Here is a 57,671-nt window from a genome sequence, read left to right on the forward strand (position 1 = left end):
GCGCCGGCGAGATAATCGGGGCGTGCGGATCGTCGCCTGAGTTACTTGAAGCGCCACAGGCCGCTGACCCGTTCGCACGCAAAGCCGGCCCCGACGCAACCGTTAGCTCCGCCGGCCGCATCCGGGCTGGCGGTCGGAGGCTTCGCACTGGGCGTGGCCCACGCCGCCGCCATGGCCGCTTCGCTGAGACGCCACGGCCGCGCAGCGAGCGGGCCTTCAACTCCGCCGGAAAAAGCTATCGAACCGCCCTGCGGCCAGGGCGTCGGGGGTGCCGACCGCCTCGGCCAGCGGTTCTTGAGAGCGCCGCGCTTGTCCACGACGTCGCGCCGTTTTGGCGCGACCTTTTGTCATGGCACTTTCCGGTTGGGACGAAGGCCATCGGGGCGCAGCGGAAGGAGCTGGAGGGTTTTCCGTGCCGAGGGCTGCCACAACGTCAAGTTGCCCAAATGCCTCGCCAATCGCGTAGCGCGTGCGACCGGTGGGTAGAACCAGCAGCCACGACGAACACCGCCACCGCCCGAAATGCCTTAGGCCGCGAACCGCAACCAGTCGCCGCCCTGCTACTCCCCAGCGTCGGTCTGCATCCGGATGCACACCATGACGACTACGCGGCGATCGCTGCCTGCCCCAGCAACGCGAAGACGCACAGGATGCCGGCGGCCCAGCTCAGGCTGCGTGCCCGTGGCAGCCCGGCGATGTAGAACGCGCCGTGCAGTACGCGGGCGACGATGAAGATGATCGCGAGCAGGGACACGCGGTCGTCCGCGACGCCGGCAAGGTGCGCGAGGATCACGCCCGCCGCGAACGCCGGGAACGCCTCGAACGCATTCATCTGTGCGCCGTTCGCGCGTTGGACGCGCGGGTCGGTCTGGCGGGCCAGCCAGACGCGCGGTTCGCGGTTGTCGTAACGCTCCCCGCGGGACTTGGCGATCACGGTCCACAGGTACGGCAGTGCGGCGGCGATCAGCACGCACCAGTAAGCGATCGAGATCGGCATGACGGTCCCCAAGGAGTGGTCGCGCGAGCCTACCCGAGCATGCCGCACGGCCGCCATGACTTCCGGCGGCCGGAATCACCCGAATTTCCCGTTACCCTGCCCGCTTCCAACCGGAAGGGGAATTCCGATGCGACGTCGTCTACTGCCCGCGCTCCTCGGCGGGCTGCTCATCACCGCGTCCGCGCACGCCGCGACGCCCGATCGCTGGCAGGTGCCGGTGGCCGTCAAGAAACTCGACAACGGCCTGACCGTCGTCGTCTCCGAGGACCACAGCTCGCCGACGGTGGGCGTGTCGATGGTCTACCACGTCGGCATGCGCCTGGAGCCGAAGAACCGCACGGGCTTCGCGCACCTGTTCGAGCACCTGATGTTCGAAGGCACGCCGAATGCGAAGGAAGGCGTGTTCGACAAGGTGATCACCGGTGGCGGCGGTCGCAACAACGGTTCGACGCGTCCGGATTTCACCAACTACATCGAGATGGCGCCCGTGTCCGCGCTCGAGCCGATCATGTGGCTCGAAGCCGATCGCATGAAGACGCTCGACTTCAATCCGGTCACGCTGAAGAACCAGCAGGACGTGGTGAAGGAAGAGATCCGCGTCAACGTGAAGAACCAGCCGTATGGCGGCTTCATGTGGATCGACATCGGGCAGCAGGCCTTCAACAAGTGGGAAAACAACCACGACGGCTACGGCAGCTTCAAGGATCTTGAGGGCGCGAGCCTCGATGACGTGTCGAGCTTCCATCGCGACTTCTACGGCCCGAACAACGCGGTGCTTGGCATTTCGGGCGACGTGACGCCGGATCAGGCATTCGCGCTCGCACAGAAATACTTTGGCGGCATTCCCGCGCGAACGACGCCGAAGCGTCCCGACGTCAAGGAAGGCCTGAATACCGCGGAAAAGCGCATCCAGCAGACCGACGCGCTTGCGCAGGTTCCGGCCGTGGCAGCGGCGTGGAAGATGCCGGAGCGTGGCAGCAAGGATCAGGCGGCGATGGCGGTGCTCGGCGACGTGCTCGCCGGCGGCGATGCGTCGCGCTTCTACCAGGGCCTGGTGAAAGGCCGGCAGCTCGCGATCAACGTCGACTCGCTGTACGGCCTGACCAGCCCGTGGGAATACGACGGCCCGACGCTGTTCACCGCGTTCGCGCTGTACAAGCCGACCACGTCCGCCGATGCGGTGCTGGCGGCGATGGACGAAGAGATCGCGAAGGTCGCGAAGGACGGCGTGAGCGACGCCGAACTCAAGCGCGTCAAGACCAAGATGCTGGCTGACTGGTACAACGGCCTCGAGTCGTTCATCAACCGCGCCGACACCGTCGCCAAGCTGCAGACGCTGTGGGGCGACGCGAACGTGGTCAACAAGATCCCGGCGTGGATCGAGGGCGTGACCAGCGCCGACCTGCAGCGCGTGGCGAAGACGTATCTCGCGCGCACCAACCGCACCGTCATCGACCGCGTTCCGACCGCGATGGCGAAGGCCGCGCCGGCCGCACCGGCCGCCGGCAAGTAAGGAGACGACGATGAAGACGATTTCCCTGCTCGCCGCTGCCGTGTCGCTGGCGATCGCGGGTGCCGCGGTTGCGGGACCCAAGGCCGTGCTGCCGACCGACCTGCCGCCGTACGCGCCGGACCGCCCGCTGCCCGTCCCGGCCATCCAGAAGACCACGCTGTCGAATGGACTCGAGGTGTGGATCGTTCCGCGCTCGGGCCTGCCGCGCGTCGATGCGGTGCTCGCGGTGCGCGGCGCCGGCCTCGCTGCTGACGACGCACAACATCCCGGCTTCGCCACCACGCTGGCCGGCCTGCTCAACGAAGGCACGGCGAAGCACGATTCGAAGTCGATCGCCGAACTCGCGCAGGGCCTTGGCGGCGGTGTCGGCGCCGGCGCGACCAACGACGGCGTGATGGTGTCGGCGAATGCGCTGGCGTCGCATACCGGCGAAATGCTCGCGCTGCTAGGCGAAGTCGCGCGCACGCCGACGTTCCCCGACAACGAAGTGAAGCTCGCGCAGGCGAATGCACTGCAGAGCCTGAAGGCATCCGAAGCGCAGCCCGGCTTCAAGGCCGAGCGCGCGCTCGCGGAAGCCGTGTATGGCGACCACCCGTATGCGCATACGCAGCCGACCGAAGCGTCGATCATGTCGGTGACGCCGCAACTGCTGCGCGATGCGTACGCGCAGCGCTTTCGTCCGGATCGCGCCCTGCTCGTCGTCACCGGCCCGGTCAATCGCGACGACGTCATGCGCGCGGTCAATGCGGCGTTCGGCGACTGGAAGTCGACCGGTAACGCGCTCGCCGACACGCCGCCCGCGCCACGCACGACCGCACCGAAGTACGTACTCGTACAGCGCGACGGCAGCGTGCAGTCGGCCATCCGCCTCGGCCGCCCGGGCATCGCCGCGACCGACGCGGACTATGTCCCGCTGCAGCTCGCGGGCACCGTTCTGGGTGGCGGCTTCAGCTCGCGCCTCATGCAGAACCTGCGCGAGGACAAGGGCTACACCTACGGCGCGCGTGGCGGTTCCAGCGCGCTCCGCGAAGGCGGCCGCATCAGCGCATCGGCCGACGTACGCAACGAGGTGACCGGTGCATCGCTCAAGGAGTTCATGGCCGAGTTCAAGCGCATGGGCGACGAACCCGTTCCCGCGCAGGAACTCGAGGACACCAAGCGCTACGTCGCCGGCGGCTACCTGCTGAGCAACCAGATGCAGGCCGCCGTCGCCGGCACGCTGGCCAGCAACTGGCTGGTCGGCCTGCCTGCGGAATTCCTGGGCGAATACGTGCCGAAGATCCGCGCCGTCGACGCCGCCCAGGTGCAGGCAATGAGCCGCAAATACTTCGACCCGAAGGACCAGTCGATCGTGGTGGTCGGCGATCCCAAGGCCGTCGCGGAGCAGCTCAAGCCGTACGGCAACTTCGAAGTCCGCGCCAAGTAAGCGACATCGCAATCGAGAAAAAGCCGCCGAAAGGCGGCTTTTTCTTTGCGCGCGGGAACAGCACACCGGCACGCACTTCAACGTTCGCTGGAGAAGTGAATCGACCGATCTGTTTCGGCAGCAACCGACGTGCGATGGCCGCTACGTTTGAGCCGCCAGCACGCGAACAACCCGCACGCCCTCGGCGATCACACCAGCTGAGAACCACGTCAGTCGCGCACACGCGCGTCAGTCCGCGAACGAAAGCGCGCGTGAACGTCCGCAAAGGGCGATTCAACAAAAGCCGCAATCGGCAGCGGCAGTCGTCAGACCCGAAGGGCGGCGGCCATGGATGGCCGCCGTCCGCACCCGAGCCAGGATGGCGAGTGTGCGGATCGCGGCGCGCTCACACGACCGCGCGCTGTAGATCTGATCGGGGAAGGTGCTTTCTTTTGGTTATCTTTTCTTTGCACCAGCAAAGAAAAGTAACTCGGGCGCGTTAGCGCACGAAACGCCTTTGCTTCCCGCAACTCGCAGCGACGCCCAACGCCCAACGAGCAACGAGCAATAACGCCCGATCCGAAGCGTAAGAAACCCCACGCGCGCAGTCAGCGCCCGTCACCGCAGCACCCTAAAAAACGAAGCCGCCCAGAGGCGGCCCCGTCACGACGAGAACAACGTGAAGCTTACGGCGCAGCCGGCGGCGTCGCCCCACTGAAGCGGATCGCCGTGGCTCCCGTCACCGGCCCGATCTTCGCGCTGTCGTGCACATACAGCGTGACCGGACGCTCGAACACCAGCGCGCCGTCCACCTGCGCATTCGGCCCGATGACGATGCGCGGATCGCGCTTGTGGAAGCTGATCATCTGCATGTGCGGCTTCTCGACGGTGATGCCGCCGTGCACGTGGCTGCCGACGCCGACCGTGACGTCGCCGTTCACCGTGCGGATGCCGCGCGACAGGTCCGTGCCCACCAGCCCGATCGCACCATTCACCGTTTCGATGCCACCGGAAATGGTGCTGCCCGTATCGACGAAGATGCCGCCATTGACCGTGGTGACGTCGCCAGCGATGCGCAGGCGCGAACCGACGTGGATGCCGCCGTTGACGGTGGTGAGCTCGCCCACCTGCGCGCCGTCGCCGACGCGGATGCCGCCATTCACGGTCTCGGCGGAGCCGGTCTGCACGTTGGCGTCGATCTCGATGCCACCGTTGACGGTCTCGAGGCTGCCATAGGCGCGGCCGGCTTCGGCGTGGATGCTGCCGTTCACCTTGTCGATGCTGGTGCGGTCTTCGGCGGCGGCGTTGGCCGCCAGCGCGAGGCCGAGGGCGAGCGGCAGGATCATCAAGCGGGTACGCATGGCGTTTCCTCGTGGTCTGTACGGCATTCGATGCGGCAGGCGGCGCGAAGGTTTAAGCGCCGTGCGGCGGGGCGTTGATCATGCGCCGCTACAATCGCGCTTCCGCACCCGCCGGGCACCTGCCCGAAGTCACAGGTCCCCGCCGTGTCGAACGCTCCCGCCGTGAAGCCCGTTGTCCTCCTCATCCTCGACGGCTGGGGCCACCGCGACGATCCCACCGACAACGCGCTGGCGCAGGCGTCGCTGCCGAACTGGGACGCGCTGGTGCGCGACTGCCCCAACACGCTGATCCATACCGAAGGCCGCCATGTCGGCCTGCCGGACGGGCAGATGGGCAATTCCGAGGTCGGCCACATGAACCTCGGCGCCGGCCGCATCGTCTACCAGGACCTGACGCGCGTTGACGCGGCGATCGAGGACGGCACGTTCTTTGACAACGCCGAACTGCGCGCGGCCTGCGAAAGTGCGAAGGCCGCGAACGCGACCCTGCACGTGATGGGCCTGCTCTCGCCCGGCGGCGTGCACAGCCACGAGCGGCACATCGTCGCGATGCTGGAGATGGCGCATCGCCTCGGCGTCGCGAAGGTTGCCGTGCATGCGTTCCTCGACGGTCGCGACACGCCGCCGCAGTCGGCGGAACCGAGCCTACGTGCGTTGCAGGAGGTCTGCGACAAGCTCGGCAATGCGCGCATCGCGACCGTTGGCGGCCGCTATTTCGCGATGGACCGCGACAAGCGCTGGGATCGCGTGCAGCGCGCCTGGGACGCGATGGTCGACGCACGCGCGGCGCACGGCGCGACCGATGCGCAGGCCGCGCTCGAGGCCGCGTACGCGCGCGGCGAGAACGACGAGTTCGTCGCGCCGACCGTGCTCGACGGTTACACGGGCATGCACGACGGCGACGCCATCGTCTTCATGAACTTCCGCGCCGATCGCGCGCGCCAGCTCACCGCCGCGTTCGTGCTGCCCACGTTCGATGGCTTCGATGCGCGCCGTCCGCGGCTGTCGCGTTTCGTCTGCCTCACCGAATACGACGCGAAGCTTCCGGCGCCGGTCGCGTTCGGCCCGGATGATCTTCGCAACACGTTGGGCGAAGTCCTCGCCGACCACGGGCTCAAGCAACTGCGCATCGCCGAGACCGAGAAGTACGCGCACGTCACCTTCTTCTTCAGCGGCGGCCGCGAGGACGAATACGCCGGTGAAACGCGCATCCTCGTGCCCAGCCCGAAGGTGGCGACGTACGACCTGCAGCCGGAAATGAGCTGCCCCGAAGTCACCGACAGGCTCTGCGCGGCGATCCGTTCGGGCGCCATCGACGTCGCCATCTGCAACATCGCCAATCCCGACATGGTCGGCCACACCGGCATCATCAGCGCGGCGATCAAGGCGGCCGAAGCGGTCGACGTCGCGATCGGCGCGATCCGCGCGGCGGTCGCCGACATGCACGGCGCGCTGCTGGTCACCGCAGACCACGGCAACCTGGAAATGATGCGCGACGCGTCGACGGGCCAGCCGCATACCGCACATACGGTCGGGCCGGTGCCGTTCGTGTACTGCGGGCCGCGCGCAGCCGCGTTGCGGTCCGGCGGTGCATTGCGCGACGTCGCGCCGACCATTCTCGATCTGCTGGGCGTCGACGTGCCGGTCGAAATGACCGGCACGAGCCTGCTGAAGGGCTGACGCATGCGCCTGCGCGCCGCGTTGTTCGCAGTGATGCTGCTGCTGCCGCCGACGATGGCTGGCGCGGCGCAGGACACGCGCGGCACGGAGAAGAAACTGCAGGCGATCAAGCGCGAATTGCAGGGCGTCGCGCAGGAGCGTCGGCAGATCGAGACGCAGCGCGGCAGTGCGAGCCAGCAGTTGCGACAGGCCGACGAACAGGTCGGGCGCAGCGGCGTGCAGCTGCAGACCACGCAGTCGCGCATCGAAGACGAGAAGGCGCGGCTCGCGCAGCTGCGCACGCAGCAGGCGCAACTGCGCACCACGCTGGGCGGCGCGCGCGAGGAACTGGCGACGCTGCTGCGTGCGGCGGATCGACAGGGACCTGCGGGCCCGCTGAAGTCATTGCTCGCGCGCGATCGCGTCGAGGATGCGCAGCGCCTGCTCACCTATCACGCGTATCTGGAGAAGGCGCGCGCGCAGCGCATCCGTGAGCTCACCGCGCAGCTCGCCGAGCTCGATCGCGTCGAAGCCGAGATCGCGCAGCGCACGGGCGAGCTCACCGCGGCGCAGCAGGCGCAGGCCGATCAGCTGAAGAAGCTGGAACACGATCGCGCAGAGCGTGCGGCGCTCGTTGCGCAGCTCGACGCCAAGTACAAGGACCGCGCGGCGCGGGAGCAGGCGCTGGGTCGCGACGCGAAGGCGCTGGAATCACTGCTCGAAAAACTGCGCATCGCCGCGGCGAAAGCGCGTGCCGAACAGAAGCGTCTCGCCGAACAGCGTGCGCGCGAAGCCGCGGCCGCCGATGCCGCGGCCGCGAAAGCCGCGCAGGCGAAGGGTTTGCCGCCGCCGCCCAAACGCGTCGTGCGCCCGCCGGTGCAGGTCGCCAGCGCGCCGTCGCCGCAGGTGGGTGGCCTCGGTTGGCCGCTGTCGGGCGCGTTGCTCGCGGGTTACGGCGGCACGATGCCGGACGGCCGACGCAGCGACGGCCTGCTGATCGCGGCCAACGCGGGCGCGCCGGTGCGCGCGGTCGCCGACGGCACCGTCGTCTATTCCGAATGGATGACCGGCTACGGCCAGTTGCTGATCATCGACCACGGCAACGGCTACATGAGCCTGTATGCGCACAACGACGCGCTGCTCAAGCAGACCGGCGCCAGCGTGCATCGCGGCGACAGCGTGGCCACCGTCGGTACGTCGGGCGGGCAGGGCCGGCCGTCGCTGTATTTCGAGCTGCGCCGCAACGGCCAGCCCGTCGACCCCGGCACGTGGCTGCGTCGTCGTTGATCGCGGCGCGAAGCTCGTCTCGACGCCGCTTTCCGAGCGGCCGGTTAACGTGCTGAACTCGATGCTTCTTCGACGGTCCCACCGTCGCCCCCGTTCCGGAGCCGCCATGCGCCGCCTGCTCGCCCTCGCTCTTCTCGCCGCGCTGCCCGTGGCCGCGCAACAGGCGCCCGCGCCCGCCGCCCCGCCGAAGGAAACGCCGGCCACGCCTGCGCCCGCAGCGGACCCCAAGGCACCGGCCAGCACGCCGGCCGCGCCCGCTGCGAAGGCTGCGGCCGCGGCAAAGGTCGACGAAGACGCGAACAAGGTGCCGCTCGACGAGATCCGCCGCTTCGTCACCGTCTACAACGCGGTGAAGCAGGCCTACGTCGAGCCGGTCACCGACGACAAGCTGATGAAGGCCGCGATCCACGGCCTGCTGCTCGACCTCGATCCGCACAGCACGTATTTCGACAAGACCGACGCCGAGGATTTCGACGAGAACGCGCGCGGCGCCTACGAAGGCATCGGCGTCGAACTGCAGCGCCAGAAGGACGGCACGCTGAAAGTCGTTTCGGCGATCGACGACACGCCCGCGGCGAAAGCCGGACTGAAGTCGGGCGACATCATCGTTGCGATGGACGGCAAGCCGTTCGGCCCCGACCAGGGCGATACCTCCGCGCCGTTGCGCGGCGCCGCGGGCAGCAAGGTGGTGCTCACCGTGGTGCGCAAGGGCGCGAAGAAGCCGCTGCAGCTCACCGTGGTGCGCGACACCATCCACATCACCTCGGTGCGCAGCCGCCTGCTCGAGCCGGGGTTCGGCTACGTGCGCGTCGCCGCGTTCCAGACCGAGACCGCCGCCGACTTCGAGAAGGCGCTCGACAAGCTCAAGGCGAACGGCAAGTTGCGCGGCCTGGTCATGGACCTGCGCAGCAATCCCGGCGGCCTGTTGACCAGCGCGGTGCAGATCGCCGACGACCTGCTCGACAAGGGCGGCATCGTCAGCACGCGCGGTCGCATCTCGATCAGCGACGCGCAGTTCTCGGCGACGCCGGGCGATCGCCTCGACGGCGCGCCGCTGGTGGTGCTGGTCGACGGCGGCTCGGCGAGCGCGTCGGAAGTGCTCGCCGGCGCATTGAAGGACAACGGCCGCGCCCGCATCGTCGGCAGCCGCACCTTCGGCAAGGGCTCGGTGCAGACGGTGCTTCCGCTGGACAACGGCGATTCGGTGAAGCTCACCACCGCGCGTTACTTCACGCCGAGCGGCAAGTCGATCCAGGCGCTGGGCATCGTGCCGGACGTGCCGTACACCTCGCCGCGCGCACCCGATGACACCCGTCTGCTCCTGTCGGAAGCGAGCCTGCCCGGCCATCTGGCCGGCGATGCCGACGACAACGAAGACGCGGGCGACGTGCTCGACGGCGACGGCTACGTGCAGCAGGCGCTGGTCGAACTCAAGCGCATGGCGGGCGTTGCGGTCGCGCCTGCAGCCAGCAAGCCGGCCACGCCCGCGCCGAAAAAGAAGTAAGCGTCAGCGCGGCTTGCCCGGCATCGGAAACGGCGTCACCACCCGCTCGCCGGTGGTGGCGTCGCGGATCGCCGACTGCGCCTTGCGCTCGACTTCCTCGATGCGCACGATCGAATGCATCGGCAGGTGCAGCACGCGCGTGTTGCCGAACTCGTCGCGCAGGCGTTCCTCGGTGGGATCGACGACCACGCCTTCGTTGACGTCGAACACCAGCTCGCCGACTTCCGTGAAGCCCCAGATCGCACCGCTGGCGACGTGGCGGGCGTACAGCTCGTACACCTTGCCGGCGTTGAGGAAGGTCACCTTGTAGAGCGGCTTGGACATGTCGGCGTCGTTCGGCGGAGTCGCATCGAAGTGGGGCGTGGGCCGCCGTGATTCAACAGGATGCGCCGCATCGGGTCGGCATCGTCAGAACCGCGGTTCGCGCTTCATCCGCCGTTTGATCGCCTTGCGCGAGATCACCGCGAACGCGCCGCCGAAAGCGAAGCCCGCCAGGTGCGCCGACCACGCCACCGCGCCGAACGCCGGCCCGACGAAGGTGTACACCAGCTGCAGGCCCGCCCACAGGCCGATCAGCACTGCCGCCGGCATCCGCACGAACTGCAGGAACAGGCCCAGCGGCACGACCAGGCCGAGGCGCGCGGTCGGGAACAGCGCCAGATAGGCACCGATCAGCGCCGATACCGCGCCGCTGGCGCCGATGATCAGGCGGTCGGGCGTGCCGATCGCGAGCACGGCGGCGAGGTTGGCCACCGCGCCGCCGGCGAGGAACAGCGTCAGGAACCGCCACGGCCCCATCGCGCGCTCGGCGGCGACGCCGAAGATCAGCAGGAACAGCAGGTTGCCGACGACGTGCGCCCAGTCCGCATGCAGGAACAGCGCGGTCACGAGGCGGGCGAGGTGGCCGTCGGCGACCGACGCCTTCAGCTCCGGCCACGAGCGCAGGTCGCCCGACAACGCACCCCACTGCATCACCAGCTGCTGGCGTTCGGCCTCGGGCAGCAGCGTGGTGGCGACGAAGCATCCCCACAGCGCCACGAACAGCGTGGGCATGGCCCACGGCAGCGGCGGTTTCTCACGGGGAGGAATGGCGACGAACACGGGTCGGGGGAGGCTCCGGTCGGGCCCGCGCATCATGCGGCACGGCCGCCCTCCGCGCCCAGACGCCGCCGGACGGCCTATTGTTATGCGAGGGTTAAAGGCTATATTCGGCCCCGCATGGTCGCCGTGAGCCGGCCAGCCAGAAGCCGGCCCGACCGGCAGCAGAACATTTCCTTCGGAGAGAGACATGCAGAACGGCTTCATGCGCTTCACGGCGCTCGCGCTCGGCGTTGCCGGCGCGCTGGCAGTGGGCAACGCCCACGCCTCCGGCTTCCAGATCCGCGAGAACAGCGTCAAGAACCTCGGCCGCGCCAACTCGGGCACGACGGTTGCCAAGGACGACGCGTCCGTGGTCTCCAACAACCCGGCCGCGATGGTCAACTTCAGCCAGGCCGCCGTCCGCGTCGACCTGACCGACATCGACCTCGATGCCGAATTCACCGGCGGCGGCAAGACCGCACTGCCGACCCCGCCGGCCGCTCCGCTCAGCGGTGGCAACGGCGGCGACCCGGGTGACCCGACCATCGTTCCGGCCCTCGCCGCGGTGTTCCCGCTGTCGGGCGCGCTGGACAAGGTCGTCGTTGGCGTCAGCGTCGACGCGCCGTTCGGCCTCAAGACCGAATATGACCCGAACTGGGTGGGCCGCTACAACGCCATCAAGTCCGACGTGAAGACGGTCGACCTCAACCTCTCGGCCGCCGTGGCGATCACCGACCGTTTCTCGATCGGCTTCGGCGCGATCGTGCAGCGCGCGGACGTGACCCTGTCGAACGCGATCGACGCCGGTACGGCGATCTGCTCGCAGTCGGTGCCGGGCAATGCCGCGGCCAGCGTCGCCAACTGCCTCAACCCGGCCTATCCGTTCCGCCCGCAGGCGAACGACGGCACGGTCGAGGTCACGGGTGACGACACCGGCTTCGGCTGGCGCGTGGGCCTGCAGTGGCGCCCGACCGATGCGCTGAGCATCGGCGTCGCCCACCGTTCCGAAATCGACCACGACCTGCAGGGCAAGGCCGACTTCACCATGCCGGCCGCCGTTGCGGCGTCCCCGGCCGGCCCGCTGTTCCGCGACGGCGACATCAGCGCCCCGCTGACCACGCCCAGCACGACGACCGTGTCGGTCGAGTACGACTTCAACGACGACTTCCGCATGATGGCCGACTACCAGGCCACCGACTGGCATTCGCTCAAGTCCGTGCAGATCTTCCGCTCCGGTGGCGGCGTGCTCGGCAACGAGCCGTTCCAGTGGAAGGACACGAACTTCTACTCGCTCGGCGGCGAGTGGGACATGAGCCCGTCGTGGACGTTCCGCGCCGGTATCGCGCTGGACGAGTCGCCGACCAACGACACCTACCGCACCCCGCGCCTGCCGGATGCGGACCGCAAGATCTTCACCCTCGGCGCGACGTGGAACGTCAACGAGTCCCTCAGCGTCGATGCGGCGTACATGCGCATCAACGTCGACGACCCGACCATCAACGGCGCGACCTCGTCCAGCGGCTCGAAGCTGACCGGTGTCTTCAACGCGCATGCCGACCTGTTCGGCGTGGCGGCTCAGTACAAGTTCTAATTCGCTGCACGTGCGTTGCAAGAAAGCCCCGCTTCGGCGGGGCTTTTTCTTTGGCTCGACGAGGTTGGGGCGAGGGCGTTTCGTACGCTGACGCGCAGGGTTATCTGTCCTTCTTGGTGCAAAGAAAAGATAACGAAACGAAAGTGCCTTCACCGATCGGATCTACAGCCGGCGACGTGATCGTTTGTCGCGATCCGCACACTCGCGTTCCTGACTCGGATGCGGACGGCGACATCCCTGTGCGCCGCTCTTCGGTTTCCGCGATTCACAGGACTGTCGGGCCGTTCGATCTGCCTGCGTCACCATCGCGTGCATTTCGCGGCGACGCGACCAACGGCCGAGGGGTCGGCCTGTTCGACAACCAGTGCCGACGCAAGTCGCGTGACTCCCCCTGTCAGTGGCGCAATCGCTCTACGTCGGCAGCCACCGCCAAAAAAAAGCCCCGCGTTCGCGGGGCTTTTTTCGTCGCGTTGCGTGCGATCAGTCGCCCAGCGTCAGCAGCGATGCGTTGCCGCCCGCAGCCGTCGTGTTGACGGTGATGGTCTTCTCGGTCGTGAAACGCGGCAGGTAGTGCGGGCCGCCGGCCTTCGGGCCGGTGCCCGACAGGTTCTGGCCACCGAACGGCTGCACGCCGACCACCGCGCCGATCTGGTTGCGGTTGACGTAGCAGTTGCCGACCTTGATGCGCGACGAAATCTTCTCGATCGTCGCATCGATGCGCGAATGCACGCCGAGCGTCAGGCCATAACCCGTCGCGTTGATCGCATCGATCACCGCGTCGAGCTGGTCGGCCTTCCAGCGGATCACGTGCAGCACCGGGCCGAACACTTCGCGATGCAGCTGGTCGAGTGCGCGCAACTCGTAGGCGCGCGGCGCGAAGAAGCTGCCGTGCACGGTGGCATCCCCCATCGAGACTTCCGCGATCTTCGTCGCTTCGCGATCCATGCGTGCGGCGTGATCCGCGAGCAGCTTCAATGCGTCGTCATCGATCACCGGGCCGACGTCGGTCGACAGCAGCCCCGGGTCACCGACGACGAGCTCGGCCATCGCGCCGGCGAGCATCTTCGTCACCTTGTCGGCGATGTCGTCCTGCACGAACAGGACGCGCGCGGCGGAGCAGCGCTGGCCGGCGGAAGTGAACGCGGAACCGATCGCATCCTTCACCACCTGTTCGGGCAGCGACGACGAATCGGCGATCAGTGCGTTCTGGCCGCCGGTCTCGGCGATGAGGATGCCGATGGACGAGTTCTCGCGTGCGGCGAGCGCGCGGTTGATCGCGCGCGCAGTGTCCGTGGAGCCGGTGAACGCGACGCCGGCGATGCGGTCGTCACGCGTGAGTGCGGCGCCGACGGTCGCGCCGTCGCCCGGCAGGAACTGCAGCACGGCTTCCGGCACGCCGGCTTCGTGCAGCAGCTTCACCGCGGCGTAGCCGATCAGGTTGGTCTGCTCGGCGGGCTTGGCGATCACGCAGTTGCCCGCGGCGAGTGCGGCGCACACCTGGCCCATGAAGATCGCGAGCGGGAAATTCCACGGCGAGATGCACACGAACGTGCCGCGGCCGGACAGCTGCAGCGTGTTCGATTCGCCCGTCGGCCCCGGTAGCGCTTCCGGCTTGAACATCGTGCGCGCCTGTTCGGCGTAGTAGCGCAGGAAGTCGACCGCCTCGCGCACTTCAGCGATGCCGTCCGGAATCGTCTTGCCCGCTTCCTTCGTGCACATCGCGATGTAGGCGGGCATGCGCGCTTCCAGCAGGTTGGCGGCGTGCTCGAGGATCGCGGCGCGGCTTGCGGCCGGCGTGGTGTTCCATGCATCGTGCGCAGCGGCCGCGTTGGCGAGTGCGCGCTCGACCAGCGCGGCATCGGCGGCGATCCAGTGGCCGACGACGTCGCGACGATCCGACGGATTCGTCACCGCGATGCGTTCGCCCGACGCCTTCGCACCCGCCACGAGCGGCTCCGCGAACCACGGCTGCGCGGCCGCGGCATTGACCTGGTCGGCGAGCGCGCGCAGCGCGTCGTCGTTGGCGAGATTCACGCCCATCGAATTGCTCCTGGAAATGCCGAAGCTGCGGTACAGATCGACCGGCAGCGGAATGCGGGGATGCGGGATCGATTCGAACTGCGACACGATCTCGATCGGATCGCGGATCAGTTCATCGACCGGCACCGACTCATCGGTGATGCGATTGACGAAGCTCGAGTTCGCGCCGTTCTCGAGCAGGCGACGCACGAGGTACGGCAGCAGATCCTCGTGCGAGCCGACCGGTGCGTAGACGCGGCACGGCACGTTGAGGCGGTCCGCCGGAATCACTTCGGCGTAGAGGTCGTCGCCCATGCCGTGCAGCTTCTGGAACTCGAACGCGCGCCCGGCCGCCATGCGATGCACGTGCGCGATGGTCTGCGCGTTGTGCGTCGCGAACATCGGATAGATCGCGTCCGACGAATCCAGCATCTTTCGCGCGTTGGCGAGATAGCTGATATCGGTATTCGGCTTGCGCGTGAACACCGGGTAGCCCGGCATGCCGTCGACCTGCGCGCGCTTGACCTCGGCGTCCCAGTACGCGCCCTTGACCAGGCGCACCGGGATACGACGGCCGGTGCGCCGCGCGAGGTCGGCGATGAAGTCGATGACTTCCGGGCAGCGCTCGGAATACGCCTGGATCGCGAGTCCGAAGCCTTCCCAGTTCGCGAGCGACGCGTCCGCATACGCACCGGCGATGACGTCGAGTGACAGTTCGAGGCGGTCGGCTTCCTCCGCGTCGACGGTGAAGCCGATCGCGTACGACTTCGCGAGTTGCGCGAGTTCGAGCACACGCGGCGTCAGTTCGGCATGCACACGCGCACGCTTGGCCTGCTCGTAACGCGGATGCAGCGCCGACAGCTTCACCGAGATCGACGGCGCGCCGAATACCGCGGTGGCGTTGGACGGATCGACAGTGCCTTCGCCCGCCGAATGCTTGCCGATGGCATGGATCGCCATGCGGTAGGCGTCGAGGTAACGATCGGCGTCGGCCTGCGTAAGCGCGGCTTCGCCGAGCATGTCGAACGAATAGCGGTAGGCCGCGTTGTCGCCCTTGCGCGAACGCGCGAGTGCTTCGTCGATGGTCCGGCCCATCACGAACTGGTGGCCCATGATGCGCATCGCCTGGCGCACTGCGAGGCGGATCACCGGTTCGCCGACGCGGCCGACCAGGCGCTTGAAGGCGCCGTGCACGTCGCGCTTGGTCTCGTCGGCGAGGTCGACGAGGTGGCCGGTCAGCATCAGGCCCCAAGTCGATGCGTTGACCAGCACCGACGGCGACTGGCCCATGTGGCGCTTCCAGTCGGCGTCGCCGAGCTTGTCGCGGATCAGCTTGTCGGCGGTCTCAGCGTCCGGGATGCGCAGCAGCGCCTCGGCCACGCACATCAGCAGCACGCCTTCCTCGCTGCCGAGGTCGTACTGGCGCATGAAGGCTTCGATCGCGCCCTGGTCGTGGGCGCGGCGCCGGACCCGGGTGACCAGGTCGGCGGCGGTGGCCTTCACGGCGGCGCGGTCGGCCTCGGGCAGGCGCGCCTGCTCGAGCAGGCGGCGCACGTGGGCGGCCTCGTCGCGCACCCAGCCGGCGGTGATGGCGGCGCGCGGGCCGGGCGGCGGGACGGGCAGCTCCGGCGCGATCAGGACGTGCACCGGTGGGGTGCCGGGCGCGGCGGGGGAAGGAGTCGACATCGGGTCCCAACAACTGCGACGGAAGCCGCGTAGTCTAGCGATCACGCCCGCGGCGGTCGCGCTGAACGCCCCGCGGATGCGGCTTTCGCGACCGTTTTTGCTTGCCGGGCCCCCCGTGCGGGGCTAACATTTCGCGGTTTCCGTAACCCTCTGGCTCCGGCCAGTCGGCGGCCCTCCCGGTCCGTCAGCGGCTTCCCCTTCCTTCCGTCGATCGCGCGGCGCGCGACGCAGGACGGCAGCCGGCGGAAAAATCCGAATTCACGCCAATTTGCTGATCTGGGGCTCGATCTGATGAAAGCCGGTCGTATCAAGCAGGGGGCTGCGGGCCTGATCGCCCTCGCCCTGCCGGTCCTCGCCTTTGCGCAGGAGGCCCAGCCGGACCCGTCCGGACCCCACCCGTGGCAGCTGAACATGCGCTACGGCGTCACCCAGATCTCGCGCAACGCGTACGACGCGCACATGCTCGCGCTGTGGATCTGCGTGGCGATCGGCATCCTCGTGTTCGGCGCGATGGCCGTGGCGATGTTCCGTTTCCGCAAGTCCAAGGGTGCGGTGGCGGACGTCGACTTCACCCACAGCACCAAGCTCGAGATCCTCTGGACGGTCATCCCGATCGTGATCCTCGTGGCGATGGCGTTCCCGGCCACGCACAAGCTGATCAACATGTACGACGTCCGCCAGTCCGAGATGACCATCAAGGTCACCGGCTACCAGTGGATGTGGAAGTACGACTACCTCGGCCAGGGCGTGTCGATGACCAGCCGCCTCAAGCGCGAGAGCGACGCACTGCGCCAGAGCGGCAAGGTGCCGACGCTTGCGAGCAACCCGAACTACCTGCTCGAGGTCGACAACGAACTGGTCGTGCCGGTCGGCACCAAGATCCGCTTCGTGGTGACCGCCGATGACGTGATCCACGCGTGGTGGGTGCCGTCGCTGGGCTGGAAGCAGGACGCCATCCCGGGCGAGATCAACGAAGCCTGGGCGAAGGTCGACCAGCCGGGCGTCTACCGCGGCCAGTGCGCCGAGCTCTGCGGCAAGGACCACGGCTTCATGCCGATCGTCGTGCGCGCCGTGCCCAAGGCCGAGTTCCAGCAGTGGGTCGCGGCGCACCAGCCGCAGCCGGCCGCCGCGCCTGCTGCTCCGGCGCCCGCGGCGCCGGCCGAGGCGCAGCCCGCCGCCGACTCGCAGCCGGCCACCGCCGCCGCCCCGAACACCGACGCCACGACCGCCCCGGTCGCCGGCTGATCGCACCGATTCCGCAGAGGTAGTCCCATGGCTGTCACGCATCCCGCCGCCGACCATCACACCGACGAGCACGGCCACCAGCAGGGCTTCATCGAGCGCTGGTTCTTCTCGACGAACCACAAGGACATCGGCACGCTCTACCTGGTGTTCTCGTTCCTGATGTTCATCGTCGGCGCGGGCCTGTCGGTGCTGATCCGCGCCGAGCTGATGAAGCCGGGCCTGCAGTACTTCGATCCCATGCTGTTCAACTCGTTCACCACCATGCACGCGCTGGTGATGATCTTCGGCGGGGTGATGCCGGCCTTCGTCGGCCTCGGCAACTGGATGATCCCGCTGCAGGTCGGCGCGCCGGACATGGCGCTGCCGCGCATGAACAACTGGTCCTTCTGGATCCTGCCGTTCGCGTTCTCGCTGCTGCTGATGACGTTCTTCCTGCCCGGCGGCGCGCCCGCCGGCGGCTGGACGCTGTATCCGCCGCTGTCGCTGCAGGGCGGCTACAACGTGGCGTTCGCGATCTTCGCGATCCACCTGATGGGCATCAGCTCGATCATGGGCGCGATCAACATCATCGCGACCATCCTCAACATGCGCGCGCCGGGCATCGACCTGCTGAAGATGCCGATCTTCTGCTGGACGTGGCTGATCACCGCATTCCTGCTGATCGCCGTGATGCCGGTGCTCGCCGGCGCGGTGACGATGCTGCTCACCGACAAGTACTTCCACACCAGCTTCTTCAACGTGGCCGGTGGCGGTGACCCGGTGATGTTCCAGCACATCTTCTGGTTCTTCGGTCACCCCGAGGTCTACATCATGATCCTGCCGGCGTTCGGCGTCGTGTCGGAGATCATCCCGACCTTCAGCCGCAAGCCGCTGTTCGGCTACCAGGCCATGGTGTACGCGACCGCGTCGATCGCGTTCCTCTCGTTCATCGTGTGGGCGCACCACATGTTCACCGTCGGCATGCCGCTCGGTGGCGAGATCTACTTCATGTTCGCGACGATGCTCATCGCGATCCCGACCGGCGTGAAGGTGTTCAACTGGGTCACCACGATGTGGCGCGGCTCGCTGAGCTTCGAAGCGCCGATGAAGTGGGCGCTCGCGTTCGTCATCCTGTTCACCATCGGCGGCTTCTCGGGGCTGATGCTCGCGATCGTGCCGGCGGACTTCCAGTACCACGACACCTACTTCGTGGTCGCGCACTTCCACTACGTGCTGGTGACCGGCGCGCTGTTCTCGATCATCGCGGCGACCTACTACTGGTGGCCGAAGTGGACCGGCAAGATGTACAGCCAGGCGCTCGCGGGCTTCCACTTCTGGTGGTCGATCGTGTTCGTGAACCTGCTGTTCTTCCCGCAGCACTTCCTGGGCCTCGCCGGCATGCCGCGCCGCATCCCCGACTACAACGTCGTGTTCGCCGACTGGAACATGGTCAGCTCGATCGGCGCGTTCGGCATGTTCCTCACGCCGTTCATCATGCTGTTCGTGCTGTGGCATTCGAAGAAGTACGGCGAGCCGGCGACGGCGCGCGTGTGGGAAGGCGCGAAGGGCCTGGAGTGGACCGTGCCGAGCCCGGCGCCGCACCACACCTTCACCGTGCCGCCGGTGATCCGCGACGGCGACCTCGCCCACGGCGACATCACGCACTGATCCCGTCGACCGCATGACCGTCCCGAACGCTCCGCGTACACCCGACGACGTCCGCACCCAGCGGGCGCGTCGTACGGCGCTGTGGTTCGGGCTGTTCGCGGTCGCGGTGTTCATCGGCTTCATCGCATTCACCGCATTGACCCGATGAGCACCGACGCGCGCAACGCGGGCTGGGGCAAGCTGGTGGCGGTGTCGCTGCTGGCCTTCGGCTTCACCTTCAGCCTGGTGCCGCTCTATCGCATCGCCTGCGAGAAGGTGTTCGGCATCAAGCTTGCGCAGGGGCCGCAGCGCGAAGGCGGCGCGGGCGCGGTGGGTTCGCGTTGGGTGACGGTCGAGTTCGACGGCAACGTCAACTCCAAGCTCGACTGGCAGTTCCATCCCGATCGCATGTCGATGCGCGTGCAGGTCGGCAAGCCGTACGAAACCACCTACTTCGCCAGGAACGATGCGCGTCGCGCGATCGTCGGCAGCGCCGCGCCGTCGGTGGCGCCGTCGCGTGCGTCGAAGTATTTCGTCAAGACCGAATGCTTCTGCTTCACCGCGCAGACGCTCGCCGCCGGCGAGTCGCGCGAGATGCCGGTGCGCTTCATCGTCGATCCGGCATTGCCGCCGGATATCTCGACGCTCACGTTGTCCTATACCTTCTTCCGCAACGATACGCTGACCGCACGCCTCGGGCCGACGCCCGCCGGTGTCGGTGCGGCACCGTGACGGCGGAACCTTGAATCACGACCTACGGAACGCCGACATGGCCCACGCCCATCCCACCGATCGCAACGTGTATTTCGTGCCGCACAGCAGCCGCTGGCCGTTCCTCGGCTCGATCGCGCTGTTCGTCACGATGATCGGCTTCGCCAGCTGGCTCAACGAAGTCTCCTGGGGGCGCCCGGTGTTCTTCGTCGGCGTGTTGATGGTGCTGGCCGTGCTCTTCATGTGGTTCGGCGACGTCATCCGTGAATCGATCGCCGGCAGCTACAACCGCCAGGTGGACGTGTCGTTCCGCATGGGCATGGTGTGGTTCATTTTCTCGGAAGTGATGTTCTTCGCCGCGTTCTTCGGCGCGCTGTTCTACACCCGACAGTATTCGGTGCCGTGGTGGGGCGGCGAAGGCGACGGCGCGGCAACGCATGCGCTGCTGTGGCAGAACTTCAGCGCCGGCTGGCCGAACAACGGCCCGGGCGCGATCGGTGGCGAGTTCCGCACGATCCCGGCGTGGGGCCTGCCGCTGGTGAACACGCTGATCCTGCTGACGTCGGGCAGCACCGTGACCGCCGCGCACCACGCCCTCAAGGCCGGCCATCGCAAGGGCCTGCTGGTGTGGCTCGGACTGACCGTGCTGCTGGGCTGCACGTTCCTCTACTTCCAGGCCACCGAGTACGCCGAGGCCTACAAGGAACTGAACCTGACGCTGGGTTCGGGCATCTACGGCTCGACGTTCTTCATGCTGACCGGTTTCCACGGCCTGCACGTGACGCTCGGCACGATCATGCTGGCGATCATCTGGCTGCGCTGCGCCAAGGGCCACTTCGATCGCGACAACCACTTCGCGTTCGAAGCGGTGGCCTGGTACTGGCACTTCGTCGACGTGGTGTGGCTGGGCCTGTTCCTGTTCGTCTACGTGCTCTAAGCACCGCGACGCAGGAAGCGACGACGGGCCGGCACTCGCCGGCCCGTTGCGTCTGGGCCGTGTGTTGCGCGGTCAGCGGGGCGGGTTAGAGCCGACGCCGTGGAGGTCGATCCAGCCCATCCACGCGGCGAACGCGACGCCGAGGAACAGCACCACCGACAGCACGATGCGACGGGTCAGCGCATTGACCGTGCGCTTGCTGCCGCCCTTGTCGACCAGCATGTAGTACAGGCCCGCGCCGAGGTTCCAGATGATCGCGATCAGGAACGCAATGACGATCAGCGTTTTCAGCGAATGGCTCACGCGCGACTCCTGCGGGGTTGGGGCGACGATGCGTCGCCGCGCATTATCGCGCCCGGGCATCGGACTGTCGTGAGCCGGCGCGGAACGCTGCTGCTCGGCTGGACGCTCGCGCTGCTCACCGCGGCCGGGTTCGCGCGGCTGGGCATCTGGCAGGGCCAGCGTGCGGTCGAGAAGGAACGGCTGCTCGCCGACGTGTCGCGCGTGCTCGCCGATCGCCGCGCGCAACCGTTGTCGGCCGCGAGCGACGCCGCGCGCGCCACCTCATACGCATGGGCCGAAGGCACCGGGCGCTTCCTCGACATCGCGCCGTTGATGCTCGACAACCAGCAGCGCGACGGCCGCGTCGGTGTGCACGCCTATGCCGCGTTCCAGCCCGACGCCGGCACGCCGCTGCTCGTCGACCTCGGCTGGCTTGCGCTTGGCGGCGATCGCGCGCTGCCGAAGGTCGCGCTGCCACCCGGCACGCAGACGGTCCGTGGCCTGCTCGTACCGCCGCCATCCGCCGGCCTGCGCATCGGGGCCCCGATGGCGAAGCAGGGCGATGCCTGGCTGGTGCTGCGCCTTGAACCCGCGGTCGTCGCCAAAGAACTGCGCCTCCCCGCGCTCGCGCCGCGCGTGTTGCGTCTCGACCCCGCGCTGCCGATCGGCTATCCGCGCGACCTCGAGCTGCTCGTCAACACCCTTCCGCCCGAACGCCATCGCGGCTATGCCGTGCAGTGGTTCGGGCTTGCGATCGCCGTGCTGGCGACCGCGCTCATCCTCACGTTCCGCCGGAGTCGCCGATGACCGCCGATGCACCCTCCGAGGCGCAACGCCGCCGCAATCGCCTCACGCTGCTGGTGATCCTCGTGCTGTTCTTCGGCTCGATGGCGATCGCCGGCCTGCTGCGCTTCGCCGACATCCATCCGGCGGCGACCAAGCAGAAGGGCGAGTTGCTCGATCCCTACACCGACCTGCGCGATGCACGCCTGCACGATGTCGACGGCCGCGCCTACGCGTGGACGCCGATCAACCGCACGTGGCGCATCGTCGTGCCCGCGCCGGCCGAATGCGGTGACGCCTGCCGTCGACGCGCGCACGATGTCGGGATCGTCTGGGAAGTGCTGAACAAGGATGCGTCGCGCGTCGACATCCTGTGGTGGTGCGCGGATGCACGCTGTGCGTGGCCGCAGGGCCTGCCGGCGCCGAGCACGCTCCATGTGCTCGCCGGCGACCCCGCGCGTGCGAAGCTGCCGCGGGTGGACGCCACCGGCGGCCTGCCGGTATACGTCGTCGATCCGAACGGCTTCGTCGTGCTGCGCTACGCGCCCGATGCCGACCTCGCGGGACTGCGCGAGGACCTCAACCGCCTGCTGAAGCTGCAATGACATCCATGGGCTCGATCCCGCGATCCGATTCGGTTCGTCCGACGTACCGCCACTTCCATCGCATCGCGTGGCTGGCGACGACGCTCGCGTTGTGCGTCATCGTGTTCGGCGCGTTTGTGCGGCTGTCGAACGCCGGCCTGAGTTGCCCCGACTGGCCGACGTGTTATGGCCGCGCTTCGTGGCCAACGCAGGCGAGCGACGTCGCGCAGCACGCGGCCAACGCGATCCGCGTGGCCGACCCGACCAAGGCCTGGCGCGAACAGCTGCATCGGCACCTTGCCGCAACGCTGGGCGGGCTGGTGTTTGTACTCGCGCTGCTGGCGGCGCGCCGTCGTCGACACGGCATCGCGCAGGTGCTCGCCGCGGGCGTGCTGGTCGGCATCTCGATCCCGCTGTACATGCACGCGCAGTACGGCGTGGCGGCGACGCTGGCGATCGCCGGTGAACTCATCCTTCTCGCCGCGGCGATCCGCTGGGACAACAGCGACCTGTCGCGCGTCGCGGCGCTGGCGCTGATGACGATCGTGTTCCAGGCCTTGCTCGGGATGTGGACGGTCACCTGGCTGCTGAAACCGCTCGTGGTGATGGGGCATCTGCTCGGCGGCCTGACCACGTTCGCGTTATTGCTGTGGATGGCGTGGCGCGCGACCGATCTTCCGATCCGGCTCGCCGAGGCGCGCGTGCTGTGCCGTCTGGTCGCGATCGGCCTCGTGCTGCTCGGCGTCCAGATCGCGCTGGGCGGCTGGGTGAGTTCGAACTACGCGGCGCTTGCATGCGGCAACGATTTCCCGAAGTGCGTGGGCCAGTGGCTGCCGCCCGCGGACTTCCACCAGGGGTTCGTGCTGTGGCGCGGCGTCGGCGTCGACTACGAAGGTGGCGTGCTCGACGGCGCGTCGCGCATCGCGATCCAGCTCGCGCACCGGATCATGGCGGGTGTGGTGTTCGTCTACCTGCTCGGCCTCGCGCTGCGCCTGCTGCGCACGCCGGGCATGCGCGGCTGGGGGGCGCTGCTGGCCTTGCTCACGCTCGCGCAGGTCGCGCTTGGCATCGCCAACGTCAAGTTCGGCTTGCCGTTGCATGTCGCGGTGTCGCACAACGCCGGCGCGGTGCTGTTGCTGGCGACGCTGGTGACGTTGTTCGCGCGTGTTCGCGCGCCGAGGGTGTGAGCCGGATGCACGCGAGAAGCCGCCGATGACCGCGACGCTGCGCCAGTACTGGACGCTCACCAAGCCGCGCGTGGTGGCGCTGATCGTGTTCACCGCGCTGGTGGGCATGTTCCTCGCCGTTCCCGGCCTGCCGCCGTTGCGCGAGTCGGTGCTCGGCTTCCTCGGCATCTGGCTTGCCGCGTCGTCCGCCGCGGCGATCAACCAGCTGCTCGACTCGCGCATCGACGCCAAGATGGCGCGCACGTCGTGGCGCCCCATCGTCGTCGGCCAGATCACCCATGCGCGCGCGCTGATGTTCGCGCTTGCACTGGCCGCGTTGTCGATGGTGTTGCTCGTCGTGTTCGTCAACACGGTGACGGCGCTGCTGACATTCGCGTCGCTGATCGGTTACGCGGTGATCTATACCGTGTTCCTCAAGCGCGCCACGCCGCAGAACATCGTGATCGGCGGCATCGCGGGCGCGGCGCCACCGCTGCTCGGCTGGGCTGCGGTGACGGGCATGCGCGGCGAATGGGACTGGGCGCACGCGCTGCTGCTCGTGCTGATCATCTTCGTATGGACGCCGCCACACTTCTGGGCGCTCGCGATCTTCCGCCGCGACGACTATGCGCGCGCGCTGGTGCCGATGTTGCCGGTCACGCACGGCGTCGAATACACGCGTTGGCAGATCCTCATCTACACGGTGCTGCTGGTCGCGGTAACGGTGCTGCCGTGGGCCGCAGGCATGAGCGGGCTGTTCTACCTCGGCGGCGCGCTGGTGCTCGGCGTCGTGTTCCTGATGCACGCCTGGCGCCTGCTCGACCCGCCGGACGAGCTGTACGCGATGAAGGTCTTCAACTACTCCATCGTCTACCTGATGGCGCTGTTCGCGTTCCTGCTGGTCGACCACTGGCTGTTGCCGTGGCTGGAACCGGTGTCGCCAGTGGTGTTCCGGCAGGTCAGCTGATCGGCTCATCGCGTCCGTGCCCGACGGCACGGTGACGCCGCGCGATCCGCTGCGATACTCGGCGCTCCGTTTCGACACGAGTCCTCCCGTGCGCCATCGCCTGATCGCCGTCGCAATCGCTACGCTTCTCCCGCTCGTCGCGCAGGCGCAGCAGGCCACCGTCGTCACCGCCGAGCGCCTGCTCGACGTGCGCACCGGGCGTTACATCGAGCATCCGCAGGTGGTGGTACAGGGCGAACGCATCGTGTCGGTCGGCCGTGCCGGGGACGCGGCACCCGCTGATGCCAAACATGTCGACCTCCCGGGGATGACGCTGCTGCCCGGCCTGATCGACATGCATGTGCATCTCGACAACGACCCGACCTACGGCGGCTACACCGGCCTGCAGTTCGGCGATCGCTTCTGGTCGGTGCTGCAGGTGCCGAACGCGCAGAAGACGTTGATGGCCGGCTTCACCACCGTGCGCAACGTCGGCAGCGATGCCTGGGACGACGTCGGCCTTCGCCAGGCGATCGAGCAGCACAAGCTCGTCGGCCCGCGCGTGGTCACCGCCACGTATGCGGTCGGCGCGACCGGCGGGCACTGCGACTCCACGTTCTTTCCGCCGTCGATGGACCAGAAGGGTCCGTTCAACGTCGACAGCCCGGAAGAAGGCCGCAAGGTGGTGCGCACGTTGAAGAAGTACGGCGCGCAGGTGATCAAGATCTGCGCAACCGGCGGCGTGTTCTCGCACGGCGACGAACCCGGCGCGCAACAGCTCACGCTCGACGAGATGAAGGCGATCGTCGACGAGGCGCACATGGCGTCGCTGAAGGTGGCCGCGCACGCGCATGGCGCGGGGGGCATCAAGGACGCGATCCGCGCCGGCGTCGACACCATCGAGCACGCGTCGCTGATCGACGACGAAGGCATCAAGCTCGCGAAGCAGCACGGCTCGTGGCTGTCGATGGACATCTACAACACCGACTACACGCAGTCCGAAGGCAAGAAGAACGGCGTGCTCGAGGACAACCTGCGCAAGGACCGCGAGATCGGCGACATCCAGCGCGAGAACTTCCGCAAGGCGTTCAACGCCGGCGTGCACATGATCTTCGGCACCGACGCCGGTGTGTATCCGCATGGCGACAACGCCAAGCAGTTCGCGGTGATGGTGCGCTACGGCATGACGCCGGTGCAGGCGATCCAGGCGGCGACGTTGAATGCGTCCGAAGCGCTGGCCAGCAAGGACGTCGGCGTCGTCGAAGCGGGCCGCTTCGCCGATCTCATCGCCGTGCCGGGGGATCCGACGCAGGACGTCACCGTGCTGCAGAACGTGCCCTTCGTGATGAAGGGCGGCGACGTGGTCAAGAACACGCACTGATTTTCCCGCGCAAGGACTGCATGTGAACGAACGGATTCGGGGACTCGATGGCCTGCGCGCGCTGGCCATCGTCTGGGTGATGCTGTTCCACTCGTGGGTGGTCGGCGGACTGGGGCGCTGGGACTGGCTGGCGACGCCGGGGTGGATGGGTGTCGACCTGTTCTTCGTGCTCAGCGGCTATCTGATCGCGTCGCAGGTGTTCGCGGGCATCGCGCGTGGCGAGCGGTTTTCGTACGTCGATTTCTATACGCGACGCGCGTTCCGCATCCTGCCGGCATTCCTCGTGGTGCTCGGCGTGTACGTCGCGGCGCCTGCGATCCGCGAGGCCAAGAGCCTTCCGCCGGTGTGGATGTTCCTGACCTTCACGCAGAACCTGCTCGTCGACTATGCGCACGACCGCGCGTTCTCGCATGCGTGGTCGCTGTGCGTCGAGGAACACTTCTATCTGCTGTTCCCTGCGCTCGCGCTGCTGCTGGCGCGGCGTGCACGCACGCGCGGCGTGGCTGCGATCGCGCTCGCGCTGGTGATCGGCGGTATCGCCTGGCGGGCGTTGGTGTGGACGCACGGCCTCGCGCCGCTGGGTGATGCGTCGGGCGATCCGTCCGCGTTCGGCGCACGCTGGGTGGAGTGGATCTACTACCCGACCTGGTGTCGCCTCGACGGCCTGCTCTTCGGCGTGCTGCTCGCCGCGGTGCGCACGTGGCGCCCGTCGTGGTGGACGGCGATCGAGGCCCGCAATGGCGCGATCGCATCGACCGGCTTCGCCTGCCTGGTACTCGCGGTCCTCATCACGCATGAGCGCGATGGCCTGCTGGCGAGCGTCGCCGGTTTCCCGCTGGTGTCGTTCGCGATGGCGCTACTCGTCGCGGCCGGCGCGTCGTCGCGCAGCTGGATCTCGCGACTGACGCCGCCGGGTGCCGGATGGATCGCCGCGGCCTCGTACAGCCTGTACCTCACGCACAAGGCGGTGTTCGCGGTGGTCGACGACGCGCTGCCGGAGGACGTCCACGGCCTCGCGCGATTCGCCGTGATCGGTGCAGGCGCGGTGGCAGTCGGCGCGCTGCTTCACTACGTCGTCGAGCGGCCCGGGCTGCGCATGCGGCGCCGCTTGCTGCGTCGGCGCGCGGCGACCGCGATGGCCCTGCCGGAAGCAGTGTGACGTTGCGCACACTTGGCTCGCGCTGATCTAACCGCGCGCCCACCGGGCGCCGGATAACGTGGCGGCATGATCCTGCCCGGCCTGCTATCGCGCGATCCCAAGACCCGCGTTCGCCTGAAGCGGCAGCTGATGGGCCTCGCGAGCTACCTGATGTTCATGCTGCCGGGCTCGCTCGCCGTGCGCTGGGGCTGGATGCAATACGGCTATCCCGCGCTATTCACGCTGCTGGCGATCGCCATCGCGTTCAACGTGGCGTTCTTTGCACTGATTCGCAGCGGCTACAGCCGCAGGTTCCGCGATCCGACGCTGCTGGTGTCGCAGATCCTGGTCGCGCTCGTGCTTGCGCTGGTCATCATCCACCTCATGCGCGCCGACGCACGCAGCCTGATGCTCATGCTGTTCGTCGCGATGTTCTTCTTCGGCATGTTCGGGCTCGATACGCGCCAGTTCCTGCGCCTGTCCGCGGTCGCAGTCGGTGGGTACGCGGGCCTGATGGTGGTCGAGTACCACGACCGTCCGCTCGACACGCCCGCGTTTCGTATGGAGGTGCTGCGGCTTGTCGTGCTCGCCATGATCACGCTGTGGATCTCGTTCATCGGCGGCCATTTCGGGCACCTGCGCAGCAAGCTGGCCGACCGCAAGAACGCGCTGGAAGACGCGTTGACCCGGGTGAAGGATCTTTCCGAACGAGACGAACTGACCGGGGCGCGCAACCGCCGTTACCTGATGCAGGCGCTGGAAAAGGAACGCGCGCGCGCCGAGCGTTTCCATTTCCCGTTCTGCGTCGCGATCATCGACCTCGATCATTTCAAGCGCATCAACGATCACCACGGCCACGCGGTCGGCGACGAGATCCTGCGCGGCTTCTGCGACCTCGTGCGTCGCCAGGCGCGCGAGCTCGACCTGATCGCGCGGCAGGACGTCGACGATGCCTTCGGGCGCTACGGCGGTGAGGAATTCCTGCTGGTGCTGCCGCACACCACGCTCGAGGGCGCGGTGCAGTGCCTCGACCGGATGCGCGCGGCGACGGTGGCGCATGCGTTCGAAACGCAGGGGGGCATGCTCGACATCACGTTCTCCGCCGGCGTCGCGCAGTACGTCGAAGGCTCGTCGGTGTCGACGTTGCTGGGGGACGCGGATGGCGCGCTGTATCGCGCGAAGAGCGAGGGTCGCGACCGCGTTGCCGCGGCGGCTTGAGCGTCAGGCCGACGTCGCGCCCGGGCGTTGCGTCAGCAGTTCGCGCAGCTCGACCTTCTCGGCGTCGCTCATCCCACTCGAGCCGACCTCGGTCATCCGCGCCTGCAGGTCGGCGCGTCGCTGGTCCAGCGCGTCGCGCGTGAGGTTGCGCACGTTGTCGAGAAACTCGTCGCGCCAGGTCGTGTCGATGCCGGGCAGTGTCTGCACCATGAGCTTCTGCAGCGGCTCGTGTTCCTCGCGCTCGGCGAAATGCTCGATCAATGCCGCGGCGCCGATGTCGGGCCGTGCATGCACCAGCTGCACCAGTTCGACCAGCAGCGGCACGCCGGGCTGGCGCAATGCCGCGAACGGCGGGTCGGCAGGAATCTCCAGCGCCAGCGACGGCTTGTGCAGCAGGTACAGGATCGCGCTGCGCACCAGGCTGCGCTTCGGCGGCGGCGCGTTGCGCGACGGCGTTGCATGCGCGCGTTGCGTCGGCACGTGGGTTTCGGGGCCGGCGCTGCGTGCGCCGACGCCGGTGATCTCCGTCAGACGCTGGCGCATCAGGTCGGCGAACGCGCCATCGGGAATCTGCGCGAGCAACGGTTTCGCACGTTCCGCGAGTCGACCCTTGCCTTCCAGCGTCGAGAGGTTCACGTCGACCGACAGCGTGTCGAACAGGAACTGCGACAGCGGCGTCGCATCGACGAGGCGTGCTTCGAAACCCTCGCGGCCTTCGTTGCGCACGATCGAATCCGGGTCTTCGCCTTCGGGCAGGAACAGGAAGAACGCCTGCCGGCCATCCTTCATGCGCGGCAGCACCGATTCCACCGCACGCCACGCGGCGCTGCGTCCGGCGCGATCGCCGTCGAAACAGAAGTAGACGTCCGGTGCGTTGCGGAACAGCAGCTCGGCGTGATCCGGCGTGGTCGCGGTGCCGAGCGTCGCGACGGCCTGCGTCACGCCGTGCTGGAACAGCGCGACGACGTCCATGTAGCCCTCGACGACGATCAGGCGTTCGATCTTCGAGTTCGCGCCGCGCACCTGCCACAGGCCGTACAGCTCGCGGCCCTTGTGGAACAGCCGCGTCTCCGGCGAATTGAGGTATTTCGGGCTCGCATCCTTTTCGATGACGCGGCCACCGAAGGCGATCGGCCGCCCGCGGCGATCGTGGATGGGAAACATCACGCGGTCGCGGAACTTGTCGTACACGCGGCCGGAATCGTTCTTGGAAAACATGCCCGCGCGTTCGAGCAGACCGAGTCGATTGGGATCGGTGCCGAGCGCGTTCTTCAGCGCTTCGAAACCATCGGGTGCGTAACCGAGCTGGAACTTCTCGCGGATCTCGTCGGACACGCCGCGCGCATCGAAGTAGGCGCGCGCTTTCGAATTCGATTTCAGTTGCTGGCGATAGAAGGTTGTCGCCGATTCGAGCACGGCGTAGAGATCCAGCAGTTGCGGATCGGCCGCGCGCTGTTGCGTGTCCTTCGGCACGTCCATGCCGACGCGCTTGGCGAGTTCCTCGATCGCGTCGAGGAATTCCAGCCGGTCGTACTGCATGACGAAGCTGATCGCGGTGCCGTGCGCGCCGCAGCCGAAGCAGTGATAGAACTGCTTGACCGGCGAGACGGTGAAGCTCGGCGAGCGCTCGTCGTGGAACGGACACCGCGCCGAGAACTCCTTGCCCTGGCGCTTCAGCGGCACGCGGCTGCCCACCACCTCGACGATGTCGGTGCGGGCGAGGAGGTCGTCGATGAAGGCGTCGGGGATGCGGGCCATCGGATGGCTCAAAAGCTCGTCAGCGAGTATCGCAGCGCGCGGCGGCGCGTTCGACATGCCTGCGCGTGAGGTGGATCACGGCGCGCTCGTCGACGAAGGCGTCGGGAATGCGGGCCATGCGGTTCGATGTCGGTCCCGGCGCGGAAAAATGGCGGCGGAACGCCTGCGGGGAGTGTAGTCGACGCGCGCACCCCACCGGCCGTCGCGGGCGGATACGGACCGTGCGTTTCAGGCCTTGGCGGGCGGTGGTCCGAGGCGTTCGTCGATGGTGGCGGTCACCACCGCGCCGGCGAACAGGATCATCGCGGCGTAGTAGACCCACAGCATGGTCAGCACCAGCGCGCCCATCGCGCCGTAGGCCGACACCGTGCTCTGGTGCGCGAGGTACCAGGCGATGCCGGCACGGCCGGCGAGGAACAGCACGGAGGTGAACGAGCCGCCGGCCAGCGCGAGCCGCCAGCGGACGCGGCGGTCGGGCAGGAAGTGGTACATCAGCGCGAAGGTGAAAGCGTAGATGAGCAGCGCGGCCAGCGTCGCCGCGACCGTTTCGCCCTGCGCATAGCGGCCGATGGTGACGTCGAGCAGGGTGGTGACCGTCATCGAGATCACCAGCAGGAACACCACGGCGAGCACCAGCCCGAACGACAGCAGGCGCTTCTTCAGCCAGTTCCACAGGCCGGGCAGGGCGGTGGCGTCGGTGCGGAAGATGCGGTTGAGCGCGTCCTGCAGCTGGGCGAACACCGCGCTGGCGCCGACGAACAGCAGCGCGATGCTCCACCAGCCCGCGATCGAGCCGGTGTCGGGCGTCGACGCCGCCTGCGCGAGCACGGTGCGCGCCACGTCCTGCGCCTGCGGTCCGACCAGCATGCCGACCTGCGTGATCACGGCCTGCTGCGCGGTCTGGCTCGAGGCGGTGAGCCACAGCAGCAGGAGCATCAGCGGCGCCATCGCGAGCGCGGCGTAGAACGCCAGCGCCGCGGCCTGGGTGATCACGTCGGAGTCGAGGAAGCGGCGCAGCAGCGCCATCGGCAGCGTGCCGATGCTGGCCTTGCGGACCACTTTCCGGACGTCGGCCGGCGGCGGCGCGCCATCGGCCTGGGTGATGGACGCCTTCTCGGTCGGGTCGAGCTGCGCGGCGACCGGCGGCGCGTCCGCCGGGTCGGCGACGCTTTCGGTCGCTGGCTTGCTGACGTTCGCGTGGATCTTGGCCGTCCCGTGCGGATGCGCGTGGGACGTCTCGGGCGTGGACGGCGATCGGGGCATGCGACAAGGCTGCCGCAGCCGCCGTCATGGAACCGCGAGTGGCCGGTGGCGGCCGCCCGCTGTCGACATCGGTGTCGCGCCGACCCGCAGGCTCAGCCCAGGCGGGCCTTCACCAGCTTGGAGACGAGCCCCATGTCGGCCTGCCCGGCGAGCCGGGGCTTGAGCACCCCCATCAGCTTGCCCATGTCGGCCGCGCCGGTGGCGCCGGTCTCGGCAATGGCGGATTCGATCGCGGCGTTGATCTCGGCCTCGCCCATCTTGGCCGGCAGGTAGCGCTCGATCACCGCGATCTCGTCGCGCTCGACCTGCGCGAGGTCCTCGCGATTGGCGGCCGCGTACTGGGTCACCGAGTCGCGGCGCTGCTTGACCATCTTGTCGAGCACGCCGACCACCGCGACGTCGTCGAGCTCGATGCGCTCGTCGACTTCCTTCTGCTTGATCGCCGCGTTGATCAGGCGGATCACCGCGAGCGTGCTCTTGTCGCCGCCCTTCATGGCGGTCTTCATGTCGTCAGTGAGTCGCAGCTTCAGGCTCATGGCGGGGTCCGGCGTGGAAATGGCGCACTAGGGTACCGCCTGCCCGGCCGACGCCGGCGCCCGCCAGCGACGCAGCGTCTGCGCGACCGCCACCAGCTCCGACGGCTGCACCGGCTTGGCGACGTGCACCTGGAAGCCGCTGTCGAGCGCACGCGTGCGGTCTTCCAGTCGCGCGTACGCGGTCAACGCGACCGCGGGCACCGCGTCCAGCCCGCTCGCGTGTTCCCACGCGCGCAGCGCCTGCACGAAGTCGTAGCCGTCCATGCCGGGCATGCCGATGTCGCTGATCACCAGGCACGGCGGATGCACGCGCACCGCGACCAGCGCGTCGTGCGCGGATGCGCAGGCGTCCACCGATGCGCCGTGCGCTTCGAGCACCGACGCGAGCATCGCGCGCGAATCCGCGTCGTCCTCGACCAGCAGCACGTGGCAGTCGTGCAGCGCGTCGTCGCCGGCGGGCGCCGGCTCCACGGTCGCCGCCGTCGCGCGTTCGCTGCCGACCGCCTCGACTTGCGCCAGCACCGGCAGGCTGACGGTGAACTCGGTGCCGCGCCCGACGCCTTCGCTGCTCGCACGCACCGTGCCGCCATGCATTTCGACGAGGTGGCGCACGATCGACAACCCGAGGCCGAGGCCACCGTGCTGGCGCGTGGACGATGCGTCGACCTGGCTGAAACGTTCGAACGCGTGCGGCAGGAACTCGGGTTCGATGCCGCGCCCGGTATCGCGTACGCGGATCTCGACGAAATCGTCGACGCGGGCGATCCACACATCGACGCGCCCGCCGCGGTCGGTGAACTTCACCGCGTTCGCGACGAGGTTCCAGACGATCTGCTGCAGGCGATCGGGATCGGCACGCATGCGCCCGACGTCGTCGACGCGCAGGTCCAGTTGCACGTCGCGCGCGAGCGCTGCGGGGCGCACCGCGTCGACCGCCGCTTCCACCGGCTGCACCGCATCGACGTCGCGCACCGCGAGCCGCAGCTTGCCGCTGACGATGCGCGAGATGTCGAGCAGGTCTTCGACGATCTGCGCCTGCGCGCGCGCGTTGCGATCGATCGTCGCGACCGCGCGCTCGGTCATGTCCGGCGACAGCCGGCCCGACGCGAGCATGTCGCTCCAGCCGAGGATCGACGTCAGCGGCGTGCGCAATTCGTGCGAGATGGTCGCGAGGAACTGGTCCTTCATGCGGCCCGCGCGCACCGCATCCTGATACAGGCGCTCCATCTCGCGCGCATCGTCCTGCGCGGCACGGAACAGCCGCACACGACTCATGCCCACCGACGCGAGCGCCGCGATCGATTCGACCGTGCGCATGTGTTCGACGGTGAACACGCCGCGCTGCTCATGGCCGAAGAACAGGCCACCGAGCACGTCGCCGGTGTCGGACTTCACCGGCACGGCCAGGTAGCTGCACACCGGCAGATGCCCCGGCGGCATGCCATGGTGCGGCGCCCATTGCCCGTAACGCGGGTCGTCGCGGACATCCGCGATGCAGATCGTCCCTTCGCCGCGGAACGTCGGCCCGAAGAGCGGCGTCGCGCGCGGGTGCGGGAACTTCGAGAACTCCTCCGCCGCGACGCCGGACAACGCGTACAGCATGTAGCTGTCGCCCTGCGCGTCGGTGACGTTGTAGAAGAACGCGCCGAACTGCGCGCCGGTGAGCTGCGTCGCGGTGTCGGTGACGCCTTGCACCAGCGAGGCGAGATCGAGCTCGTCCAGCATGCGCTCGGACAGCTGGCGGAACGCGACATGTTCCTCTTCGCGCTGCCGCTCGCGCGCCACGTCGCGCACCTCGATGACCGTGCCGATGATGCCGCCGTCGCCACGGATGGGCGTCGCCGTGTACGCGACCGGATAGAAGCGGCCGTCCCTATGGATGAATACGTCTTCGCCGTGCGCCTGCGCGTTCAACGGGCCGGCACGATCGATCGGGCAATCGTCCACCGGATACGCGCTGCCGTCGGGTCGCGTGTGATGCAGTACGTCGTGCAATCCACGCCCGCGCATCTCGTCCAGCGTATAGCCGGTCAACGCCTGCGCGGACGCATTCATGTAGACGCAGTGCCGGTTCGCGTCGACCACGAACAGTGCGACCGTCGCGTTGTCGCAGGCCGCCTGTACGAGGCTTGCCGGCATCGTGGGCGATGAAGAAGACATGCGTGCAGCGTGCACGGGCAACGGTGGACGGGGCGCGAGCGTGTGCCGGGCCGGCGGCGGACTGTTACGCTAACGCGGCCGCACAGCGGCACCCGGCGTCCAGGATCGGACGCGAACGGCGGAAGGGAGGTCCGCATGCACACCAGTCCCGCGCTCTATGCCCGAGGCCCGTATCGCGTTCTGGTGAACGCGCCGGGGGAGCCCGAACGCCTCTATGTCGTCGTCGACACCGCAGGCGCCTGGCTGCACGAAGAGGTCACCCTCGACGCCGCCTGCGACTGGGTCGACCGCCGCATCGCGGAGCGCGAGATCGACGTGCCGTCGCTGCGCCCGCGCCGGAGTCGCGCATGAACCGCCGCGCCGTCGTCGCGCTCGTCGCGTTCGCGTTCGTGCCGCTTGCGGGGTTGTGGCTGTCCGGCCGTGTCACCGCGATGTTCCTCGGCCTGCACACCACGTTGCCGCACTGGTACGTCTATCTCGACTACGTGCGCACCATCGACATGCCGCAGGTGCAGCCGTATGCAGCGAAGATCCGCGCCGCGGGCTGGGTCGGTTTCGGCGCGGCGCTGCTGGCCTACATCGGCGTGCTCGCCCTGGTGACCCGACGCCCGCCCAAATCGCTGCACGGCGATGCGCGCTTCGCACGCGCGGGCGACCTCGCCAAGCACCGCCTGTTCGAGGACGGCCCCACCAGCCTGGTCGTCGGCCGTTACGACGGCCGCCTGCTGCGCCTGCCGGGCCAGCAGTTCGCGATCCTCGCGGCGCCCACGCGCTCGGGCAAAGGCGTCGGCATCGTCATTCCGAACCTGCTCGAGTACCAGGATTCGGTCGTCGTCCTCGATATCAAGCAGGAGAACTTCGACCTGACTTCCGGCTGGCGCAGGTCGCAGGGCCACGACGTGTTCCTGTTCAACCCGTTCGCCGAGGATCGTCGCAGCCATCGCTGGAATCCACTCGGTTACGTCTCCGACGATGCCGCGTTCCGCGTGTCGGATGTCATGGCGATCGCGGCGATGCTGTACCCCGACGCCAGCGACGAACAGAAGTTCTGGGTGAGCCAGGGCCGCAACGCCTTCCTCGCGTTCGCGCTGTACCTGTTCGACAAATACGACCACGAACGCGCCTGCGGTTTCCCTGGTGCGACGTCGCCGACGCTGGGCGCGATCTACCGGTTGTCGTCGGGCACCGGCGAGAACCTGCGCGCCTACCTGCAATCGCTCGCACGCCAGCGCTTCCTGTCCGAACCCGCGCGCATGGCGTTCGCGACACTGCTGTCGCAGGCCGACGAAACCTTCGCGTCCATCCTGGGCACGTTCAAGGAACCGTTGAACGCATGGGTCAATCCGGTGCTCGACGCCGCGACGAGCGCGAACGATTTCCTGCTCACCGACTTGCGCCGCAAGCGCATGACGGTCTACATCGGCATCCAGCCCAACAAGCTCGCCGAGAGCCGGTTGATCCTCAACCTGTTCTTCAGCCAGCTCATCAACCTCAACACGCGCGAGCTCCCGCAGAACAATCCCGAGTTGAAGCACCAGTGCCTGCTGCTGATGGACGAGTTCACCTCGATCGGCAAGGTCGAGATCATCGCAAGCGCCGTCGCCTACATGGCCGGCTACAACCTGCGCCTGCTGCCCATCATCCAGAGCATGGCCCAGCTTGACGCCACCTACGGCCGCGAAACCGCGCGCACGCTGGTCACCAACCACGCGCTGCAGATCATCTACGCGCCGCGCGAACAGCAGGATGCGAACGACTATTCCGAGATGCTGGGCTACACCACCGTGCGCCGGCAGAACGTCACCCGTGGACGCGAGGTGTCGCGCAGCGAATCGGAAGAACGCCGTGCGTTGATGCTGCCGCAGGAACTCAAGGCGCTCGGCCCGGATCGCGAGGTCGTGATGTTCGAGGGCATCCCGCACCCGGTCTTGTGCGACAAGATCCGGTACTACACCGACAAGCGCTATACCGCGCGGTTGTTGCCGAAGGCGCCGGTGGCGGCGCTCAGCATCATGACTTCACGCGGTGTTGACGCGGCCGAAGCCGTTTCGTTACCGTAGTCACAGAAGGCGCAACGCCTTCGCCCGGCTCCGTGCCGGATCAGGGATGAACGGCGCGCCACGCGCGCCCGACATGGAGCAGTCGTACAGGGGACATCGACAAGGACTCGTTCAAGCCGGCAGGACGCCGCAGCACCCGCGCACCTCGCCGTTTCCATTCGCCCGTCATCGCCTCCGTGCGCACCGCGTACGGGCGATGCGTTCATGCGTACCGGTGAGCCGTGATTTCGTCTTCGCATCCTGTCCGTTGCATCGTTCTCGTCGTCGCGACCGCCGCGCTCGCGGCGTGCGCCACCCGTCCGCCACCGGCGGCCACCGGCCGCTGGAAGCCGGTCAACCACTACGACGAACAGTCGATCGCGCTGCCACTGCGCCCGGCCTACGTGTATTACGCCGCACCGGTCGACCGCACGCTCAAGGGCTTGCTGGAACGCTGGGCGCGCGACAGCAAGATGCAGCTCGACTATCGGCACGACTCCGATTTCACCCTGTACCGCGGCGTCGCCGACCTGCATGGCGACGACCTGCGTACCACGCTCGCGCAGCTGGCCTCGCTCTACTCGGCGCAGCAGGTCGCGATCGATGTCGAGGGCGATCGCATCGTCGTACGACGCGCCGCAGCCGCGGCAGCCCCTGTCGCCGGCGCAACCGGAGCCCAGCCATGAGCACGCGTACCGCTTCCGACAGCCTGCGCGTCGAACACGCCATCGGCCGCGCGGTGAACTACGAGATCAGCCTCGCCGACCGCGCTCGCCGCAGTGAGCGGCGTGCCTGGTGGGTCGCCGGCACGTCCTGCGCGATCTCCCTGATCCTCGCTGGCGGCTACTTCTACTTCCTGCCGTTGAAGGAAAAAGTGCCTTACCTGGTGATGGCGGATGCTTACACCGGCACCGCCACGGTCGCGAAGCTTGACGGCAACTGGGGCCAGAACGACATCACGATCAGCGAGGCGGTCAACAAGAGCAACGTCGCGCACTTCGTGACCGCGCGCGAGTCCTACGACATCGCGTTGATGCGCCTGCGTGACTGGACCACTGTCTACACGATGTCCGCGCCGTCGGTGGCCGCCGGCTATACCGCGCTGCACGGCAAGGACAACCCGGCGCGTCCGTACAACACGTACGGCGACAAGGCGGCGATCCGCGTCAAGATCCTCAGCATCACGTTGATCAACGACGCCAACGGCAAGCCCAATGGCGCGACGGTGCGCTTCCAGCGCACGCTGTACGACAAGTCGACCGGTCGCACCGCGCCGCTCGACAGCAAGATCGCCACGCTCACGTTCACCTACAAAGCGAACCTGGCCATGGACGAGAAGTACCGCGTGGAAAATCCACTCGGTTTCCAGGTGACGACCTACCGCGTCGACAACGACTACGCCGAATCACCGCCGGTCGAGCCCGAGATTCCGGCGTTCGCGATGCCCGAAATCGGCGAGCCGACCGCACCGGCGGCGCCTTCGAATCCCGATGCATCCGCTGCCGGGTCCCCGACCGCGCAACCGTCCGCACCCGCCGAGACGGCTGCGTCGCCTAGCGCACCCGCCCGCCCGACCACCGGAGCCCACCCGTGATGACGCGTCCGTTCGCGATCCTCGTTGCTGCCGTTCTGGTCGCGGCCAGTGCATCGCCGATGCGCGCCAGCGCCGAGGCGATCCAGGAATACGACTACGCCGACAACAGCATCTACCCGGTGCGCACTGGCCTCGGCATCACCACCGAGATCGAGCTGTCGCCGAGCGAGACCATCGTCGACTACAGCAGTGGTTTCTCGAGCGGCTGGGACATCAGCCGTCGCGACAACGTCTTCTACGTCAAGCCGAAGAACGTCGATGTCGACACCAACCTGCTGATCCGCACCGAAACGCATTCGTACATCCTCGAGCTGCGCGTGGTCGCGACCGACTGGAAAGCGCTCGACCAGGCCCGCAACGCGGGCGTGCAGTACAAGGTACGTTTCCGTTACCCCACCGACGCGAAGTTCCGCGACGCGCCCGCGGCGAAGACGCCGGAACTCGACGTCGCACTCGATCCGTCGCGCAACTATCACTTCGACTACGACTACCGCACGCACACCAAGTTGCGCGCGCTGGTGCCGGCAAGCGTCTACGACGACGGGCGATTCACGTACATCAAGCTCGGCGACACCACGCCGTTCCCGACCGGTTCGTTCCCGGCGGTGTTCGGCAGCGAGACCGAGAACGGTGACGAGTTCATCGTCAACACCACGGTGCAGGGCAACACGATCGTCGTGCACGGCACCTACCGCTATCTCGTGATCCGACACGGCAAGGACGTCGTCGGCATTCGCAGGAACCCGCACTCGTGAGCCAGATCATCAGCAATCCTTACGAACAGGACCCGGTGGCGGTCGCGGCCGAGGCCAACCCGTATTTCGGTGCGCCGCCTCAAGCTGCGCCCGATCTCGACGCCGGTGCACCGACCCTGCGTACCGCCGAGCAGCAGCGCGTCAATCGCAAGGCGCTGCTGTTCCTCGGCGGCATCATCCTGCTGTTGATGATGATGGCCGTGCTCGTGTTCCGCGGCAGCGCCAAGCCCGATAGCGCGGCGAAACCGAACGACGAACAGGTCAGCATCCCGACGCTGAGCGACGCCACGCCGCCGCTGCCGCAGCAGCAGGCGCAGACGTCACCGGGGGCCGAGCCGATCGACGTGCAAGCGACACAGACCGAGCCGCTTTCGCCGCCGCTTCCGCCGCTGCCCGCTTCGGGGCAGGAAACCATCGCCTATGGCGGCGCCGCGCCGGCGGCGGCCGTCGCCCGCGCGCCCACGCTGCTTGAGCGCCGGATGGGTGCGGAAGCCGCGAGCGGCGCCGATGCGAGCAATCCGCAAGCAAGCGCGTACGCGCAGACGCTGGCGATGGCGCAGGCCGCTCTAGGCCAGCAGGGCGGCGGTGCGGCGAACGGCCAAGCGACTCCGGTCGATGCGGCCAAGCAACCGACAGCCGCGCGCGCGCTGCGCAACCCCGACACGCTGCTCGTGCGCGGCACGCTGCTGCGATGCACGCTCGAGACGCGGATCATCAGTGAGGCCGATGGCTTCACGTCCTGCATCCTCACCGAGCCGGTGTATTCGATCAACGGGCGCACGCTGCTGCTGGATCGCGGCTCGAAGATCTACGGCACCTACAAGGCGCGGCCGAAGGGCAATCGCATCGAAGTCGTGTGGGACCGCATCACCACGCCGAACGGCTACGACGTCAGCATGATCAGCCCCGGCGTCGATCCTCTCGGCAGCGCCGGCTATCCGGGTCAGCTGGACTCGCACTGGGCGTCGCGCATCACGTCCGCACTGATGGTCAGCCTGCTCAGCGACGCGTTCAAGTACGCCGCGGCGAAGAACGGCCCCGCCAGTTCTACGGTCAGCCAGGGCGTCGTGGTCACTTCGCCGTACGAGAGCAACACTGCCAACACCGTCGACCGGCTCGCCAACCAGGCCGCGGAAGAGGGTATGGCGCACGCGCCGACGGTGACGATCAACCAGGGCTCGATGGTCAGCGTGTACGTTGCGCGCGATGTCGACTTCACGGAGGTCGTCGGCCACTGAGCCGATGGTGATGGAACTCGACGCTCCGCTCGCGCAGGTTTCGGACGACTTCCTGTCGTACCAGTACGAGGTGCTCGGCATCCTTGGGCACATGGCGTCGCCCGACGTCACCGAAATCTGCATCAATCGGCCCGGCGAGATCTGGATCGAAGCGCGCGGCGGTTGGGAGCGGCATGACGTCCCGGCGTTGACCTTCGAGCGCGCGCGCCAGTTCTGCACGGCCGTGGTCAACGAGAGCAACACCGGGCAGCGCATCACTGACACCGATCCTGTCGTGTCGCTGACGTTCCCGACCGGACAGCGCGCGCAGTTCGTGATTCCGCCGGCCTGCGACGCCGGCAAGGTCTCGATCACGATCCGCCTGCCGTCGCATCGCACCAAGACGCTCGAGGAGTACCACGCCGACGGCTTTTTCGAGCGGATCATCGAGCAGGTCGGCGAAGTCAGCGACCAGGACCGCGAGCTGCTCGACCTGCGCGCGCGTCGCGACTACGCCGAGTTCTTCCGGCGTGCGGTGCACTACCGCAAGAACGTCGTCGTCGCCGGCGCGACCGGCAGCGGCAAGACCACCTTCATGAAGTCGCTGGTCAACCACATCTCCGACGACGAGCGGCTGGTCACGATCGAAGACGCGCGCGAACTGTTCATCCGCCAGCCCAACGTCGTGCATCTTCTCTATTCCAAGGGTGGACAGAGCACTAGCAACGTGACGGCGAAGAGCTGCATGGAAGCCTGCCTGCGCATGAAGCCCGACCGGATCATCCTCGCGGAGCTGCGCGGCGACGAGTCGTTCTACTTCATCCGCAACTGCGCTTCCGGCCATCCCGGCTCCATCACGAGTTGCCATGCCGGCAGCACTGCGCAGACATGGGACCAGCTCGCGCTGATGGTGAAGGCGTCGGCGGAGGGCTCGGGCCTGGAGTTCGCGGTGATCAAGCGCCTTCTGATGATGACGATCGACATCGTCGTGCACATCAAGGCGCACGCCGGCCAGCGCTTCATCACCGGCATCGATTTCGATCCGCAGCGGGCGCTGTCCAGCACATGACGAACGGTCATGCCGCTGCAGGAACCGGCGTTGACAATGCGCGAGAACGCGTGAGTCAATGCCCACGACGCCGTTGCCGCGTATCGGCACGGTCGCGCAAGGACGCAGCACACGAATGGAATCGCCCTGTCGATCCGATCGTGCGCCGCACGCTATGGACGGGGGGCTAGCGGTGTTGCCTGGCATGGAGCTGATGGGCTGTCCGGATCTGGCAGTCCCCGTGGACGTGATGCACCACGTCGTCCACGTCGAATCCTCTTTCAACCCGTACGCCATCGGCGTGGTCGGCGGCCGTCTCGCGCGCCAGCCCGCGAACCTGCCGGAAGCGCTCGCTACCGTGCGCATGCTCGAGAGCCGCGGCTTCAATTTTTCGCTCGGGCTCGCGCAGGTCAATCGCTACAACCTTGCGCGCTACGGCTTGTCGTCCTACGAGCAGGCCTTCCAGACGTGCCCGAACCTGCGCGCTGGCTCGCGCATCCTCGCCGAATGCCATGAGCGTTCCGGCCGCGACTGGGGCAAGTCCTTCAGTTGCTACTACTCCGGCAACTTCGTGACGGGATTTCGCCAGGGCTACGTCCAGAAGATCTACGCGTCGATGCGTGCCGCGGCGAATCCGCGCTTCGCTGGTGCGATCGACGTGTACGGCGTTCCGACGCGTCGTGCGACCGCACCATATCCGCTTCGCAGTACCGCTGATGCGCCCTCGCGTATCGAGCCGGCGCAGACACTCGCGCCGATCAATCGGCCGGCGCCGGCGACCGAAGCGTCAGCGGCACCGGCGGCGCCTGCTCCGCCCACGGACAACACCGTCGACAGCGTCGTCGTGCTTCGTCCCGACGGCGCGCCGCCACGCGTCGCCGGCGAGATCGGCGCGTCGGCGCCCGCTCCGCAGCCCCCCGCACCCGAAGCATCGCCGCGTGACGCCGCATTCGTGTTCTAACCCGCCCCGGCGGTCGCCACCGTCCCGCAACGACAAGGAAAGCCCATGAAGTCGATCAAGTCCCTGAAGTCCACCGTTTCCTCGGCGCTCGTCGGCGCGGCGTTCGCACCGGGCCTCGCGCTCGCGCAGGCGACCGGCGGTGGCGGCGATTTCACCGAAACCGGCAGCACCGTCAGCAAGTTCTTCACCAACCTCAACAGCCTGCTCAACCTGGCGTCGATCTCGGTGGTGACCATCGCCGTCGTGTTCGCCGGCTACCAGATCGCGTTCGCACACAAGCGCATCGCCGACGTCGCGCCGATCCTGATCGGCGGCTTCCTGATCGGCGCCGCGGCGCAGGTCGCGAAGATGCTGATCGGCGGGACCTGATCGACGCTCGTCGCGACCATGCAGAAGAACGTTCTCTTCCGCGGCTGCACGCGGCCGCCCATGTTCATGGGCGTGCCGTACGTGCCGTTTTTCATCGGCGCGGGCAGCGTGATCCTGCTGTCGTTCTACACCAACATGTTCTTCCTGGTGATGCTGCCGGTGGTGATCTTCATCATGCGGCAGATGGCACGGCGCGACGAGATGATCTTCCGCCTGCTCGGCCTGCGCCTGCAGGTGCGGATGAAGGTCCGCAACCTGGATGTGCACGACGGCATGTGGGTGTTCACGCCGAACCTGTATCGCGACCCGCTCAGGAAGTCTTCGGATCGTTGAGGCCTCGCGCCTCGCGATTCCTCCGGCGACGTGGCTCCGCCCGTCGCCGGCGTTTTCCGGTCAACCGAATCCCATGACGACGTTCACGCCCGACGCCCCGATCAGCGACTTCATCCCGCTGTCGACCCATGTCTCCCCGACGGTGGTGAAAACCACGGGCGGCGACTACCTCATGACCTGGCATCTCGAAGGCCTGCCCTTCGTGGGTCGCGAGGAATGGGAGCTCGAGCACCGGCACAACACGTTCAACCGGATGCTGCAAACGCTGCGCGCGCCGGACTTCATCAACGTGGCATTCTGGGTGCATGACGTGCGTCGCCGTCGCCGCATCAAGCAGCGCAGCAACTTCCGCCAGCAGTTCAACCAGGAACTCTCGGACGCGTACTTCGAGTCGCTGTCCTCGCAGAAGATCATGGCGAACGAGTTGTACCTCACCATGATCTATCGACCGGTCGTGACCGGCAAAAAGTTCGTCGAGAAGTCGGCGAACGTCAGCCAGCTGCAGGCGCAGCAGGACGAAGCAGTCGCCAAGCTTCTCGAACTCGCCGGCAACCTCGAAGCGGTGCTGAAGGACTACGCGCCATACCGACTCGGCATGTACGAGGCCGCGAATGGCGTGGTGTTCTCGGAAACACTCGAGTTCTACGGCTACCTGATCAACCGCATCGACGAGCCGGTGCCAGTGCTCGACGCCCCTGTGCACAGCTACCTGCCTGTCAGTCGCCACATGTTTTCCGGCAAGACCGGCGACTTCGTGGTTACCACGCCGACCGGTGCGAACCAGTTCGGCGCGATGCTCAACATCAAGGAATACACCGACGGTACCTATCCGGGCATCCTGAACCGGCTGAAGTACCTCGACTTCGAGTACGTCATCACCCATTCCTTCAGCCCGATGGGCCGACAGGACGCGCTCAAGGTGCTCGATCGCACCAAGGGCATGATGATCTCCTCGGGTGACAAGGCTGTCAGCCAGATCATCGAGCTGGACCAGGCCATGGACCAGCTCGCGTCGGGCAACTTCGTGCTTGGCGAATACCACTTCACGATGTCGCTGTTTGCCGAGTTGCAGGAAAAGTTGTCGCAGAACCTCGCGACCGGTCGCGCCGAGCTATCGAACGCGGGCTTCGTGTCGGCCAAGGAAGATCTCGCTGTCGTTCCGTCGTTCTATTCGCAGCTGCCCGGCAACTGGAAGTACCGCACGCGAATCGCCAACGTCAGTTCGCTGAACTTCCTCGGCCTGTCGCCGCTGCACAACTTTGCGTCGGGCAAGAAGGAAAACAATCCGTGGGGCGATTGCGTCACCACGTTGCAGACGACCAATGGCCAGCCGTACTACTTCAATTTCCACGCGACGCACCCGGGCGAGAACTCGCTGGGTGAGAAAGCCATCGGCAACACGATGGTCATCGGCAAATCCGGTACCGGCAAGACCGCGCTGATCAACTTCCTGCTCAGTCAGGTACAGAAGCTCGAGCCGTCGCCCACCATCTTCTTCTTCGACAAGGATCGCGGCGCCGAGATCTTCGTGCGCGCCTGCGGTGGCAACTACCTGGCACTGGAGAACGGACGCCCGACCGGGTTCAACCCGTTCCAGTGCGACCGCAGCGAAGCCAACGTGCAGTTCCTCGCCGATCTGGTGAAGGTGCTGGCGGGCAAAACGCTCTATACCTCCCGCGAGGAGGAAGACATCTTCCGCGCCGTCGAGAACATCCTCGACACACCAGTGCGCCTGCGCACCATGACCAACTTCCAGAAGAGCCTGCCCAACATGGGCGACGACGGCCTGTTTGCACGCATGCGCAAATGGACCGCGGGCAACTCGCTGGGCTGGGTGTTCGACAACGCCGAAGACACGATCGACCTGCAGAAGGCGAACATCATCGGCTTCGACTACACCGATATCATCGACAACCCGGAAGTCCGCGTGCCGGTGATCAACTACCTGCTGCACCGGCTGGAAGCGCTGATCGACGGCCGGCCGCTGATCTACGTCATGGACGAGTTCTGGAAGATCCTCGACGGCAAGGGCGGCCTCAAGGAATTCGCGAAGAACAAGCAGAAGACCATCCGAAAGCAGAACGGTCTCGGCATCTTCGCCACGCAGAGTCCCGAGGACGCGTTGGCCAGCGACATCGCTGCCGCGCTCATCGAGCAGACCGCGACGATGGTGCTGCTGCCGAACCCGAACGCCAGTCGCGACGACTACATCGATGGGCTGAAGCTGACCGAGTCGGAATACCAGGTGGTCGTTAATCTGGACGAACGCTCGCGCTGCTTCCTGGTCAAGCAGGGCCACGCCGCCAGCGTCTGCCAGCTCAACCTGCGCGGCATGGACGACGCCCTCGCGGTGATCTCCGCGTCGACGGACAACATCGAAGTCATGCATGACGTTCTCGCGCACGAGGCGGAGCGTCATGGCGTATCCGTGGATCGGCTTACGCCCGAGCAGTGGCTGTCGACGTTCTACGAATGCCGCAAGGGGGCGGGAAAGGCGCGCGTGGAGCGCGTCCCCCAGCGGAAACCACAAGTCGCCTGACGTCACTTCAACGAAAGGAATCGATGATGAAACAACTACGCCAAAAGATCCTGTCCGCGGTGCTGGTCGTGGTCCTCGCGACAACGGCAAGCAGTCCGCGCTACGCGCAGGCGACGGGTCTCCCAGTCGTGGACATTAGCGCCATCATGACAGCCATCATGTCGCAGATGAACGACATTGCGCAGTACGCCAAGGAAGTGCAGGGGATGGCGACCGACGTCGCCCACTACCAAGCGGTGATGGATCACTACCGCCAGCAGCTCATCCGTCTCCAGCGCATGGCGTCGAGCCTCTCGTTCAGCGGGACTCAGCCGCTGCAGAAGGTGCCGGATGACTACATGGTCGACACGATGTGCCAGAGCAGCCATGGCGGGTTGGATCTTCGCAGTCTGCTGAGCAGCTTCCGCTTGAACCCGAAGGGCGACCTGATCCAGCAGCAGCGCACCATTTGCGAACTTCGGCAGGTCGCCAGGAACCAGAAGTTCAACGAGACGATCGATTTCCTTACGCGCGTCAAGGAAGAGACGCAGACCGAGCTCAGTCAGATGGCCTCACGACAGGACAGTGGCGGCGAGACGCAGGCTGCCGTCCAGACGAGCACCAATGATGCGATGGCGTCGAGCGTCCGACTGAGTGCCATCTACCAGAACTACTCGAGCAAGGTCCAGATGTATGACACACAGATCGCCTCTCTGGACGACATGCAGAAGACGCTCGCCACCGCGGCGCTGAAGGGGGAAAACAATCCCATCGGTACTCTGGTGAAGACCGCGACGCTGGAAACCGCGCTGAAAGTGCACTGATTCACGCGGAGATGCTTCGGCATCTCCCTATCGGGTAGACGGAGTCGACAGAAGATGGGAATTGGCTGGCTGATGCCGCGGGTGGATTCGCTCGGAGACTTCGTTTTTTTCCGACTGATCCTCGGCTATCTGCGCGATGCTATCGAGAAGTTCGGCATCGAGCTCATGGGGCGCGCCATGAGCTGGGTGGGCATGATTGCGCTGACGCTTCTGACGCTCTGGATACTCATTCAGGGCTTCCGGATCGTGACCGGACAGTCGCGCGATTCCATGATGGCTCTGGTCATGAATTCGCTGAAGGCGACGCTGATTCTCAGCATCGCAACGTCGATGGCGATGTTTGGCACCGGCCTGCACAAACTCCTGGCAGAAGACGTAAAGGACGAGATCAATCACGTCGTGACGGGTTCGACGTCCTCGCCTGAGGAGGCCATCGACCGCAACCTGGCGTGGATGCAGGTCGCGCTGTCGAGCATCGACGTGCTGGACGTTGCGGGCGATAGCACGCTCGACGCGCAGAAAACGCGCGCGCTGTACATGGTCGGATTCGGCACCGGTGGACCAGCCATCGTCGGCGGCACGATGCTGCTGCTGAATGAAGTGGCGCTCGCCCTCTTTATCGGTCTAGGGCCCTTGTTCATCCTGTGTCTGCTATTCGACCAAACCAAGCCGCTTTTCGGTCGCTGGCTCTATTACGGGCTCGGAACAATGTTCTCGATGGCGGTGCTCAGCGCAATGGTGTCCATCGCATTGGAGATGGTCGTGCGGGTCGCGAGTTCGCTCTGGGGTGCGGCGCTGATCGGAGGATTGATGGGCTCCAACTTCACCGACGGCATGACCAGCCAGGCGATGCAGCAGGGTGGCCTCGGGCTGATTCTCACGGCGTTGATCATTAGCGCGCCACCGATGGCTGCGCAGTTCTTCCAAGGGACGCTGGGGCAGTTCAACTACACGAGTGCGTTCATGCATCGCCCAGGATATTCGGGGAATGGCGCAACGCCCGGGTCGCCGAACTACGTACCCACCTACTCACCCCCAGCCAACAATCCCATTGTCCGGGCTGTCGGAGAGGATCCGATGCGATCCGGGCTGCCGAACTTCAGGGGCGGCATGGACACGCCAACTACCGGCGCGCGCGCAGCCAACACGAGAGTTTGATATGCAGAAGCGACTGACCTTCCTGCTTGCTTTTGGACTGGCGAACATCGCTGCGGCTCAGGAGTGTCCCAACGGCATTCCATCGGCCAATAATCCTTCCTGTCTCCCTCCCGACATCCCAGAGTCGCCTTACTACGCTGGGCCGGCGCCTTCTGCTCCTCGGGCGGCGGGATATTGGAAGGACCAGTGGGGCGCTATCGCTGTCGGTACGGAAACCCCCGACGTAGCGACTGTGCTGCACATGGACTCCGAGACCGAGGCCACCGAAGCTGCTCTAAGGAAGTGTCGGGGCGACGAACAGCTGAGCTGCAAGACCATGATCGCGTTCAAGAATCAATGTGGTGCCTTGGTCTGGCCTACCCTGGGGGGGCACGCGGCGGCAGCTTCGGCGCCGTCCAGGACGCTCGCGGAGCGCACCGCTATAAGGCTCTGTCAGGAAACGGGAAAAGGTTGTCAGGTGGTCTTTTCGGACTGTGCGTTGGCCGCGTATCGCCCTAACTGACGGCTGATCGCTGGGGCCGGGGCGCTAGTAGGTGTGCTCGCGCGGTGCCGGCGTCAGGCCAATGGAACGCGCCGGTGCCATCCGTAATAGCCGAGTCGCCTACAATGGCGGCTCTGGTGGTCGGGCACCGCGGCCGCCAAGCACTGGCGACAATTTTTGAGAATTCAGGTCGCTCCCCTCTCCGTCGCCCCCATGATGGACTGGACCGACACGCACTGTCGGGCCTTCCACCGTGTGCTGGCGCCGTCGGCGCTGCTGTACACGGAGATGGTGCATGCGAACGCGGTGATCCATGGCGATCGCGCGAAGCTGCTGGCGATGGACCCGACCGAGCACCCGGTTGCGCTCCAGCTCGGTGGGAGTGATCCCGGGCTTCTCGGGCAGGCATCGCGCATCGCCGCCGATTGGGGTTTCGACGAGATCAACCTCAATTGCGGTTGCCCGTCCGATCGCGTGCAGGCGGGTCGGTTCGGCGCGTGCCTGATGCGCGAACCGCGGCTCGTCGCCGACTGCGTGGGCGCGATGAACGTGGCTGTCCGCACGAGCAGTAGTCCCGGCGTCCCGGTCACCGTGAAGTGCCGGCTCGGCGTCGATGATGACAACGACTTCGACGTGTTCCTGGCGTTCGTCGACACCGTCGCAGCAGCAGGGTGCAAGACTTTTATCGTGCATGCGCGCAACGCGTGGCTGAAAGGTCTCTCGCCGAAGGAGAACCGTGAGGTTCCACCGTTGCGTTATGACTGGGCGTATCGACTCAAGACGCTGCGGCCCGAGCTCGGCATCATCGTGAACGGCGGCGTCGCGGGCGTGGACGACAGCCTGGAGCACCTTGCGCACGCCGACGGGGTGATGCTGGGTCGCGCTGCGTATCACGATCCCTACGTGTTGCACCGGGTGGACGCGCGTTTGACGGGTCGCGACGTGCGCGCGCGCGAGGCCCTCTTGCGCGACTACTTTCCGTACATGCGGCGCCAGCTCGAGGGCGGCGTCGCGCTCAAGCACAGCACCCGCCATCTGCTCGGGCTGTTCCTTGGCGAGCGCGGCGGTCGTGCGTTCCGGCAGGTGCTGAGCGAAGGTTCGCATCGTCCAGGCGCGGGCCTCGAACTTGTGGAGGCCGCGCTTGCCTGCACGCGGCCTGATGGCCTGCGGCGAACGGCGTGATCACGCGCGATCCCGCCCGTTTTCTCGAGGTTGCCGCACGCTGCGCGCCGGATGCAGGTGACGCGACCGCACGCGCGGCGTTCCTCGTGACGCCCGAAGGTTTTTCGCGCGCGGAGCAGTCGGCAGTCGACAATCGTTACATGGCCGATGCGTCGCAGTTCGATGTCGACGCTGCGCTGCGCCAGCATCGTTGCCTGCAGGCCGCGCTTTCCATTTCGGTTCCCGTGATCGCATTTCCCGGCGATCCGACCACGCCCGATGCGACGTTCCCCAACAACGTCTTCGCAACGGCGCGAGTGGATGGCGAATCGCGCTTCATCGTCGGTCGCATGCGCCATGCGGTTCGCCAGCGAGAGGCCGGGCGCGCCGACATCCGCAGCTTTTTCATCGACACGCTCGGCTACGCGCCCATCGACCTTTCGGCGCAGCCGCATGCGTGCGAACTCACCGGCGCGCTGGTGATCGATCGTGCGCGTGGCATCGGATTTGCGGGGCTGTCGGAGCGCTGCGACGAAGAAGGCGCGCGACGCATGCACGATGCATTCGGGCTGCGCGCGACCTTCATGTTCGATCTGGCGCCGGGCGAGTACCACACCAACGTCGTGCTCGCGGTACTCGCGGGTCGGGCCGTCGTGTATGCGCAGCAGGGTTTCGCCGACATCGAGGACGCGCGCAGCATCGCGTCGCTATATGCGCCGCATGCGATCGAGCTGTCGCCTGACGAAGCCGCGAACTTCGCCGGCAATGCGATCGCGCTCGATCCGCAGCGCGTGTGGATGAGCGGCGCTGCCGATGAATCGCTGCGAGCATCGACGCGTGCCTCGCTCGCGGAGGCCGGCTTTTCGGTGCACAGTGTGCCCCTCGACGCGATCGAAGCCGGCGGCGGTTCATTGCGTTGCTGCGTCGCCGAGATTTTCTGAGCAACTGAACGGCACCGGCGCCGTGACGGAAAAGTTCAGAGGTGATTCACTGCATCGCTTCGATCATTTGCCCCGCACCACGGTGCCGCATCCCGTTGATTGAGTCGCGTCATGCCCTACGGTCGCTCCATTCTCATCGCTGCGTTGGTCCTCGCCTCCGGTAGCGCCCTTGCGGGCCCGCCCGGTGGGCGTGGTGCGCCACCGCCGCCGCAGCAGCAGGACATGCCGCGCATGGGCATGCCGCATGAGAGCCGACCCGAGGAGCGCTCGCTTGCGGAGTCGGTTCGCCGGGTCGAGCGCGCCACCGGCGGCGAGATCCTGAGTGCCGAGCGCGTGCCCTTCGATGGCCGCGACATCAACCGCATCAAGGTCCTCGACCAGACCGGCCGCGTCCGCGTCATCACCGAGGATCCGCACCCGCAGGGCCGTCCGCCGCGGGAATGAGTCCGCGGACTGCCGCTCGCTGAACAGCGGCGACCGTACACACGGCAACGACGGCTGCAACGGCTAAGCTACCTGAACAGCCGGTCGGCCCGACCGCACCGGCTCCCCTGTCCAGGAGCTTGGAAATGCGAATCCTGCTGGTCGAAGACGAAGCCCCCCTCCGCGAAACCCTTGCCGCCCGCCTGCGGCGCGAAGGCTTTGCGGTCGACGCGGCCCAGGACGGCGAGGAGGGGCTCTACATGGGCCGCGAAGTGCCGTTCGACGTCGGCATCATCGACCTCGGCCTACCCAAGATGTCGGGCATGGAGCTGATCCGCGCGCTCCGCCAGGAGGGCAAGAAATTCCCGGTCCTGATCCTGACCGCCCGCTCCAGCTGGCAGGACAAGGTCGAAGGCCTGAAGCAGGGCGCCGACGACTATCTGGTCAAGCCCTTCCACGTCGAAGAGCTGCTCGCGCGAATCAACGCGCTGGTGCGCCGCGCCGCGGGCTGGAGCAAGCCGCAGCTCGAATGCGGCCCGGTCGTCCTCGACCTCGCTGCGCAGACCGTCAACGTCAACGGCAGCAACGTCGACCTGACGAGCTACGAGTACAAGGTGCTCGAGTACTTGATGATGCACGCGGGCGAGCTGGTGTCGAAGGCCGACCTCACCGAGCACATCTACCAGCAGGATTTCGACCGCGACTCCAACGTGCTCGAAGTCTTCATCGGCCGACTGCGCAAGAAGCTCGACCCCGACGGCTCGCTCAAGCCGATCGAAACGGTGCGGGGCCGCGGTTACCGCTTCGCGATTCCGCGCAGCGGCGAGTAGCTGCGATGACCGACGCGGCCGCGCATGTCGCGGCCGTCGTCGTGCCGCGTCGATGCGTCGTGGCATATCGCGACGACGCCATGTCTCGACTCATGAGCACATCGACATCCTCTTCGTGTTCCGCAATTCGCGCTGTACGCGAAACGCGCGGCAGTGGTTCGTCGATCGCGCTTCGCGCATGATCCCGGCATGAGGATCGGACAACCGCGCTCGCTGCAGACACGCCAGTTGCTGGCGGCGAGCCTGTTCCTCGTCGCATTCCTCGCGCTCGCCGGTTATGCGCTCGATCGCGCCTTCCTCAAGACCGCGCGCGACAACCTGCGCGAGCGGCTTGAAAGCTATGCGCTTTCGCTCGCGCGTGATGGCGAATTCGCACGCGACGGCACCTTCGTCGAACCCGATTCGTCGCCCGATGCACGCTTCGACCGTCCCGGCAGTGGCCTGTACGCCGAGGTCGTGTTTCCGAACGGTCACTGGGATTCGGAATCCGCGCAGGGCCCGGGCCTGCCGCCGGCGCCGTTGCTGCCGCAGCGCACGCGTCGATTCGAAGGGCCGCTGCCGATGCGCGAGATCGACGGGCACGCCGGCGAGGTCTATCGCTTCGGCCTCGGCCTGATCTGGTCGAGCGACGATCAGAACAAGGCGTCGGAATTCCCGTACACGATCTACGTCTACGAAGACACCAGCGCGCTCAGCGAGCAGGTGCAGGTGTTCCGTTCGGCGTTGTGGCGTTACCTCGGCGGTGCCGGACTCGTGCTGCTGCTGCTGCAGGGCGTGATCCTGCGCTGGAGCCTGTTGCCGATGCGACGGGTCATCGAGGAACTCAAGCGCGTGCAACGCGGGCAGGCATCGCGCATGAGCGAACGCCACCCGCGCGAACTCGAACCGCTGACCGATTCGATCAACGCCTTCATCGAGAGCGAGCGCGAGAACCTCGATCGCCAGCGCAATACGCTCGCCGACCTCGCGCATTCGCTGAAGACGCCGCTCGCCGTGCTGCATTCGCGACTGGAAGACCAGCAGTCGGACATCGAGTCCATGCGTGTCGAAGTGCGTGCGCAGGTGCAGCGCATGACCGACATCGTGTCGTACCAGCTGGCGCGTGCGGCCAGCCGCGGCCACGCGCTGTTCGCCGCGCCGATCCCGATCGAGCCGCATGCCGAACAGATCGTCACCAGCCTCGAGAAGGTGTACGCGTCGAAGGGCGTGCTGTGCGAATTCGAACTGGGCGAAGGCCTGCAGTTCTACGGCGAGCCGGGCGACCTGCAGGAGCTGCTCGGCAACCTGCTCGAGAACGCGTTCAAGTGGGCGAAATCGCGCGTGCTGTTGACTATCGGCCCCGTCGCCTGCGAACAGAACCGGCGGCCCGGCGTGTTGATCGCGGTTGACGACGACGGCCCCGGCATTCCGCCGGACAAGGTCGCGCTGGTACTGCAGCGCGGCGTGCGCGGCGACGAACGGGTGCAGGGCCACGGCATCGGCCTCGCCATCGTGCAGGACCTGGTGCGCGCGTATCGCGGCGAACTCGAGGTCGGCCAATCGCAGGAACTCGGCGGCGCGCGCTTCGAAGTGCGACTGCCGCCCGGTCTCTGACGGGATCGTCGGCGCCGGCCCGCTAGAATCGGCGGATGACGTTCCGCATCCGCGCCATCACCCTCGACCTCGACGACACGCTGTGGCCGATCGCGCCCGCGATCGACCGCGCCGAAGCGGCGCTGGATGCGTGGCTCGCCGCGCACGCGCCGCAGGTATTCGCGCGCTGGCCGCTCGACGTGCGCCAGCGGCTGCGCCTGCAGATCGACGCGGAGCGGCCACACATGGCGCACGACATGACCGCGCAGCGCCAGTGGATGCTCGAGCGGATGTTCGTCGAAGCCGGCGAAGACGCCGCACGCGCGCACGATGCCTTCGAAGCCTACTTTGCGGCGCGCTGCGAGGTCGAACACTATCCGGACACCGTCGACGCGCTCGAACGGCTGGCCGCCCATGTACCGCTCGCATCGGTGAGCAACGGCAATGCGTGCCTGGCGCGCATCGGCCTGATGCCGCTGTTCCGCTTCCAGCTCGGCGCGCGGGAGCACGGCGCGGCCAAGCCCGACGCCGGCATCTTCCTCGCCGCGTGCGAACGCCTCGGCGTCGAGCCGCAGCATGTGCTGCATGTCGGCGATGACGTGGAGCTCGACGTCGTCGGCGCTGCGCGTGCAGGCCTGCGCACGTGCTGGATCGATCGCCGCGACGAGCGCTGGCCGCGCGACGACATGCGCCCCGACCTGCATTTCACCGATCTCGCCGCGCTCGCCGACTGGCTGGACGCGCACCTCGCTACGGAGCACCACGCCGCATGAACCTCCCCACCGGTTTCGTCGCTTCCTCCGCGGCCGCCCGGCCGCTGCACCTCGTCGATCGCGTGCGCACGCCGCAGTGGCGCGATGCGCTCGCGCCTGCCGCACAGGCATGGGCCGACGCGCAGGGCTTCGACGCGTCGCCGGGCACCGTGCTGGTCGTGCCCGATGCGAACGGTGGTGCGGCGTCGGCGCTGGTCGCGATCGGCGACGCGCTGGACCCGTTCGCCTACGCGCACGCGCCGCGCATGTTGCCGGTGAGCGATTGGACGCTCGCAACGGAACTCCACGCCGCGGAACGCGATGCGCTACTCATCGGCTGGGGCCTGGGCAGTTATCACTTCGGCCGCTATCGCGCGCCGCTGCGCGCTCCGGCGCAGCTGGTTGTCGATGCGTTGCCGGACGATGTGCGGGACGTGCTCGCCGCGTGCGTTCGCGTTCGCGACCTCGTCAACACGCCGACCCAGCACATGGGGCCGGACGAACTCGAACGCACCGTCTGCGAAATCGCCGAGGTGCATGGCGCGAAGATCAAGGTCGTCAGCGGCGACGACCTGATTGAACAGAATTTCCCGGCGATCCATGCCGTCGGACGTGCTTCGCATCGCGCACCGCGCCTGATCCGCCTCGACTGGGGCCATGACGCGCACCCGCACGTCGCGATCGTCGGCAAGGGCGTGTGCTTCGACACCGGCGGCCTGAACATCAAGACCGGCGACGGCATGCGCAACATGAAGAAGGACATGGGCGGCGCTGCGCATGCGATCGCTCTCGCCGAGCTGGTGATGGCGCGTCGCCTGCCGCTGCGCATTTCCCTGCTCGTGCCCGCGGTCGAGAACGCGATCGGCCCCGATGCATTGCGACCCGGCGAAATCATCTCGACGCGCATCGGCGTGCACGTCGAGATCGACAATACCGATGCGGAAGGCCGCCTGATCCTCGGCGACGCGCTCACCCACGCTGCCGAAGACGCGCCTGCGCTGCTGATCGACTTCGCGACGCTTACCGGTGCTGCGCGCGTCGCGCTCGGCCCCGACCTGCCCGCGCTCTACGCCAACGACGAAGCACGTGCGGCCGCGCTGCTGCAGGCCAGTGACGAGACGCGCGATCCGCTGTGGCGTATGCCGCTGTGGCGCCCGTACTGGCGTTACCTGACCAGCACCGTCGCCGACTTCGCCAACAGCGGCCCGTCGCGCATGGCCGGCAGCGTCACCGCGGCGCTCTACCTCGAACGCTTCGTGCCGGCGCAGCAGCCTTGGCTGCACATGGACACGTACTCCTGGAACGACACCGATCGTCCGGGTCGTCCCACCGGCGGTGAAGCGCAGGGCCTGCGCGCGGTGTACGCGATGTTGCAGCGGTTCGCCGCGTCCCGCTGAGCAGTCGCGGTGAGTGTGCTGGCGGCCGGCGCGCGACGCGGGTGCACGGCTGGACTCGCGTCATGACATCGGCTCCAGCGCGTCGTGCTCATTCCATCGCGTCATGGGCTCCGTGGGGCGTCGTGGGGCCGTGGTGTCGCCGTGGTGTCGCCGTCGCCTATAACCAGCCCTTCTGCCGCGCCAGTCGATACGCCTCGACGCGGTTACCGGCGTTGAGCTTGCCGATCGCCTCGGACAGGTAGTTGCGCACCGTACCGGCGGACAGATGCAGCTGTGCGGCGATGTCGTTGGCGGTGAGACCTTCGCCGGCCAGGCGCAGTACTTGTCGTTCGCGATCATTGAGTGGGTCGGCGTCCGACCACGCGTCGACCGCGAGTTGCGGGTCGATCGCGCGGCCGCCGCGGTGCACCTGGCGGATCGCTTCGGCGAGTTGCTCGGCCGGCGCGTCCTTCAGGACGTAACCGCCGACACCGGCATCCAGTGCGCGCCGCAGGAAACCCGCACGCGCGAACGTGGTGGCGATGACGATGCGCACCGGCAACTCGTGGCGACGGATGCGCTGCGCGAGCTCGAGCCCGGTGAGGCCGGGCATCTCGATGTCGGTGACGAGCACGTCGGGTTTGAGGCGCTCGACGTCGCGCCATGCGCTGATGCCATCGGGCGCGGCGCCGACCACTTCGATGTCGCTTTCCAGCGCGAGCAGGGCGGCGAGCGCGCCGCGCACCATCGCCTGGTCCTCGGCGAGCAGCACGCGGATCATTGGTTGCTGATGCGTTTCGACATGCGCGAACGGTAGCAGACGCCAATCACGCGGCGCGCGCGTCGATGTCCGGTTCCGACAGCGACGTCGCCTGTTTCGGTAGCGGCACGCACGCTTCCAGGCGCGTGCCGCTCGACGCCGATTCGATGCGCAGCTTCCCGCCCAGCGCTTCCACGCGCTCGCGCATGCCCGAAAGCCCGTTGCCGGGGGTGATCGCCCCGCCACGGCCGTCGTCGGCGATGCAGAGCTTCACCTCGCGCGGTGTCGACGACAGCGTGATCTCCGCATGCCGCGCGCGTGCGTGGCGCTGGATGTTGGTCACCGCTTCGCGCACCGTCAGCGCGAGCACGGTTTCGATCTCCGCCGGCAACGTGACCGGTGCGAGCGCGTACTGCAGTTCGATCGCATCCGACTCCAGCAGCAGCCGCGCGGACGCCAGTTCCGCGCCGAGGCCCGCGGCACGGATGCCGGTTACCGCGCTACGCACCTGCGTCAACGCCTCGCGCGCGACGCGGCTGACCTCGTCGAGCTCGCGCCGTGCGGAGGCCGGATCGCGGTCGATCAGCTTGCCGGCAAGTTCGGACTTCAGCGCCACCAGCGACAACGTATGCCCGAGCAGATCGTGCAGGTCACGGCCGATGCGTTCGCGTTCGGCGAGCGCGGCCAGGCGACGCACTTCGTCGTGGCTGAGCTTGAGCGCGACATCGGCCTGCTTGCGGCGGATGTAATGCACGTTCATCAGGCCGACGACGAGGCCGACCACCACCGCGTTGAGCACGTACACCCACGGCAGGTGCAGTGACAGCCAGTACGCCGTGTAGGCCGCCACCAGCACCAGCATCGCGATGATCGCGGAACGTGGCCGGAACGCGAACGCGATGTAGGCGCAGGCGTAGATGATGTAGCCCTGTCCACCCGGGTTCCACGGCGTCAGCGCGAAGCCGAGTGCGGCGATCGCGAGGGCGACGACGAGAATGCGCCGGCAGTCGCCGTAGTGGATGTAGACGAACAGGCCGAGGAAGGCGGCGTAGCTGGCGAGCGTCGGCCACAGCCAATGCGGGAACGCGCCCGACGGCTCGGTCAACGGCACCAGGAAGATCCACATCGACCACACGAGGTTGAGCCAGGAGTGCCAGCCCGTGCCCGGCTGGGTGACCTGCAGGACCGACTTGCCGCCGTCGTCGCGCTTCGTGTTCATGCCATCCGCCTCGTCGATGCCGACATGATGCCGGGCCCGCGCCTCAGCCGCGCGCCAACCGGCGACGCGCGGCGACGAAGAACACCGTCGCGTAGATCGCCAGCACCAGCGCGTGCACGCCGATGGTGCCGTCGGTCTTCGCGCCGACCGTGGCCAGCGCGATCTGCGACAGGTGGTAGGCGGGCCACAACGGCGCGACCTTGCCGATGAAGGCGGGCAGCATCGACAGCGGCATCCACAGGCCGGCGAGGAAGGCCATCGGCAGGTAGGTCAGGTTGACCACCGCCGGCGCGCCCTGGCCGGACACCAGGCTGCCGATGTACAGGCCGATCGCGCAGAACGGCAGCACGCCCAGCAGGTCGACGAACACCAGCGACACCGCCTGCGACGCGGTCAGCGTCACGCCGCCGACGGTCAGGCCGATCGTCAGCAGCAGCAGCGAGATCACCACCGCGAACACCATCGCCATCGCCATGCGCGACAGCAGCACCGCGCCCGCCGGCACCGGTTGCGCACGCTTCAGCGTGAGGAAGCCGCGTTCGCGGTCCATCGCGATGGCGACGCCGAAGCCGAACAGGCCCGGCGCCATCACGCCGAACACGCCGTACGTGGCGAGCAGGTAGGTGGCCACCTGCGGACCGCCCTTGTGGTTCAGCAGCACCGCGAACAGCACGTAGAACATCGGCGGGAACACCAGCGTCGGCACCGCGAACGACGGCGAGCGCAGCAGGCGCAGGAATTCGTTGCGGGCTTCGAGCCAGTACGCGCGCATCGGGTTCGGACGCGCTACGAGGGCGACGGCGTTCATGCGGCCTCCTTGGTGATTTCGACGAAGGCGTCGGCCAGGCCGGCGCGGGTGACTTCGAGGTCGGACAGCGTCGGGTCGTCGGTGAGCAGGCGATACACGACCGCCTCGATCGCGTCGGCGACGATCTCCAGCCGTTCGCCGTCGTGCGTCGCCGCCAGCACGTTCGGCCACGACGCGACCGTCGGCGCATCCAGCGACGACACGCAGCGCACGCGGCGCTGCGACACGCGCGACCGGATCTGCGCGACGCTGCCCTGCGCGACGACGCGGCCGCCGTTGATCACGACCACGCGATCGGCCAGCGCTTCGGCTTCCTCGAGGTAATGCGTGGTGAGCACCACGCCGGTGCCGTCGGCGACCAGTTCCCGGATCGCGGCCCACAGCTTCTGGCGTGCATCGATGTCGAGGCCGGTGGTCGGCTCGTCGAGGAACAGCAGCCCGGGACGGCCGCAGATCGCCATCGCGAACTGCACGCGGCGCTGTTGTCCACCGGACAGGCGCCCGTAGCGACGCTCGAGAAGTCCATCGAGCCCCGCCAGCGCCACGCAGTCGGCGACGCTGCGCGGGTTGGCGTAATAGCTGCGCGTCACCTCGATGAGTTCGCGCACCTTGAGCGTGTCGGGAATCCCGGCCGACTGCAGCATCACGCCCACCTGCCGGCGCGCGTCGATCTCGTGCGGGTCGCGGTCGAACAGC

At 67.3% G+C, this 57,671-nt stretch carries 53 protein-coding genes (1 of these 53 running past the window's edge); 39 read left to right on the plus strand and 14 right to left on the minus strand.

Translation table 11 applies throughout. The annotated features are described in order from the left end of the window. Positions 1-604: 604 nt before the first annotated feature. Positions 605-997, minus strand: coding sequence for an MAPEG family protein (locus tag ACKTTN_RS11735; protein WP_407910082.1), 393 nt, complete (start codon positions 995-997; stop codon positions 605-607). Positions 998-1,124: 127 nt separating this feature from the next. On the opposite strand from ACKTTN_RS11735, the gene ACKTTN_RS11740 reads away from it, so the two are divergent. Further along, entirely contained in the window at positions 1,125-2,510 is a 1,386-nt protein-coding gene (locus ACKTTN_RS11740; protein WP_407910083.1) for a M16 family metallopeptidase, read from the plus strand. 10 nt (positions 2,511-2,520) lie between these two features. Further along, positions 2,521-3,936: a M16 family metallopeptidase gene (locus ACKTTN_RS11745; protein WP_407910084.1), complete on the plus strand. Its 1,416-nt coding sequence runs from the start codon at positions 2,521-2,523 to the stop codon at positions 3,934-3,936. Positions 3,937-4,601: 665 nt separating this feature from the next. Here ACKTTN_RS11745 and ACKTTN_RS11750 read toward each other — a convergent pair. After that, the gene (locus ACKTTN_RS11750) at positions 4,602-5,276 is read right to left on the minus strand and encodes a hypothetical protein (RefSeq protein WP_407910085.1); all 675 of its coding nucleotides are present in this window, start codon (positions 5,274-5,276) and stop codon (positions 4,602-4,604) included. Between the two features lie 144 nt (positions 5,277-5,420). Here ACKTTN_RS11750 and gpmI point away from each other — a divergent pair, with 144 nt between their 5' ends. From gpmI to ACKTTN_RS11765, 3 genes are all read left to right on the plus strand, one after another. Beyond that, positions 5,421-6,956 (plus strand): 2,3-bisphosphoglycerate-independent phosphoglycerate mutase, encoded by a 1,536-nt coding sequence (gene gpmI / locus ACKTTN_RS11755; RefSeq protein WP_407910086.1) that lies wholly within the window; start codon positions 5,421-5,423, stop codon positions 6,954-6,956. Positions 6,957-6,959: 3 nt separating this feature from the next. Then, the gene (locus tag ACKTTN_RS11760; RefSeq protein ID WP_407910087.1) at positions 6,960-8,222 is read left to right on the plus strand and encodes a murein hydrolase activator EnvC family protein; all 1,263 of its coding nucleotides are present in this window, start codon (positions 6,960-6,962) and stop codon (positions 8,220-8,222) included. 106 nt (positions 8,223-8,328) lie between these two features. Continuing rightward, on the plus strand, positions 8,329-9,726 hold the full coding sequence (locus ACKTTN_RS11765) for a S41 family peptidase (RefSeq protein ID WP_407910088.1): 1,398 nt from the start codon (positions 8,329-8,331) through the stop codon (positions 9,724-9,726). 3 nt (positions 9,727-9,729) lie between these two features. Here the strand turns inward: ACKTTN_RS11765 and ACKTTN_RS11770 are convergent, their stop codons facing one another. After that, complete coding sequence (locus tag ACKTTN_RS11770; protein WP_407910089.1) at positions 9,730-10,050, minus strand: DUF1820 family protein; 321 nt, start codon at positions 10,048-10,050, stop codon at positions 9,730-9,732. Positions 10,051-10,134: 84 nt separating this feature from the next. Beyond that, a complete protein-coding gene (locus tag ACKTTN_RS11775) occupies positions 10,135-10,827 on the minus strand; it encodes a rhomboid family intramembrane serine protease (protein WP_407910090.1) in 693 nt (230 codons plus the stop codon). Positions 10,828-11,014: 187 nt separating this feature from the next. On the opposite strand from ACKTTN_RS11775, the gene ACKTTN_RS11780 reads away from it, so the two are divergent. Next, positions 11,015-12,397 carry an OmpP1/FadL family transporter gene (locus ACKTTN_RS11780; protein WP_407910091.1) on the plus strand — a complete coding sequence of 461 codons (1,383 nt, stop codon included), beginning with the start codon at positions 11,015-11,017 and terminating at the stop codon, positions 12,395-12,397. A 480-nt stretch (positions 12,398-12,877) separates the two neighbouring features. Here ACKTTN_RS11780 and putA read toward each other — a convergent pair whose 3' ends face one another. Further along, a complete protein-coding gene (gene putA, locus ACKTTN_RS11785) occupies positions 12,878-16,102 on the minus strand; it encodes a bifunctional proline dehydrogenase/L-glutamate gamma-semialdehyde dehydrogenase PutA (protein ID WP_407910092.1) in 3,225 nt (1,074 codons plus the stop codon). A 291-nt stretch (positions 16,103-16,393) separates the two neighbouring features. Here putA and coxB point away from each other — a divergent pair, with 291 nt between their 5' ends. Genes coxB through ACKTTN_RS11810 form a run of 5 tightly spaced genes read left to right on the plus strand, consistent with a single transcriptional unit; the run spans position 16,394 to position 20,621 of the window. Then, positions 16,394-17,347, plus strand: a complete 954-nt coding sequence (gene coxB / locus ACKTTN_RS11790; RefSeq protein WP_407910093.1) for a cytochrome c oxidase subunit II — start codon at positions 16,394-16,396, stop codon at positions 17,345-17,347. Positions 17,348-17,374: 27 nt separating this feature from the next. After that, positions 17,375-18,994, plus strand: coding sequence for a cytochrome c oxidase subunit I (gene ctaD, locus ACKTTN_RS11795; protein WP_407910094.1), 1,620 nt, complete (start codon positions 17,375-17,377; stop codon positions 18,992-18,994). A 13-nt stretch (positions 18,995-19,007) separates the two neighbouring features. Beyond that, complete coding sequence (locus ACKTTN_RS11800; RefSeq protein ID WP_407910095.1) at positions 19,008-19,142, plus strand: hypothetical protein; 135 nt, start codon at positions 19,008-19,010, stop codon at positions 19,140-19,142. Beyond that, complete coding sequence (locus ACKTTN_RS11805) at positions 19,139-19,705, plus strand: cytochrome c oxidase assembly protein (protein WP_407910096.1); 567 nt, start codon at positions 19,139-19,141, stop codon at positions 19,703-19,705. The genes ACKTTN_RS11800 and ACKTTN_RS11805 overlap by 4 nt, the downstream gene beginning before the upstream one ends. 37 nt (positions 19,706-19,742) lie before the next feature. Beyond that, positions 19,743-20,621: a cytochrome c oxidase subunit 3 gene (locus tag ACKTTN_RS11810; protein ID WP_407910097.1), complete on the plus strand. Its 879-nt coding sequence runs from the start codon at positions 19,743-19,745 to the stop codon at positions 20,619-20,621. 72 nt (positions 20,622-20,693) lie between these two features. On the opposite strand, the gene ACKTTN_RS11815 is transcribed toward ACKTTN_RS11810, so the two are convergent. Continuing rightward, positions 20,694-20,924, minus strand: coding sequence for a twin transmembrane helix small protein (locus ACKTTN_RS11815; protein ID WP_407910098.1), 231 nt, complete (start codon positions 20,922-20,924; stop codon positions 20,694-20,696). 69 nt (positions 20,925-20,993) lie between these two features. Between ACKTTN_RS11815 and ACKTTN_RS11820 the strand changes: the two genes are divergently transcribed. From ACKTTN_RS11820 to ACKTTN_RS11850, 7 genes are all read left to right on the plus strand, one after another. Further along, the gene (locus tag ACKTTN_RS11820) at positions 20,994-21,710 is read left to right on the plus strand and encodes an SURF1 family protein (protein ID WP_407910099.1); all 717 of its coding nucleotides are present in this window, start codon (positions 20,994-20,996) and stop codon (positions 21,708-21,710) included. Next, positions 21,707-22,291 (plus strand): hypothetical protein, encoded by a 585-nt coding sequence (locus ACKTTN_RS11825; RefSeq protein ID WP_407910100.1) that lies wholly within the window; start codon positions 21,707-21,709, stop codon positions 22,289-22,291. Before ACKTTN_RS11820 ends, ACKTTN_RS11825 begins: the two co-directional genes overlap by 4 nt. Positions 22,292-22,296: 5 nt before the next feature. Further along, positions 22,297-23,457 carry a COX15/CtaA family protein gene (locus ACKTTN_RS11830; protein WP_407910101.1) on the plus strand — a complete coding sequence of 387 codons (1,161 nt, stop codon included), beginning with the start codon at positions 22,297-22,299 and terminating at the stop codon, positions 23,455-23,457. Next, entirely contained in the window at positions 23,435-24,403 is a 969-nt protein-coding gene (locus ACKTTN_RS11835) for a heme o synthase (RefSeq protein ID WP_407910102.1), read from the plus strand. The genes ACKTTN_RS11830 and ACKTTN_RS11835 overlap by 23 nt, the downstream gene beginning before the upstream one ends. Positions 24,404-24,491: 88 nt before the next feature. Next, on the plus strand, positions 24,492-25,763 hold the full coding sequence (locus ACKTTN_RS11840; protein ID WP_407910103.1) for a Xaa-Pro dipeptidase: 1,272 nt from the start codon (positions 24,492-24,494) through the stop codon (positions 25,761-25,763). Between the two features lie 22 nt (positions 25,764-25,785). After that, a complete protein-coding gene (locus tag ACKTTN_RS11845; RefSeq protein WP_407910104.1) occupies positions 25,786-26,922 on the plus strand; it encodes an acyltransferase family protein in 1,137 nt (378 codons plus the stop codon). A 66-nt stretch (positions 26,923-26,988) separates the two neighbouring features. After that, positions 26,989-28,119 (plus strand): GGDEF domain-containing protein, encoded by a 1,131-nt coding sequence (locus tag ACKTTN_RS11850; protein WP_407910105.1) that lies wholly within the window; start codon positions 26,989-26,991, stop codon positions 28,117-28,119. A 3-nt stretch (positions 28,120-28,122) separates the two neighbouring features. Here ACKTTN_RS11850 and dnaG read toward each other — a convergent pair whose 3' ends face one another. The 4 genes from dnaG to ACKTTN_RS11870 all read right to left on the minus strand — a co-directional run bounded on the left by dnaG (position 28,123) and on the right by ACKTTN_RS11870 (position 33,836). Next, the gene (gene dnaG, locus ACKTTN_RS11855; RefSeq protein WP_407910106.1) at positions 28,123-29,877 is read right to left on the minus strand and encodes a DNA primase; all 1,755 of its coding nucleotides are present in this window, start codon (positions 29,875-29,877) and stop codon (positions 28,123-28,125) included. Between the two features lie 228 nt (positions 29,878-30,105). Next, entirely contained in the window at positions 30,106-31,140 is a 1,035-nt protein-coding gene (locus ACKTTN_RS11860) for a YihY/virulence factor BrkB family protein (RefSeq protein ID WP_407910107.1), read from the minus strand. A gap of 92 nt (positions 31,141-31,232) precedes the next feature. Further along, a complete protein-coding gene (locus ACKTTN_RS11865) occupies positions 31,233-31,676 on the minus strand; it encodes a GatB/YqeY domain-containing protein (protein WP_407910108.1) in 444 nt (147 codons plus the stop codon). A 27-nt stretch (positions 31,677-31,703) separates the two neighbouring features. Beyond that, complete coding sequence (locus ACKTTN_RS11870; protein ID WP_407910109.1) at positions 31,704-33,836, minus strand: hybrid sensor histidine kinase/response regulator; 2,133 nt, start codon at positions 33,834-33,836, stop codon at positions 31,704-31,706. A gap of 135 nt (positions 33,837-33,971) precedes the next feature. On the opposite strand from ACKTTN_RS11870, the gene ACKTTN_RS11875 reads away from it, so the two are divergent. The 21 genes from ACKTTN_RS11875 to ACKTTN_RS11975 all read left to right on the plus strand — a co-directional run bounded on the left by ACKTTN_RS11875 (position 33,972) and on the right by ACKTTN_RS11975 (position 54,209). Further along, positions 33,972-34,187 (plus strand): hypothetical protein, encoded by a 216-nt coding sequence (locus ACKTTN_RS11875; protein ID WP_407910110.1) that lies wholly within the window; start codon positions 33,972-33,974, stop codon positions 34,185-34,187. Further along, positions 34,184-35,896: a type IV secretory system conjugative DNA transfer family protein gene (locus ACKTTN_RS11880; protein WP_407910111.1), complete on the plus strand. Its 1,713-nt coding sequence runs from the start codon at positions 34,184-34,186 to the stop codon at positions 35,894-35,896. The genes ACKTTN_RS11875 and ACKTTN_RS11880 overlap by 4 nt, the downstream gene beginning before the upstream one ends. 221 nt (positions 35,897-36,117) lie before the next feature. After that, positions 36,118-36,561 (plus strand): hypothetical protein, encoded by a 444-nt coding sequence (locus tag ACKTTN_RS11885; RefSeq protein WP_407910112.1) that lies wholly within the window; start codon positions 36,118-36,120, stop codon positions 36,559-36,561. Then, positions 36,558-37,469 (plus strand): virB8 family protein, encoded by a 912-nt coding sequence (locus tag ACKTTN_RS11890; protein ID WP_407910113.1) that lies wholly within the window; start codon positions 36,558-36,560, stop codon positions 37,467-37,469. The genes ACKTTN_RS11885 and ACKTTN_RS11890 overlap by 4 nt, the downstream gene beginning before the upstream one ends. A gap of 59 nt (positions 37,470-37,528) precedes the next feature. Continuing rightward, positions 37,529-38,224 carry a TrbG/VirB9 family P-type conjugative transfer protein gene (locus ACKTTN_RS11895; RefSeq protein WP_407910498.1) on the plus strand — a complete coding sequence of 232 codons (696 nt, stop codon included), beginning with the start codon at positions 37,529-37,531 and terminating at the stop codon, positions 38,222-38,224. Beyond that, positions 38,221-39,462 (plus strand): TrbI/VirB10 family protein, encoded by a 1,242-nt coding sequence (locus tag ACKTTN_RS11900; RefSeq protein ID WP_407910114.1) that lies wholly within the window; start codon positions 38,221-38,223, stop codon positions 39,460-39,462. Before ACKTTN_RS11895 ends, ACKTTN_RS11900 begins: the two co-directional genes overlap by 4 nt. A gap of 10 nt (positions 39,463-39,472) precedes the next feature. Next, a complete protein-coding gene (gene virB11 / locus ACKTTN_RS11905; protein WP_407910115.1) occupies positions 39,473-40,510 on the plus strand; it encodes a P-type DNA transfer ATPase VirB11 in 1,038 nt (345 codons plus the stop codon). Between the two features lie 184 nt (positions 40,511-40,694). Next, positions 40,695-41,450: a lytic transglycosylase domain-containing protein gene (locus tag ACKTTN_RS11910; protein ID WP_407910116.1), complete on the plus strand. Its 756-nt coding sequence runs from the start codon at positions 40,695-40,697 to the stop codon at positions 41,448-41,450. 45 nt (positions 41,451-41,495) lie between these two features. Then, positions 41,496-41,819: a TrbC/VirB2 family protein gene (locus ACKTTN_RS11915; protein ID WP_407910117.1), complete on the plus strand. Its 324-nt coding sequence runs from the start codon at positions 41,496-41,498 to the stop codon at positions 41,817-41,819. Between the two features lie 18 nt (positions 41,820-41,837). Beyond that, complete coding sequence (locus ACKTTN_RS11920) at positions 41,838-42,152, plus strand: type IV secretion system protein VirB3 (RefSeq protein ID WP_407910118.1); 315 nt, start codon at positions 41,838-41,840, stop codon at positions 42,150-42,152. 73 nt (positions 42,153-42,225) lie between these two features. Next, complete coding sequence (locus ACKTTN_RS11925; protein ID WP_407910119.1) at positions 42,226-44,691, plus strand: VirB4 family type IV secretion/conjugal transfer ATPase; 2,466 nt, start codon at positions 42,226-42,228, stop codon at positions 44,689-44,691. A 26-nt stretch (positions 44,692-44,717) separates the two neighbouring features. Next, positions 44,718-45,494 carry a hypothetical protein gene (locus ACKTTN_RS11930; protein WP_407910120.1) on the plus strand — a complete coding sequence of 259 codons (777 nt, stop codon included), beginning with the start codon at positions 44,718-44,720 and terminating at the stop codon, positions 45,492-45,494. 54 nt (positions 45,495-45,548) lie between these two features. Then, positions 45,549-46,652, plus strand: coding sequence for a type IV secretion system protein (locus ACKTTN_RS11935; RefSeq protein WP_407910121.1), 1,104 nt, complete (start codon positions 45,549-45,551; stop codon positions 46,650-46,652). A 1-nt stretch (position 46,653) separates the two neighbouring features. Next, a complete protein-coding gene (locus tag ACKTTN_RS11940; protein WP_407910122.1) occupies positions 46,654-47,154 on the plus strand; it encodes a DUF4189 domain-containing protein in 501 nt (166 codons plus the stop codon). Positions 47,155-47,310: 156 nt separating this feature from the next. Continuing rightward, positions 47,311-48,315 carry a tRNA dihydrouridine(20/20a) synthase DusA gene (dusA, locus tag ACKTTN_RS11945; RefSeq protein ID WP_407910123.1) on the plus strand — a complete coding sequence of 335 codons (1,005 nt, stop codon included), beginning with the start codon at positions 47,311-47,313 and terminating at the stop codon, positions 48,313-48,315. After that, positions 48,312-49,235 (plus strand): arginine deiminase-related protein, encoded by a 924-nt coding sequence (locus tag ACKTTN_RS11950; RefSeq protein ID WP_407910124.1) that lies wholly within the window; start codon positions 48,312-48,314, stop codon positions 49,233-49,235. The genes dusA and ACKTTN_RS11950 overlap by 4 nt, the downstream gene beginning before the upstream one ends. Positions 49,236-49,466: 231 nt before the next feature. Continuing rightward, entirely contained in the window at positions 49,467-49,679 is a 213-nt protein-coding gene (locus tag ACKTTN_RS11955) for a hypothetical protein (protein WP_407910125.1), read from the plus strand. Between the two features lie 125 nt (positions 49,680-49,804). Continuing rightward, on the plus strand, positions 49,805-50,488 hold the full coding sequence (locus ACKTTN_RS11960; protein ID WP_407910126.1) for a response regulator transcription factor: 684 nt from the start codon (positions 49,805-49,807) through the stop codon (positions 50,486-50,488). Positions 50,489-50,677: 189 nt separating this feature from the next. Next, complete coding sequence (locus ACKTTN_RS11965; RefSeq protein WP_407910127.1) at positions 50,678-52,081, plus strand: ATP-binding protein; 1,404 nt, start codon at positions 50,678-50,680, stop codon at positions 52,079-52,081. 35 nt (positions 52,082-52,116) lie between these two features. Next, positions 52,117-52,833, plus strand: coding sequence for an HAD family hydrolase (locus ACKTTN_RS11970; RefSeq protein WP_407910128.1), 717 nt, complete (start codon positions 52,117-52,119; stop codon positions 52,831-52,833). Beyond that, positions 52,830-54,209, plus strand: coding sequence for a leucyl aminopeptidase family protein (locus ACKTTN_RS11975; protein WP_407910129.1), 1,380 nt, complete (start codon positions 52,830-52,832; stop codon positions 54,207-54,209). Before ACKTTN_RS11970 ends, ACKTTN_RS11975 begins: the two co-directional genes overlap by 4 nt. Before the next feature lie 157 nt (positions 54,210-54,366). Here the strand turns inward: ACKTTN_RS11975 and ACKTTN_RS11980 are convergent, their stop codons facing one another. The 4 genes in view from ACKTTN_RS11980 to ACKTTN_RS11995 are tightly spaced (at most 46 nt apart) and all read right to left on the minus strand, a layout consistent with a single transcriptional unit that may run on beyond the window. Continuing rightward, positions 54,367-54,969, minus strand: a complete 603-nt coding sequence (locus tag ACKTTN_RS11980; RefSeq protein WP_407910130.1) for a response regulator transcription factor — start codon at positions 54,967-54,969, stop codon at positions 54,367-54,369. Between the two features lie 46 nt (positions 54,970-55,015). Beyond that, positions 55,016-56,167: a sensor histidine kinase gene (locus ACKTTN_RS11985; RefSeq protein ID WP_407910131.1), complete on the minus strand. Its 1,152-nt coding sequence runs from the start codon at positions 56,165-56,167 to the stop codon at positions 55,016-55,018. A gap of 43 nt (positions 56,168-56,210) precedes the next feature. After that, positions 56,211-56,975 (minus strand): ABC transporter permease, encoded by a 765-nt coding sequence (locus ACKTTN_RS11990; RefSeq protein ID WP_407910132.1) that lies wholly within the window; start codon positions 56,973-56,975, stop codon positions 56,211-56,213. Beyond that, on the minus strand, positions 56,972-57,671 hold the 3' portion of the coding sequence (locus ACKTTN_RS11995; RefSeq protein ID WP_407910133.1) for an ABC transporter ATP-binding protein. 203 nt of this gene lie beyond the right edge of the window; the window shows 700 of its 903 coding nt (coding positions 204-903); the start codon falls outside the window, past its right edge; it ends in the stop codon at positions 56,972-56,974. Before ACKTTN_RS11995 ends, ACKTTN_RS11990 begins: the two co-directional genes overlap by 4 nt.

The sequence above is a fragment of the Lysobacter claricitrinus genome, assembly GCF_045866565.1.
In the GTDB taxonomy this organism is placed as follows: Bacteria; Pseudomonadota; Gammaproteobacteria; order Xanthomonadales; family Xanthomonadaceae; genus Cognatilysobacter; species Cognatilysobacter claricitrinus.

Bases quoted from the DNA above. Each gene is read 5' to 3' on its own strand.
- ACKTTN_RS11735 (WP_407910082.1), bottom strand. From the start codon at position 997: ATGCCGATCTCGATCGCTTACTGGTGCGTGCTGATCGCCGCCGCACTG.
- ACKTTN_RS11740 (WP_407910083.1), top strand. From the start codon at position 1,125: ATGCGACGTCGTCTACTGCCCGCGCTCCTCGGCGGGCTGCTCATCACC.
- ACKTTN_RS11745 (WP_407910084.1), top strand. From the start codon at position 2,521: ATGAAGACGATTTCCCTGCTCGCCGCTGCCGTGTCGCTGGCGATCGCG.
- ACKTTN_RS11750 (WP_407910085.1), bottom strand. From the start codon at position 5,276: ATGCGTACCCGCTTGATGATCCTGCCGCTCGCCCTCGGCCTCGCGCTG.
- ACKTTN_RS11760 (WP_407910087.1), top strand. From the start codon at position 6,960: ATGCGCCTGCGCGCCGCGTTGTTCGCAGTGATGCTGCTGCTGCCGCCG.
- ACKTTN_RS11765 (WP_407910088.1), top strand. From the start codon at position 8,329: ATGCGCCGCCTGCTCGCCCTCGCTCTTCTCGCCGCGCTGCCCGTGGCC.
- ACKTTN_RS11770 (WP_407910089.1), bottom strand. From the start codon at position 10,050: ATGTCCAAGCCGCTCTACAAGGTGACCTTCCTCAACGCCGGCAAGGTG.
- ACKTTN_RS11780 (WP_407910091.1), top strand. From the start codon at position 11,015: ATGCAGAACGGCTTCATGCGCTTCACGGCGCTCGCGCTCGGCGTTGCC.
- putA (WP_407910092.1), bottom strand. From the start codon at position 16,102: ATGTCGACTCCTTCCCCCGCCGCGCCCGGCACCCCACCGGTGCACGTC.
- coxB (WP_407910093.1), top strand. From the start codon at position 16,394: ATGAAAGCCGGTCGTATCAAGCAGGGGGCTGCGGGCCTGATCGCCCTC.
- ctaD (WP_407910094.1), top strand. From the start codon at position 17,375: ATGGCTGTCACGCATCCCGCCGCCGACCATCACACCGACGAGCACGGC.
- ACKTTN_RS11800 (WP_407910095.1), top strand. From the start codon at position 19,008: ATGACCGTCCCGAACGCTCCGCGTACACCCGACGACGTCCGCACCCAG.
- ACKTTN_RS11805 (WP_407910096.1), top strand. From the start codon at position 19,139: ATGAGCACCGACGCGCGCAACGCGGGCTGGGGCAAGCTGGTGGCGGTG.
- ACKTTN_RS11810 (WP_407910097.1), top strand. From the start codon at position 19,743: ATGGCCCACGCCCATCCCACCGATCGCAACGTGTATTTCGTGCCGCAC.
- ACKTTN_RS11825 (WP_407910100.1), top strand. From the start codon at position 21,707: ATGACCGCCGATGCACCCTCCGAGGCGCAACGCCGCCGCAATCGCCTC.
- ACKTTN_RS11830 (WP_407910101.1), top strand. From the start codon at position 22,297: ATGGGCTCGATCCCGCGATCCGATTCGGTTCGTCCGACGTACCGCCAC.
- ACKTTN_RS11850 (WP_407910105.1), top strand. From the start codon at position 26,989: ATGATCCTGCCCGGCCTGCTATCGCGCGATCCCAAGACCCGCGTTCGC.
- dnaG (WP_407910106.1), bottom strand. From the start codon at position 29,877: ATGGCCCGCATCCCCGACGCCTTCATCGACGACCTCCTCGCCCGCACC.
- ACKTTN_RS11860 (WP_407910107.1), bottom strand. From the start codon at position 31,140: ATGCCCCGATCGCCGTCCACGCCCGAGACGTCCCACGCGCATCCGCAC.
- ACKTTN_RS11865 (WP_407910108.1), bottom strand. From the start codon at position 31,676: ATGAGCCTGAAGCTGCGACTCACTGACGACATGAAGACCGCCATGAAG.
- ACKTTN_RS11870 (WP_407910109.1), bottom strand. From the start codon at position 33,836: ATGTCTTCTTCATCGCCCACGATGCCGGCAAGCCTCGTACAGGCGGCC.
- ACKTTN_RS11875 (WP_407910110.1), top strand. From the start codon at position 33,972: ATGCACACCAGTCCCGCGCTCTATGCCCGAGGCCCGTATCGCGTTCTG.
- ACKTTN_RS11880 (WP_407910111.1), top strand. From the start codon at position 34,184: ATGAACCGCCGCGCCGTCGTCGCGCTCGTCGCGTTCGCGTTCGTGCCG.
- ACKTTN_RS11890 (WP_407910113.1), top strand. From the start codon at position 36,558: ATGAGCACGCGTACCGCTTCCGACAGCCTGCGCGTCGAACACGCCATC.
- ACKTTN_RS11895 (WP_407910498.1), top strand. From the start codon at position 37,529: ATGCGCGCCAGCGCCGAGGCGATCCAGGAATACGACTACGCCGACAAC.
- virB11 (WP_407910115.1), top strand. From the start codon at position 39,473: ATGGAACTCGACGCTCCGCTCGCGCAGGTTTCGGACGACTTCCTGTCG.
- ACKTTN_RS11910 (WP_407910116.1), top strand. From the start codon at position 40,695: ATGGAGCTGATGGGCTGTCCGGATCTGGCAGTCCCCGTGGACGTGATG.
- ACKTTN_RS11915 (WP_407910117.1), top strand. From the start codon at position 41,496: ATGAAGTCGATCAAGTCCCTGAAGTCCACCGTTTCCTCGGCGCTCGTC.
- ACKTTN_RS11920 (WP_407910118.1), top strand. From the start codon at position 41,838: ATGCAGAAGAACGTTCTCTTCCGCGGCTGCACGCGGCCGCCCATGTTC.
- ACKTTN_RS11925 (WP_407910119.1), top strand. From the start codon at position 42,226: ATGACGACGTTCACGCCCGACGCCCCGATCAGCGACTTCATCCCGCTG.
- ACKTTN_RS11930 (WP_407910120.1), top strand. From the start codon at position 44,718: ATGAAACAACTACGCCAAAAGATCCTGTCCGCGGTGCTGGTCGTGGTC.
- ACKTTN_RS11935 (WP_407910121.1), top strand. From the start codon at position 45,549: ATGGGAATTGGCTGGCTGATGCCGCGGGTGGATTCGCTCGGAGACTTC.
- ACKTTN_RS11940 (WP_407910122.1), top strand. From the start codon at position 46,654: ATGCAGAAGCGACTGACCTTCCTGCTTGCTTTTGGACTGGCGAACATC.
- ACKTTN_RS11955 (WP_407910125.1), top strand. From the start codon at position 49,467: ATGGGCATGCCGCATGAGAGCCGACCCGAGGAGCGCTCGCTTGCGGAG.
- ACKTTN_RS11960 (WP_407910126.1), top strand. From the start codon at position 49,805: ATGCGAATCCTGCTGGTCGAAGACGAAGCCCCCCTCCGCGAAACCCTT.
- ACKTTN_RS11965 (WP_407910127.1), top strand. From the start codon at position 50,678: ATGAGGATCGGACAACCGCGCTCGCTGCAGACACGCCAGTTGCTGGCG.
- ACKTTN_RS11970 (WP_407910128.1), top strand. From the start codon at position 52,117: ATGACGTTCCGCATCCGCGCCATCACCCTCGACCTCGACGACACGCTG.
- ACKTTN_RS11975 (WP_407910129.1), top strand. From the start codon at position 52,830: ATGAACCTCCCCACCGGTTTCGTCGCTTCCTCCGCGGCCGCCCGGCCG.
- ACKTTN_RS11980 (WP_407910130.1), bottom strand. From the start codon at position 54,969: ATGATCCGCGTGCTGCTCGCCGAGGACCAGGCGATGGTGCGCGGCGCG.
- ACKTTN_RS11985 (WP_407910131.1), bottom strand. From the start codon at position 56,167: ATGAACACGAAGCGCGACGACGGCGGCAAGTCGGTCCTGCAGGTCACC.
- ACKTTN_RS11990 (WP_407910132.1), bottom strand. From the start codon at position 56,975: ATGAACGCCGTCGCCCTCGTAGCGCGTCCGAACCCGATGCGCGCGTAC.